This is a genomic window from Methylorubrum subtropicum (genome assembly GCF_038442325.1).
GTDB lineage: Bacteria > Pseudomonadota > Alphaproteobacteria > Rhizobiales > Beijerinckiaceae > Methylobacterium > Methylobacterium subtropicum.
The window spans coordinates 227,272-282,954 of the sequence record NZ_JBBXMW010000003.1 but is presented as its reverse complement, the minus strand read 5'-3'; the positions used below and the strand labels follow the sequence as shown (position 1 = coordinate 282,954).

Annotated in this window: 54 protein-coding genes; 20 read left to right on the top strand and 34 right to left on the bottom strand. The window is 69.2% G+C overall.

What is annotated here, in order from left to right:
* Positions 1–71: 71 nt before the first annotated feature.
* Positions 72–677, top strand: a complete 606-nt coding sequence (locus AAHG03_RS06245; RefSeq protein WP_342149538.1) for a hypothetical protein — start codon at positions 72–74, stop codon at positions 675–677.
* 7 nt (positions 678–684) lie between these two features.
* The gene (locus tag AAHG03_RS06240; protein WP_342149537.1) at positions 685–1,680 is read left to right on the top strand and encodes an alpha/beta fold hydrolase; all 996 of its coding nucleotides are present in this window, start codon (positions 685–687) and stop codon (positions 1,678–1,680) included.
* Between the two features lie 185 nt (positions 1,681–1,865).
* On the opposite strand, the gene pyk is transcribed toward AAHG03_RS06240, so the two are convergent.
* Entirely contained in the window at positions 1,866–3,302 is a 1,437-nt protein-coding gene (gene pyk / locus AAHG03_RS06235) for a pyruvate kinase (protein WP_342149535.1), read from the bottom strand.
* A 318-nt stretch (positions 3,303–3,620) separates the two neighbouring features.
* Here pyk and AAHG03_RS06230 point away from each other — a divergent pair, with 318 nt between their 5' ends.
* Positions 3,621–4,484, top strand: coding sequence for an outer membrane protein (locus AAHG03_RS06230; RefSeq protein ID WP_342149534.1), 864 nt, complete (start codon positions 3,621–3,623; stop codon positions 4,482–4,484).
* 240 nt (positions 4,485–4,724) lie between these two features.
* On the opposite strand, the gene AAHG03_RS06225 is transcribed toward AAHG03_RS06230, so the two are convergent.
* Complete coding sequence (locus tag AAHG03_RS06225; protein WP_342149532.1) at positions 4,725–5,255, bottom strand: hypothetical protein; 531 nt, start codon at positions 5,253–5,255, stop codon at positions 4,725–4,727.
* Positions 5,245–6,144: a ParA family protein gene (locus AAHG03_RS06220; RefSeq protein ID WP_342149531.1), complete on the bottom strand. Its 900-nt coding sequence runs from the start codon at positions 6,142–6,144 to the stop codon at positions 5,245–5,247. The genes AAHG03_RS06225 and AAHG03_RS06220 overlap by 11 nt, the downstream gene beginning before the upstream one ends.
* 212 nt (positions 6,145–6,356) lie before the next feature.
* On the opposite strand from AAHG03_RS06220, the gene AAHG03_RS06215 reads away from it, so the two are divergent.
* Positions 6,357–6,755, top strand: coding sequence for an MAPEG family protein (locus AAHG03_RS06215; protein WP_342149529.1), 399 nt, complete (start codon positions 6,357–6,359; stop codon positions 6,753–6,755).
* 75 nt (positions 6,756–6,830) lie between these two features.
* Positions 6,831–8,309, top strand: a complete 1,479-nt coding sequence (locus AAHG03_RS06210; RefSeq protein ID WP_342149527.1) for a carbohydrate porin — start codon at positions 6,831–6,833, stop codon at positions 8,307–8,309.
* Between the two features lie 161 nt (positions 8,310–8,470).
* On the opposite strand, the gene phoB is transcribed toward AAHG03_RS06210, so the two are convergent.
* The 6 genes from phoB to pstS all read right to left on the bottom strand — a co-directional run bounded on the left by phoB (position 8,471) and on the right by pstS (position 14,033).
* On the bottom strand, positions 8,471–9,175 hold the full coding sequence (gene phoB / locus AAHG03_RS06205) for a phosphate regulon transcriptional regulator PhoB (protein ID WP_342149525.1): 705 nt from the start codon (positions 9,173–9,175) through the stop codon (positions 8,471–8,473).
* Between the two features lie 179 nt (positions 9,176–9,354).
* Positions 9,355–10,068, bottom strand: a complete 714-nt coding sequence (phoU, locus tag AAHG03_RS06200; RefSeq protein WP_342149524.1) for a phosphate signaling complex protein PhoU — start codon at positions 10,066–10,068, stop codon at positions 9,355–9,357.
* Between the two features lie 67 nt (positions 10,069–10,135).
* A complete protein-coding gene (gene pstB, locus AAHG03_RS06195) occupies positions 10,136–10,951 on the bottom strand; it encodes a phosphate ABC transporter ATP-binding protein PstB (RefSeq protein WP_342149522.1) in 816 nt (271 codons plus the stop codon).
* Between the two features lie 46 nt (positions 10,952–10,997).
* Positions 10,998–11,891: a phosphate ABC transporter permease PstA gene (gene pstA / locus AAHG03_RS06190; protein WP_342149520.1), complete on the bottom strand. Its 894-nt coding sequence runs from the start codon at positions 11,889–11,891 to the stop codon at positions 10,998–11,000.
* A gap of 25 nt (positions 11,892–11,916) precedes the next feature.
* Positions 11,917–12,894, bottom strand: a complete 978-nt coding sequence (gene pstC / locus AAHG03_RS06185; RefSeq protein ID WP_342149519.1) for a phosphate ABC transporter permease subunit PstC — start codon at positions 12,892–12,894, stop codon at positions 11,917–11,919.
* A 98-nt stretch (positions 12,895–12,992) separates the two neighbouring features.
* On the bottom strand, positions 12,993–14,033 hold the full coding sequence (pstS, locus tag AAHG03_RS06180) for a phosphate ABC transporter substrate-binding protein PstS (RefSeq protein ID WP_342149518.1): 1,041 nt from the start codon (positions 14,031–14,033) through the stop codon (positions 12,993–12,995).
* A gap of 330 nt (positions 14,034–14,363) precedes the next feature.
* On the opposite strand from pstS, the gene AAHG03_RS06175 reads away from it, so the two are divergent.
* Positions 14,364–14,597: a hypothetical protein gene (locus tag AAHG03_RS06175; protein WP_342149763.1), complete on the top strand. Its 234-nt coding sequence runs from the start codon at positions 14,364–14,366 to the stop codon at positions 14,595–14,597.
* Between the two features lie 204 nt (positions 14,598–14,801).
* Here the strand turns inward: AAHG03_RS06175 and AAHG03_RS06170 are convergent, their stop codons facing one another.
* From AAHG03_RS06170 to glnA, 11 genes are all read right to left on the bottom strand, one after another.
* Positions 14,802–15,008: a hypothetical protein gene (locus AAHG03_RS06170; RefSeq protein ID WP_342149517.1), complete on the bottom strand. Its 207-nt coding sequence runs from the start codon at positions 15,006–15,008 to the stop codon at positions 14,802–14,804.
* 170 nt (positions 15,009–15,178) lie between these two features.
* Positions 15,179–15,316, bottom strand: a complete 138-nt coding sequence (locus AAHG03_RS06165) for a hypothetical protein (protein WP_342149516.1) — start codon at positions 15,314–15,316, stop codon at positions 15,179–15,181.
* A gap of 54 nt (positions 15,317–15,370) precedes the next feature.
* Entirely contained in the window at positions 15,371–15,709 is a 339-nt protein-coding gene (locus AAHG03_RS06160; RefSeq protein WP_342149515.1) for a hypothetical protein, read from the bottom strand.
* Positions 15,710–15,764: 55 nt separating this feature from the next.
* Complete coding sequence (locus AAHG03_RS06155) at positions 15,765–16,343, bottom strand: NADPH-dependent FMN reductase (protein WP_342149513.1); 579 nt, start codon at positions 16,341–16,343, stop codon at positions 15,765–15,767.
* A gap of 70 nt (positions 16,344–16,413) precedes the next feature.
* Positions 16,414–18,342 carry a putative bifunctional diguanylate cyclase/phosphodiesterase gene (locus AAHG03_RS06150; protein WP_342149511.1) on the bottom strand — a complete coding sequence of 643 codons (1,929 nt, stop codon included), beginning with the start codon at positions 18,340–18,342 and terminating at the stop codon, positions 16,414–16,416.
* Positions 18,343–18,477: 135 nt separating this feature from the next.
* The gene (locus tag AAHG03_RS06145) at positions 18,478–19,482 is read right to left on the bottom strand and encodes a helix-turn-helix domain-containing protein (RefSeq protein ID WP_342149509.1); all 1,005 of its coding nucleotides are present in this window, start codon (positions 19,480–19,482) and stop codon (positions 18,478–18,480) included.
* Positions 19,483–19,837: 355 nt separating this feature from the next.
* Positions 19,838–22,789, bottom strand: coding sequence for a hypothetical protein (locus AAHG03_RS06140; RefSeq protein ID WP_342149507.1), 2,952 nt, complete (start codon positions 22,787–22,789; stop codon positions 19,838–19,840).
* Between the two features lie 307 nt (positions 22,790–23,096).
* Positions 23,097–23,297 carry a hypothetical protein gene (locus tag AAHG03_RS06135; RefSeq protein WP_342149506.1) on the bottom strand — a complete coding sequence of 67 codons (201 nt, stop codon included), beginning with the start codon at positions 23,295–23,297 and terminating at the stop codon, positions 23,097–23,099.
* Positions 23,298–23,588: 291 nt separating this feature from the next.
* A complete protein-coding gene (locus AAHG03_RS06130) occupies positions 23,589–23,867 on the bottom strand; it encodes a hypothetical protein (RefSeq protein WP_342149505.1) in 279 nt (92 codons plus the stop codon).
* A gap of 1 nt (position 23,868) precedes the next feature.
* The gene (locus AAHG03_RS06125) at positions 23,869–24,519 is read right to left on the bottom strand and encodes an RNase A-like domain-containing protein (RefSeq protein ID WP_342149504.1); all 651 of its coding nucleotides are present in this window, start codon (positions 24,517–24,519) and stop codon (positions 23,869–23,871) included.
* Between the two features lie 188 nt (positions 24,520–24,707).
* A complete protein-coding gene (gene glnA / locus AAHG03_RS06120) occupies positions 24,708–26,117 on the bottom strand; it encodes a type I glutamate--ammonia ligase (RefSeq protein WP_091949368.1) in 1,410 nt (469 codons plus the stop codon).
* A 540-nt stretch (positions 26,118–26,657) separates the two neighbouring features.
* On the opposite strand from glnA, the gene AAHG03_RS06115 reads away from it, so the two are divergent.
* The gene (locus AAHG03_RS06115) at positions 26,658–27,704 is read left to right on the top strand and encodes a glutamine synthetase beta-grasp domain-containing protein (RefSeq protein ID WP_342149503.1); all 1,047 of its coding nucleotides are present in this window, start codon (positions 26,658–26,660) and stop codon (positions 27,702–27,704) included.
* A gap of 298 nt (positions 27,705–28,002) precedes the next feature.
* On the opposite strand, the gene AAHG03_RS06110 is transcribed toward AAHG03_RS06115, so the two are convergent.
* Entirely contained in the window at positions 28,003–28,932 is a 930-nt protein-coding gene (locus tag AAHG03_RS06110) for a glutaminase (RefSeq protein ID WP_342149501.1), read from the bottom strand.
* A gap of 90 nt (positions 28,933–29,022) precedes the next feature.
* Positions 29,023–29,361: a P-II family nitrogen regulator gene (locus tag AAHG03_RS06105; protein ID WP_056243001.1), complete on the bottom strand. Its 339-nt coding sequence runs from the start codon at positions 29,359–29,361 to the stop codon at positions 29,023–29,025.
* A gap of 186 nt (positions 29,362–29,547) precedes the next feature.
* On the opposite strand from AAHG03_RS06105, the gene AAHG03_RS06100 reads away from it, so the two are divergent.
* Together AAHG03_RS06100 and AAHG03_RS06095 are read left to right on the top strand one after the other, a co-directional pair.
* Positions 29,548–31,053: an NAD(P)H-hydrate dehydratase gene (locus AAHG03_RS06100; protein ID WP_342149500.1), complete on the top strand. Its 1,506-nt coding sequence runs from the start codon at positions 29,548–29,550 to the stop codon at positions 31,051–31,053.
* Positions 31,054–31,207: 154 nt separating this feature from the next.
* On the top strand, positions 31,208–33,016 hold the full coding sequence (locus AAHG03_RS06095) for a cation:proton antiporter domain-containing protein (protein WP_342149498.1): 1,809 nt from the start codon (positions 31,208–31,210) through the stop codon (positions 33,014–33,016).
* 212 nt (positions 33,017–33,228) lie between these two features.
* Here the strand turns inward: AAHG03_RS06095 and AAHG03_RS06090 are convergent, their stop codons facing one another.
* Positions 33,229–33,816 (bottom strand): phospholipase A2 family protein, encoded by a 588-nt coding sequence (locus AAHG03_RS06090; RefSeq protein ID WP_342149497.1) that lies wholly within the window; start codon positions 33,814–33,816, stop codon positions 33,229–33,231.
* A 128-nt stretch (positions 33,817–33,944) separates the two neighbouring features.
* Here AAHG03_RS06090 and AAHG03_RS06085 point away from each other — a divergent pair, with 128 nt between their 5' ends.
* A complete protein-coding gene (locus AAHG03_RS06085; protein WP_342149495.1) occupies positions 33,945–34,196 on the top strand; it encodes a hypothetical protein in 252 nt (83 codons plus the stop codon).
* A 285-nt stretch (positions 34,197–34,481) separates the two neighbouring features.
* Here the strand turns inward: AAHG03_RS06085 and AAHG03_RS06080 are convergent, their stop codons facing one another.
* The 4 genes from AAHG03_RS06080 to AAHG03_RS06065 all read right to left on the bottom strand — a co-directional run bounded on the left by AAHG03_RS06080 (position 34,482) and on the right by AAHG03_RS06065 (position 41,279).
* On the bottom strand, positions 34,482–35,618 hold the full coding sequence (locus AAHG03_RS06080) for a helix-turn-helix transcriptional regulator (protein WP_342149494.1): 1,137 nt from the start codon (positions 35,616–35,618) through the stop codon (positions 34,482–34,484).
* A 336-nt stretch (positions 35,619–35,954) separates the two neighbouring features.
* Entirely contained in the window at positions 35,955–38,189 is a 2,235-nt protein-coding gene (gene glyS, locus AAHG03_RS06075) for a glycine--tRNA ligase subunit beta (RefSeq protein ID WP_342149492.1), read from the bottom strand.
* Positions 38,190–38,379: 190 nt separating this feature from the next.
* Positions 38,380–40,260, bottom strand: coding sequence for a PhoX family protein (locus AAHG03_RS06070; RefSeq protein WP_342149491.1), 1,881 nt, complete (start codon positions 40,258–40,260; stop codon positions 38,380–38,382).
* Positions 40,261–40,346: 86 nt separating this feature from the next.
* Entirely contained in the window at positions 40,347–41,279 is a 933-nt protein-coding gene (locus tag AAHG03_RS06065; protein ID WP_342149489.1) for a glycine--tRNA ligase subunit alpha, read from the bottom strand.
* Between the two features lie 230 nt (positions 41,280–41,509).
* On the opposite strand from AAHG03_RS06065, the gene AAHG03_RS06060 reads away from it, so the two are divergent.
* On the top strand, positions 41,510–41,743 hold the full coding sequence (locus AAHG03_RS06060) for a hypothetical protein (protein WP_342149488.1): 234 nt from the start codon (positions 41,510–41,512) through the stop codon (positions 41,741–41,743).
* 168 nt (positions 41,744–41,911) lie between these two features.
* Here AAHG03_RS06060 and AAHG03_RS06055 read toward each other — a convergent pair whose 3' ends face one another.
* From AAHG03_RS06055 to AAHG03_RS06045, 3 genes are all read right to left on the bottom strand, one after another.
* Entirely contained in the window at positions 41,912–42,481 is a 570-nt protein-coding gene (locus AAHG03_RS06055; RefSeq protein ID WP_342149487.1) for a TetR/AcrR family transcriptional regulator, read from the bottom strand.
* 1 nt (position 42,482) lies between these two features.
* A complete protein-coding gene (locus tag AAHG03_RS06050) occupies positions 42,483–42,947 on the bottom strand; it encodes a nuclear transport factor 2 family protein (protein WP_342149485.1) in 465 nt (154 codons plus the stop codon).
* 76 nt (positions 42,948–43,023) lie between these two features.
* Entirely contained in the window at positions 43,024–43,884 is an 861-nt protein-coding gene (locus AAHG03_RS06045; protein ID WP_342149484.1) for a S49 family peptidase, read from the bottom strand.
* 327 nt (positions 43,885–44,211) lie between these two features.
* Here AAHG03_RS06045 and AAHG03_RS06040 point away from each other — a divergent pair, with 327 nt between their 5' ends.
* The gene (locus AAHG03_RS06040) at positions 44,212–44,550 is read left to right on the top strand and encodes a hypothetical protein (protein ID WP_342149482.1); all 339 of its coding nucleotides are present in this window, start codon (positions 44,212–44,214) and stop codon (positions 44,548–44,550) included.
* A 40-nt stretch (positions 44,551–44,590) separates the two neighbouring features.
* Here AAHG03_RS06040 and AAHG03_RS06035 read toward each other — a convergent pair whose 3' ends face one another.
* Both AAHG03_RS06035 and AAHG03_RS06030 read right to left on the bottom strand, forming a co-directional pair.
* Positions 44,591–45,337, bottom strand: coding sequence for a tRNA1(Val) (adenine(37)-N6)-methyltransferase (locus AAHG03_RS06035; RefSeq protein WP_342149480.1), 747 nt, complete (start codon positions 45,335–45,337; stop codon positions 44,591–44,593).
* A complete protein-coding gene (locus tag AAHG03_RS06030; protein ID WP_342149479.1) occupies positions 45,321–45,554 on the bottom strand; it encodes a putative signal transducing protein in 234 nt (77 codons plus the stop codon). The genes AAHG03_RS06035 and AAHG03_RS06030 overlap by 17 nt, the downstream gene beginning before the upstream one ends.
* 352 nt (positions 45,555–45,906) lie before the next feature.
* Between AAHG03_RS06030 and AAHG03_RS06025 the strand changes: the two genes are divergently transcribed.
* Both AAHG03_RS06025 and AAHG03_RS06020 read left to right on the top strand, forming a co-directional pair.
* Positions 45,907–46,944, top strand: a complete 1,038-nt coding sequence (locus AAHG03_RS06025) for a polyprenyl synthetase family protein (RefSeq protein WP_342149477.1) — start codon at positions 45,907–45,909, stop codon at positions 46,942–46,944.
* A 19-nt stretch (positions 46,945–46,963) separates the two neighbouring features.
* Complete coding sequence (locus tag AAHG03_RS06020; protein WP_342149476.1) at positions 46,964–47,893, top strand: AEC family transporter; 930 nt, start codon at positions 46,964–46,966, stop codon at positions 47,891–47,893.
* 8 nt (positions 47,894–47,901) lie between these two features.
* On the opposite strand, the gene tyrS is transcribed toward AAHG03_RS06020, so the two are convergent.
* Positions 47,902–49,173, bottom strand: coding sequence for a tyrosine--tRNA ligase (gene tyrS / locus AAHG03_RS06015; RefSeq protein WP_342149475.1), 1,272 nt, complete (start codon positions 49,171–49,173; stop codon positions 47,902–47,904).
* Positions 49,174–49,283: 110 nt separating this feature from the next.
* Here tyrS and AAHG03_RS06010 point away from each other — a divergent pair, with 110 nt between their 5' ends.
* The 5 genes from AAHG03_RS06010 to AAHG03_RS05990 all read left to right on the top strand — a co-directional run bounded on the left by AAHG03_RS06010 (position 49,284) and on the right by AAHG03_RS05990 (position 53,829).
* Entirely contained in the window at positions 49,284–50,417 is a 1,134-nt protein-coding gene (locus tag AAHG03_RS06010; RefSeq protein WP_342149473.1) for an anhydro-N-acetylmuramic acid kinase, read from the top strand.
* Positions 50,414–51,013, top strand: a complete 600-nt coding sequence (locus AAHG03_RS06005; protein WP_342149472.1) for a DUF3578 domain-containing protein — start codon at positions 50,414–50,416, stop codon at positions 51,011–51,013. Before AAHG03_RS06010 ends, AAHG03_RS06005 begins: the two co-directional genes overlap by 4 nt.
* A gap of 47 nt (positions 51,014–51,060) precedes the next feature.
* The gene (gene aroC / locus AAHG03_RS06000; protein ID WP_342149470.1) at positions 51,061–52,161 is read left to right on the top strand and encodes a chorismate synthase; all 1,101 of its coding nucleotides are present in this window, start codon (positions 51,061–51,063) and stop codon (positions 52,159–52,161) included.
* A 26-nt stretch (positions 52,162–52,187) separates the two neighbouring features.
* Positions 52,188–53,264, top strand: coding sequence for a 3,4-dihydroxy-2-butanone-4-phosphate synthase (gene ribB / locus AAHG03_RS05995; protein ID WP_342149468.1), 1,077 nt, complete (start codon positions 52,188–52,190; stop codon positions 53,262–53,264).
* A gap of 334 nt (positions 53,265–53,598) precedes the next feature.
* On the top strand, positions 53,599–53,829 hold the full coding sequence (locus AAHG03_RS05990) for a zinc ribbon domain-containing protein (RefSeq protein WP_342149467.1): 231 nt from the start codon (positions 53,599–53,601) through the stop codon (positions 53,827–53,829).
* Positions 53,830–53,885: 56 nt separating this feature from the next.
* Here AAHG03_RS05990 and AAHG03_RS05985 read toward each other — a convergent pair whose 3' ends face one another.
* Positions 53,886–54,815 (bottom strand): histone deacetylase family protein, encoded by a 930-nt coding sequence (locus tag AAHG03_RS05985; RefSeq protein WP_342149762.1) that lies wholly within the window; start codon positions 54,813–54,815, stop codon positions 53,886–53,888.
* Positions 54,816–54,994: 179 nt separating this feature from the next.
* Between AAHG03_RS05985 and AAHG03_RS05980 the strand changes: the two genes are divergently transcribed.
* Positions 54,995–55,639, top strand: a complete 645-nt coding sequence (locus AAHG03_RS05980) for a L,D-transpeptidase (protein ID WP_342149466.1) — start codon at positions 54,995–54,997, stop codon at positions 55,637–55,639.
* The last annotated feature ends 44 nt before the right edge of the window (positions 55,640–55,683 follow it).

The window sequence follows — 55,683 nt, the reverse complement described above, 5'->3', positions numbered from 1 at the left end:
ATCGCTTTGGGCGATCATCCGCGGCGTGCGGGCGCGTTGACGCCCTCGGTGACCGGGTGGATGCTGGCTTCATGCCGCGCCGCCCGCTCCCGCTTCTCACGCTTCTCCTCGCGCTCGCGGGGACGAGTGCCATCGCCGCCCCGGCGCCCGAGCCGGGCGGGCGCGAGCAGGCGGACAAGGAGCGCAAGGCGCCCCCGCCGGTCAGTCTCGACGACCTCTACAAGCGGCTCAAGGAATCGGACGACGAGGCCGAATCGAAGGCCGTCGCCACCCTGATCGAGCGCCGCCTCGGCCGCTCCGGCAGTGCCACCGCCGACCTCCTCTCCGACCGCGCCCGCCAGGCCATGGCCGGCAACGAGTTGCCGCTCGCCGTCGAACTGATGGACCGAGCCGTCGCCCTGGAGCCGAACTGGGCCGAGGGCTGGAGCCGGCGCGCCACCCTTTTCTTCCGCCTGTCCGATTCGCAGAGCGCCATCGCCGATCTTCAGCGCGCCCTGGTTCTGGAGCCGCGCCACTTCGAGGCCTGGGCCGCGCTCGGCAAGCTCTACCTCGCCGCCGACGACAAGGGCCGGGCGCTGGACGCCTTCCGCCGGGCGGAGGCGCTGTATCCGCGCTGGGCAATCCTCAAGAAGGCGATCGACCGGCTGCGCCCCGACGTGGACGGCCGCGACCTCTGAAGCGCCCGTGTCCGACATCTTCCGCTTCGCCGCCGGCTTCCTCGCGCTCGCCCTCGGCCTGATCATTTCGGCACTCGCCGCCGCCGCGGGGGCGACCCTGCTGATCGCCGCGCGGGTCGAGGCCCGCTACCCGCCGGCCGGAACCCGCGTCGCCGTCACCGGCGGTGAGATCGCCTATCTCGATGATGGGCCGCGCGAGGGCGCACGGGGTACGGTCGTGCTGCTGCACGGGGCCTCGGCCAACGCCTACGATCCGATGGAGGGCGTCGGGCGCCGCCTCGCTGCGGCGGGCTTCCGCGTCGTCTCGTTCGACCGGCCCGGCTACGGCGGCAGCGACCGGCTCGCCGGGGCGAACGCCGCGACGCCGGCCTTCCAGGCGCGGGCGCTCGGCGAGGCCATCGATCGGCTCGGGCTCGGCCCCACCATCCTCATGGGCCATTCGTGGTCCGGCGCGCTCGCTCTACGCATGGCGCTCGACCGGCCGGAGCAGGCGGCGGGCCTCGTGCTGCTGGCACCCGTGGCGATGCCGTTCCCGCCGACCGCGCTGCCGTGGTGGGCCGGCCTCGCGCTGAAGCCGCCGGTGACGTGGCTGCTGACCCGCACCGTCGCGGTGCCGCTCGGGATGTACTACCTGCCCGGTGTCGCCAAGGGCGTCTTCCGGCCCGAGCCACCGGTGGAGGATTACGTCGAAAAAAGCGGGGCGCCGTTGATCCTGCGGCCGGGCGCGGCGCTCGCCAACATCCAGGACCTCGCCGGCCTGCCTGCGGCTTTGGCCGAACAGGCGCCGCGCTATCGGGATCTCCGGGTGCCGACCGTGATCGTCTCGGGGGCCGGCGATCCGGTCGTGGTGACGGAGAAGCAGGCCGAGCCGCTGAGCCGGGCCGTGCCGGAGACCCGCCTCGTCACCCTGCCGGGGGCCGGCCATATGATCACCTACACCGCCCCGGACGCCATCGTGCGGGAGACGGAGGCACTGCTCGCCCGGATGCCCGGGCGTTCGTGAGGATGTGCCGGGACGCGGTGAAGCGGCCTCTCCCACTCACGCCCTCATCCTGAGGTGCTCAGCCGTAGGCTGAGCCTCGAAGGAGGGCTCCAGTTCTCGCGCGATCCCTGGAGCCCTCCTTCGAGGGCGCCGCTGCGCGGCGCCACCTCAGGATGAGGGGAGTGGATAGGGGAGACCGTCCCGGCTTACGCCTGGTCGGCGTGCTCGCGCGTCACGAAGGCGATGCGGACCATGTTGGTGGCGCCCGGGATGCCGAAGGGCACGCCGGCCACGACGATGACCCGGTCGCCGAGTTCGGCGAAGCGCTCGCGCACGGCGAACTTCGCCGCGCGGAAGGCCATGTCGTCGATGTCGCTCGCGTCCTTCGTGACGATCGGGTGCGTGCCCCACACCATGGTGAGGCGGCGCGCGGTCTCGCGCTTCGGGGTCAGGGCGATCACGCTGGCGTTCGGCCGCGAGCGGGCGAGGCGCTGCACCGTCGAGCCCGAATGAGTCCAGGCCATGATGGCGCGCAGGTCGAGCGCCTCGACGATCTGGTGGGCGGCCGCCGCAATGGCGTCGGAGGCCGTCCGCTCCGGGTTGGTGCGCTGCGCCGTCAGGATCGACCAGTAGAGCGCGTCGCGCTCCACCTGCTCGGCGATGCGGCTCATCGTGGCGATGGCCTCCACCGGGAAGGCGCCCGCGGCGCTCTCGGCCGAGAGCATCACGGCGTCCGCGCCCTCGTAGACGGCGGTGGCCACGTCCGAGACCTCGGCGCGGGTCGGCACCGGGGCGGTGATCATCGATTCGAGCATCTGCGTCGCGACGACGACGGGCTTGCCGAGCCGGCGGGCGCCGCGGGTGATGCGCTTCTGCACGCCGGGCACCTGCTCCAGCGGCATCTCCACGCCGAGATCGCCGCGGGCCACCATGATGCCGTCGGAGATCTCGATGATCTCGTCGAGGCGCGTGAGCGCCTGCGGCTTCTCGATCTTGGCCATCACCAGGGCGCGACCCGCGGCGACCTTCTTCACCTCGGCCACGTCCTCGGGGCGCTGCACGAAGGAGACCGCGATCCAGTCGGCGCCCGCGGCCAGCCCGGCATCGAGGTCGGCGCGGTCCTTCTCGGTCATCGCCGGCAGCGGCACGACGGTGTGGGGCAGCGACACGCCCTTGCGGTTCGAGATGCGCCCGCCGACCTCGACGCGAGTGACCGCGCGGCCCTCGCTCACCTCGGTCACGATCAGGCGCAGCTTGCCGTCGTCGATCAGGATCGCGTGCTGCGGCTCCAGCGCCGAGAGGATCTCCGGGTGGGGCAGGTAGCAGCGGTTGACGTCGCCCGGCGTCGGGTCCGAATCGAGCACGAAGCTCTGGCCGTTCTCCAGTTCCGCGGCGGTGTCCACGAAGGTGCCGAGCCGGAGCTTGGGCCCTTGCAGATCGACGAGGATGCCGATGGGGCGCTTGGCCTCGCGCTCGATCGTGCGGATCACCTCGATGCGCTCGGGCAGCTTGGCCCGGTCGAGATGGCTCATGTTGATGCGGAACACGTCCGCGCCGGCCTGGAACAGCTTGGCGATCATCTCCGGCGATTCGGAGGCCGGGCCCAGGGTTGCGACGATCTTGGTGCGGCGCGAGCGCTTCATTCCAGCCTCCATGACCCGCTGGACCCGCCGGTTCGCGGGAGCGCGAGGCGGGAACGGCCCGGATGACGCGCGACGGATGGGAGGGTCGGCGGCCGGACGGGGGCTTGCCCGGCCAGAAGCATCCCCGCGCCACATAGGTCAAGCGCAGCGCTCCGGGCAGCGGCGCGCCGGCTTCCCGCGCAGGTTTCAAGAAAAGGGCGCGAAAGACGGCCTCGCGACCGCAGGCGGCGGCTGCGTGTTGCTCCGTTGCCATAGGCAGCTTGGCCATTGTCCTGCTACCTTCGGCTCACGAATTCAGCTCTTTCAGGCGGCCCTTCCGTGATCAGATCCCTTCTCCTCGGCGGCGTCGCCGCTCTGGCCTCCACCGCGGCGCTCGCCGCCGACCTGCCGCGCCGCGTCGCCCCGGCGCCGGTCTTCACGCCGGTCCCGGTCTTCACTTGGACGGGCTTCTACGCCGGCCTGCACACCGGCTACGCCTTCACCGACAACCCGAACATCCGCACCACCGGCCTCACCGCGGTGACGCAGGCGAACGTGGACGCCAACTTCCGCCCCGCCACGCTCAAGAGCGAAGTCGACGGCTTCTCGAAGATCGGCGGCGGCATGGGCTACAACTGGCAGGTTACGCCGGGCTCGGGCTTCGTCATCGGCGCGGCCTTCGACATCACCTGGACCGACCTGCACAAGAACACCGGCTTCGGCGGCGCCTTCAACCCGGCCCAGGGCGGTTCGAACGCCAGCGTCTACACCCAGAACCTCGACTACCTCGGCACCGTCAACGGCAAGCTCGGCTACGCCTTCGACCGGTTCCTCGTCTACGGGACCGGCGGTCTCGCCTTCGGTCAGGTCGCCTACGGCGCCCAGCTGTTCGGCACCCCGGCCAACGGCCTGCCGCTGCAGTTCCTCGGCGGCTACGACAAGCAGTTCGAGACCGGCTACAACTACGGCGGCGGCATCGAGTACGCGATCCCGACCGACTCGTTCCTGAACACCTTCGCTTTCGGCAAGCTACTCGGCATCAAGTCGGACGTGACGATCAAGGCCGAGTACATCCGCTACGATCTCGGCAGCCGCACCATCGCCATCCTGAACCCGGCCGGCACCAACGGCTACGCCGCCCGCTTCGGCACCGAGGGCAGCCTGATCCGCGCCGGCTTCAACTACAAGTTCAGCGCCTACTGATCGGATTTCGCCTCACCGGCGAGATGGAGCGGGCGCCCCTCGGGGCGCCCGTTTTCGTTTGGGGCGACGATTCCGAGCCTAGCGCTTCCGAACAATCCCCCTCATCCTGAGGTGCCGAAGCGAAGCGGAGGCCTCGAAGGAGGGATCCAGTTCGCTCAGCGATCGCTGGAGCCCTCCTTCGAGGCTGCTGCGCAGCACCTCAGGATGAGGGGATCGAGTGGGATGAGGGGCGGTCGCCGCTCACTCCTTCTTCTTGCCCTTCTTCTTCTCGGGCTCCTTCCGCTCCTTCTTGGCCACGGCCTTCGCCTCTTTCCTCTCCGCCTTCGAGGCGGCGGGTGCGTCGTGATCGACGCCGTCCCACACGGCCGCGAACGGGCGGCTGCCGAGCGCGCGGGGCGGGGCGGGGGCGGCGGGCTCCGGCGGGGCCGATTCGCCCCGGCGTAAGGGGGCCTCGCCCGCGGCCAGCGCGGCGAGGCGGCGGCGGAGCCAGCCGGGGGTCGCCTGCTTCAGGGTCGGGTGGTGCGGGTCGAGGCGGGCGACCACCGCCTTCACCTCGGCGTCGGTCATGCCGTCGGCGATCAGGGCGAAGGCCTCGGTGCCGATCACGTCGCGGATGTTGCGCAGGGCGTGCGCCTTAAGGCCCCGCGCCTTTAGCTGGCGCACCACCAGGGTGCGGGCGGCCTTCGGGATCTCGGCGCGGATGTCGGGAAAGGCTTCTGGCGCGGCGGCGATGGCCTGCAGCACCGCGTATCCATCGACATCAAGGGCCATGGAGGATGTCCTTCACTTCCGCGACGAGGGGGATCAGCACGTTCGGCACGTGCGCGCCGTACTTGGCCGAGAAGGTCGGCGGGGCGCCGCCGACCGGGACGAGGGCGTCGGCCAGCGCCGCCGCCTGGGGGATGCGGGTGTCGAGCAGATGGAAGCCGGCATCCGCTGCTGCGGCCTCGGCGACGAGGCGGGCCAGCGTCTGCTGGTGCTGGCGCACCTGCGCCTGATAGCGGGTGACGAGCACGTGGGGCGCGCTGCGCGGCGCGATGTGCCCGTCCTTGCGTCCGCTGCGCCGCCAGATCGTCTCGACGAAGGCGTTGAGGCCGTAGGTCGAGAGGAAGTCGGGGATCGAGGTGACGAGCACGAGGTCGGCGGCGCGCACCGCGACCTCGGTCATCGGCGAGATGCCCGGCGCGCAATCGAAGAACACGTAGTCGTAAGCCTGCGCGAGCGGCGCGAACTCGTCCTGGAACAGCGTCCACAGCCGGCCCTCGATGTCGCTCATCGAGAACTTCCGCTCGGTCAGCTCGTACAGAATCTCGCGCTCGACGAGGCGCAGATGCGGGCCGGACGGCAGCAGCGCGAGTTCGAGCGGCCGGTTCTTGTGCGTCGTCAGGCTGACGCCGGGCTGGATGCGGGCGCGGAGATCCGGCTTGTGCCGGGTGATCAGCTTGAGGGCGAGATAGGCCTCCAGCGTCCGCCCGCGGGAGATCATCTGCGCGAGCAGGTCGTCGCCCGCGAGGCAGACCGAGACCGAGGCCTGCGGATCGAGATCGACCACGAGCACCCGCGCCCCGTCGGCGGCGAGCGCCTCGGCCAGCATGACGACCGTCGTCGTCTTGCCGACGCCGCCCTTCATGTTGGCGACCGCGATCAGCTTGCCGCTCAACCCGAGTCCTCCTTGCAGCGCCCGGCACCGACATCGGCGCGAAGCGCAACAGACTTATGTCAGGCTTCGCCTTTCCCCAGCGATGCGGACGCGCGAGCGCACGGGGACAATCCACAGGGCATGAAACGGAGCCGTTCACGTCCGCGCGGGCGCCGGAACAAGCGGGGCCGGGACCGATTGGTGCGATGCCCCAACGACGGAGACGAGCGCCTGTGATCTTCCCGGCCACCACCGCCTTCTATGCCGGCCTGCTCGGCCTGATCTATGCCGGCCTGTCGGCCTGGGTGATCGGCGGGCGGGTCACCAGCAACGTGCTGTTCGGCGACGGCGGGAAGGACGGATTGCAGCGGCGCATCCGCTCGCACGGCAATTTCAGCGAGTTCGTGCCGTTCACGCTCCTGCTGATCGCCCTCTACGAGGCCGGCGGCGGCTCGCGCGCATGGGTGCAGGGCCTGCTGATCGTGCTGGTGATCGCCCGCATCCTGCACCCGATCGGCATGTTCGCCGTCGCCAACACCCCGCGCCAGTTCGCCTGCCGCGGCGGCGGCATCATCGCGACGATCGCCGTGATGACGATCACCGCGATTCTCCTGTTGCTCCGCGCCGGCTGATTCTTTGGATGGTCTCGGCTCTGTCATCCGCTTCTGCTTGATGGGGGACGGATCGCCGGGCGACAATCGTTGAGAGTGAAACGCGAGGCTCGGTGGCGGGACGCCGCGAGACAATGGGGGCGGCTCGCCGCACTCGCGACCGCGCTCGCCTCCGGCCCCGCGGCCGCGCAGGATTTCCTGCTGCCGCTCACGGGCGCCGGCGGCGATCCGCAGACCGCGGTGGCGCAATCGCGCACCTCGGATCAGGTCTCGGTCACCAACAGGGGCTCGATCGAATCCGCGCTCGGCCCCTACGGCGACCCGTTCGGCCTGCGGGCCTACCTCGCGCAGCGCGGCATCACCTACGTGCTCACCTATATCGGCGAAGGCCTCGCCGACGTGTCCGGCGGCCTCCGGCGCGGCGCGACCTACGGGGGACGCCTCGACACGGCGCTCGACATCGATCTCGACGGCTTCATGGGCTGGGAGGGGGCGCGGTTCCACACCGACTTCTTCCAGATCCACGGCCACGGGATGTCCCGCTCCTTCGTAAACAACCTCACGACGGTCAGCGGCATCGAGGCGCTGCCCTCCACGCGGTTGTTCGAGCTGTGGGTCGAACAGAGTTTTTGGGACGGAAAACTCTCGATCAAGGTCGGGCAGGTCTCGGCCGACACCGAGTTCGCCATCGCCCAGTCGGGCGTGGTCTTTTTGAACGCCGGCTTCGGCTGGCCGAATGTCGGCGCCGTGGTGATGCCGAGCGGTGGGCCGATCTATCCGCTCGCCACCCCGGCGATCCGGATGAAATACGTGCCGACCGACGCCCTTTCGTTCCAAGCCGCGATCTTCAACGGCGACCCGGCCGGCACGCCACGCGTCGACGACGGCACCGATCCGCAGCGACGCAACCGCCACGGCACGGATTTCCGCGTCAACGATCCGGCGCTGCTGATCGGCGAGGCGGCCTACGCCTACCCGTCGCTGCCCGGCACCACGGGCCTGCCCGGCACGGCGACGCTCGGCGCGTGGCATCATTTCGGCCGCTTCGACAGCCCGCGGCTCGACAGCGTGCAGGGGCGGCTGCTCGCCGACCCCGAGGCCAGCGGCATCGCCCGGCGCTTTCGCGGCGACAGCGGCGTCTACGCCATCCTCGACCAGACGATCTTCAACGAGCCCGGCGCGCCGGGGGAGGGCGCTTCGGCCTTCGTCCGGCTGTCAGCGGTGCCCGGAGACCGCAACCTGATCGACCTCTACGTGGATGCCGGCGTGGCCTACAAGGGGCTGATCCCGGGGCGCCCCAACGACACCGCGGGCCTCGGCGTGATCCACTCGCGCATTTCCCCGGCTGCCCGCGGCTTCGACCGCGACGCCGTCATCCTCGGCACCGGGACGGGCCCGATCCGCAGCAGCGAGACGGTAATCGAGGCGACCTATCAGGCCGAGATCGTGCCGGGCTTCACGCTCCAGCCGGACCTGCAATACGTGATGCGCCCCGGCGGTGGTTTGCCGGATGCCAGCGGGCGGCGCATCCGCAATGCGACGGTGATCGGGTTGCGGGCGACGGTGAACTATTGAGCGTCCGCTCGTCCCACCCATCCCCCTCATCCTGAGGTGCCGCGCAGCGGCCTCGAAGGAGGGCTCCAGTTCGCGCGCGATTCCTGGAGCCCTCCTTCGAGGCTACGCTACGCTTCGCACCTCAGGATGAGGGGGTTGGGTGGGAGGATACTTGCAAAAAACTAATCGGCGACCGCGAACATCTCGTCGAACGAATACCCCGAACCCCGCACGGTGCGGATCGGGTCGCTCTGGCGGGGGCGGTTGATGGCCTTGCGCAGGCGGCCGACATGGACGTCGACGGTGCGCTCGTCGATGTAGACGTCGTGGCCCCACACGCCGTCGAGCAGTTGCTCGCGGGAGAAGACGCGGCCGGGGCTCTGCATCAGGTATTCGAGCAGCTTGAACTCGGTCGGCCCGAGATGGATCTCGCGGCCCTGGCGGCGGATGCGGTGGCTCACCCGGTCGAGCTCGATGTCGCCCGCGGTCAGCATGTCGGCCACATGAGCGGGCTTGGAGCGGCGCAGGAGCGAGCGCACGCGGGCCAGAAGCTCCGGCACCGAGAACGGCTTGACCACGTAGTCGTCGGCCCCCGTCGAGAGGCCGCGGACCCGGTCGGCCTCCTCGCCACGGGCGGTCAGCATGATCACCGGCAGCCGCTCGGTCTCGCGGCGGGCGCGGATGCGGCGGCACAGCTCGATTCCCGAGAGGCCGGGCACCATCCAGTCAAGCAGGACGAGGTCGGGGGTGGTCTCGTGCAGGCGAAGGTCCGCCTCGTCGCCGCGGACCGCCACGTCCACCACGAAGCCCTCGGCTTCGAGGTTGTAGCGCAGCAGCATGGTCAGCGATTCCTCGTCCTCGACGATCAGGATGCGCGCGCTCGTCATCGAACGTTGTCCCATTCGCATGGTTTGCCGAGAACCTCTCCGATCACCGCAACGGTGACCGAGGCGCGCGCGGGAATCCAGTCCCGCGCGCCAAGTCTACCCTGCAAACAGCGTCTCACGTCGGCCCCCGCGCGCGCCGATACACGGGTCGCGCGAAGACCAGGCAGGTTCAAGTCTACTCAGGCGCCCGGCTGGACGGTGGCGTAGTTCGAGGCGTCGTTCTTCGGGCGCTCGGTCGTCGGCACCTCGCCGGTGGCGAGATACTGGATCGTCTCGGCGACGTTGGTGGTGTGGTCGCCGATGCGCTCGACGTTCTTGGCACAGAACAGCAGGTGCGTGCAGAACGAGATGTTGCGCGGGTCCTCCATCATATAGGTCAGGAGTTCGCGGAACAGCGAGTTGTAGAGCGCGTCGATGGCGCCGTCCCGCTCCCACACGTCGTGGGCGGCGGCCGTGTCGCGGCTGGCATAGGCGTCGAGCACGTTCTTGAGCTGCTCTTGCACGAGGTCGCTCATGTGTTGCACGCCGAGCACGATCTTCTGCGGCTGGGCCTGATCGCTGATCGCGACGACGCGCTTGGCGATGTTCTTGGCGAGATCGCCGATCCGCTCGAGGTCGCCCGCGACGCGGATGCCGGAAATGGTCTCGCGCAGGTCGATGGCGAGCGGCTGGCGCCGGGCGATGAGCAGCACCGAGCGCTCCTCGATCTCGCGCTGGAGCGTGTCGAGGCGCTTGTCGGCGACGATGACGGCCTGGGCCAAAGTGGTGTCGCGGCGCACCAGCGCCTCGGTGGCTTCCGCCAGCATCTTCTCCGCGACGCCGCCCATCTCGGCGATGGAGCGGCGCAGGTTCTCGAGGTCGTTGTCGTAGGAGGAAACGATATGCTCGGGCATGATCTCGAACTCTCCGGTGGAGCCGATCCGTCGCGACGAACGCGTCACGACACGAAGTGGGGACGGATCAGCCGAAGCGGCCGGTGATGTAGTCCTGGGTCTGGCGCTTGGCCGGGTTCATGAAGATCTTCGAGGTCGCGTCGAACTCGATCAGCTCGCCGAGATACATGAACGCGGTGAACTGCGAGATGCGGGCGGCCTGCTGCATGTTGTGGGTCACGATGACGATCGTGAACTCGGAGCGCAGCTGCTCGATCAGCTCCTCGATGCGGCCGGTGGAGATCGGGTCCAGCGCCGAGGTCGGCTCGTCGAACAGGATGACCTCCGGGCGCTGGGCCACGGTGCGGGCGATGCAGAGACGCTGCTGCTGGCCGCCGGACAGGCCCATGCCGGACTGCTTGAGCTTGTCCTTCACCTCGTCCCACAGGGCGGCCTTGCGCAGGGACTCCTCGACGCGGACGTCCAGCTCGGCCTTGGGCAGCTTCTCGTAGAGGCGCAGGCCGAAGGCAACGTTGTCGTAGATCGACATCGGGAACGGCGTCGGCTTCTGGAACACCATGCCGACCCGCGAGCGCAGCTCGTTGAGATCGATTTTCGGGTCGAGCACGTTCTGGCCGTCGAGCAGGATCTGCCCTTCCGCGCGCTGCTCGGGATAGAGGCTGTAGATGCGGTTGAAGGTGCGCAGCAGGGTGGACTTGCCGCAGCCCGAGGGGCCGATCAGCGCGGTGACCTGACGGTCGCGGAAGTCGAGGTTGATGTTCTTCAGGCCGTGGAACTGGCCGTAATAGAAGTTCAGGTCCTTGCAGGCGATGCGGATCGGCGCGGCGTGGTCGGCCGGGTTGCGGCCGTCGAGCTGGCTGCGGATCGCGGGGGAGGCGCTCATCGGAGGTCTCTCGTCGGGTAGGAGGTCGGGACGCGGGCGGCGCAGATCAGCGCTGCCGCTGTTCCTTGATCACGAAGCGGGCCGTCACCGAGAGGGCCAGGATGGTGACGGTGATGAGGAGCGCGCCGGCCCAGGCGAGGCTCTGCCAGTTGGGGTAGGGCGAGAGCGCGAACTGGTAGATCATCACCGGGAGGTTGGGCACGCCGCCGAACAGGTTGGCGTTGAACCACGAGTTGTTGTTGAGCGCGGTGAAGAGCAGCGGCGCGGTCTCGCCGGCGATGCGGGCCAGCGCCAGGATGATGCCGGTGACGATACCGGCCGACGCCGCCCGCCACGTGATCGCGCGGATCACCAGGGAGCGGGGGGCGCCGAGCGCCGCGCCGGCCTCGCGCATCGGGCTCGGCACGAGGCGCAGCATGTCCTCGGTGGTGCGCACGATCACCGGCACGGCGATGATGGCGAGCGCCACCGCGCCGGCCCAGCCGGAATAGGTCCCCATCGGCCGCACCATCAGGGTGTAGACGAACAGGCCGATCAGGATCGAGGGCGCCGAAAGCAGCACGTCGTTGAGGAAGCGGATGACGTCGGCGATCTTCGAGGTCTTGCCGTATTCGGCCAGGAACGTGCCGGCCATCAGCCCGATGGGCGTCGCGATGACGATGCCGATGAAGGTCATCACGAGGCTGCCCAGGATGGCGTTGGCGATGCCGCCGCCTTCCGAGCCGGGGCCGGGGGTCGGCGCCGTGAACAGGGCCGGGGTGAAGCCCTTCACGCCCTCAACGATGAGCATGAGCAGGATCGAGCCGAGCACGATCACGCCGAGCAGGGTGGCGAGCGTGCTCGCCACGATCAGGATGCGGTCGGAGACCCGGCGGCTCGATCGCACGCGGCTGGCGCGGGGCGCGTGAGCCGTGGTCGCGAGGGGGTTGGTGGCGTCCATGGTGGCGCTCGTCCCGGTTGGAGGCTCAGGCGACCTTCGAGCGCCGCACCAGCAGGCGCGCGATGATCAGCACGATGAAGGTGATGATGAAGAGCAGGCAGCCCAGCGCCATCAGCGAGGAGAGCTGCAGGCCGTCGGCCTCGTTGAATTCGTTGGCGATGCGCGAGGCGATGGTCGAGCCCGGATCGAAGATCGAGGCGGAGAGCCGGTTGGCGTTGCCGATGACGAAGGTCACCGCCATGGTCTCGCCGAGCGCGCGGCCGAGACCCAGCATGATCGCGCCGATGATCGAGACGGAGGCCTGCGGCACGAGGACGTGGCGCACCACCTCCCAGGTGGTGCAGCCGATGCCGTAGGCGCTCTCGCGCAGCACGGTCGGGATCTGGTCGAGCATGTCGCGGGTGATCGAGGCCACGAAGGGCACGATCATGATGGCCAGGATGATGCCGGCCGTCAGCACGCCGACGCCCGAGGGGATGCGGGCGTAGAGGACGGTGCCGACGATCGGCATGCCCTCGACGAGGTTCGACACCGGCACCTGCACGAAGCGGGCGAAGAGGGGGGCGAACACGAACAGGCCCCACATGCCGTAGATGATGCTCGGCACCGAGGCGAGCAGCTCGATCGTCATGGCCACCGGCTTGCGGGCCCAGCCGGGGCAGAGCTGCGTGAGGTAGACCGCGATGCCGAGCGAGATCGGCACGCCGATGAGGAGCGCCAGCAGCGCCGCGGCGACTGTGCCGATCACGGCCGGCAGCGCACCGTACTGCTCGGTGCCGATGTTCCAGGCCGAGGAGGTGAGGAAGCCGAAGCCGAATTCGGCAAAGGCCGGCCACGCTCCGTAGACGATGGAGCCGAGGATGCCGGCGAGCACCAGCAGGACCAGCAGCGCCGAGGCGTAGGACAGCCCCTGGAACAGGCGGTCGCCGGTCTTGCTCGGGGCGATGCGGGCGGCCACGCCGCTCTCGCGGGCCAGGGCGACGGAATGGGTCAAGGCGGTCATCCGCGAATGCTCATCGAGTGCGTGGCGTTTAGCGCGGTCGCAGGCGCGAGGCGAGCCGGTGCGAAAAGGGGCCCCTCGTGAGGGGCCCCCGGTACGCCTCAGTTGGTGGCGAAGACCGGCTTGCCGTCCTTCTTGATCGACTTCCACTCCTCGTGGATCAGGCCGACCACGTTGTCGGGCAGCGGCACGTAGTCCAGCTCGGTCGCGAGCTTGTCGCCGTTCTTGTAGGCCCAGTCGAAGAACTTCAGCACTTCGCCGGTCTTGGCGGCGTCGGCCGGGTCCTTGTGGACGAGGATAAAGGTCGCCGCCGTGATCGGCCACGCGTCGTCGCCCGCTTGGTTGGTCAGCGCGATGCCGAAGCCGGGGGTGGACTTCCAGTCGGCGCTGGCGGCGGCGGCCTGGAAGGCCTTGTCGTCGGGCTGCGGGAACTTGCCGGCCTTGTTCTGGATCAGGGCGTAGGCGAGCTTGTTCTGCTTGGCGTAGGCCGACTCGACGTAGCCGATGGCGTTCGGGACCTGCTTGACGGTGGCGGTGACGCCCTCGTTGCCCTTGCCGCCCTGGCCGACCGGCCAGCTGATCGTCGTGGCGGCGCCGAACTCCTTCTTCCAGCCCTCGGAGACGCCCGAGAGGTAGGTGGTGAAGATGTTGGTCGTGCCCGACGCGTCCGAGCGGTAGATCGGGGTGATGTTGGCCTCGGGCAGCTTGAGGCCCTCGTTCAGCTTGGCGATCTTCGGGTCCGACCACTTCTGGATCTTGCCGGCGTAGATGTCGGCGACGATCTCGCCGGTGAGCTTGAGCTTGCCCGGCTCCAGGCCGGGGATGTTTACCACGGTGACGACGCCGCCCATGACGGTCGGGAACTGGACGAGGCCGTCCTTCTCGAGCTGGGCGGGCTTCAGGGGCGCGTCGGTGGCGCCGAAATCGACGGTCTTGGCCTGGATCTGCTTGATGCCGCCGCCGGAGCCGATCGACTGGTAGTTCAGGCCGTTGCCGCTCTCCTTGCGGTAGGCCTCGGCCCACTTCGAGTAGACCGGGAAGGGGAACGTCGCACCGGCGCCGGTGATGTCGGCGGCGAGCGCCGAGGTCGCGAGCTGGGCGACCGCGAGGCCGGCGGCCAGGGCGTAAGCGAAGGGTTTCACGAGCATCTCCGTAACGGGTCGGGCGCTGCCTGCGGGCATGGGCCGGTCCGGGACCGGCTCCCTGCCACGGCGGGGCAGCCTTAGCCCTCCGACGCGCCGCCTCTATGACGGCCACATGACGGGGACATGACAGCGCAGGCCCGCGCCCTCTTCTCGCCAAAATCCGTTGAGGATGGACCGGTTTGCGGCGCTCGAACGTTGAGGGAGGTCGATGAGCCGGCCGGACGCGACCGGCAATCAAATGATGCAACGGAGGAAATCAGCGTGGCGGAGCCATCCCGCAGGGACGACCGGGCGGCCGGTCCGGCGACGGGCGAGCCGCAGGCCGAGATCGAGACGCTCGATCCGCAGGAGGCCGCCTACCGCGCGCTGCACGGCGAGCGCGAGGCGCTGGAGCAGGCGCTTACCCTGGCGCAGCAGCGGCAACGCTTCGGCGACGACGCCGATTCCGAGGCCGCCCGCGAGAGCGAGGCCGAACTGCTCAAGGACCTCGACCGGGTGATGACCCTGATCCGCGCCGCGGAGATCCGGCGCAGCCAGCCGAAGGCACGCCGCTGGCAGTAGTTTTTTGTTTTTTGTTTCTCGGCTTCAGAGCCTGTTCGACGCGCGCATCCCATCCGATCCCTTCATCCTGAGGTGCCGCAGCGAAGCGGAGGCCTCGAAGGAGGGCTCCAGAAGTCTCAGCGATCCCTGGAGCCCTCCTTCGAGGCCCGCTCGCGCGGGCACCTCAGGATGAGGGGAAGGGTTGGAGAGACGGCTGGAGGATGCTCAGAGACCGCGGCGGCGGTCGCGCTCCTTCTGGCGCAGGCGCAGCAGCAGTTCGACCTGCGCGTCGGTGATCGGCTGCGATTCGCAGGCGCCGACATAGGCCTCGCGCAGGGCGTGGCCGAGGCGGGTGCGCGTCTCGCCGCTGAGGTTCGGCAGCGGCGCGGAGGCGAGGGTGTCGACGGCGTAGTCGGTCGCGAGCTGTGCCATGGTGGACCGAAGCGAGGATGAAGGTTCCGTCACCGCGGGGATGCGGATCGGCAACCGAGGGTGCAGTCTGCCCCGAGATGGTTAACGAAAGTTTATCGCCGGGCCGGTTATCGAAATCTTCATCCACCCTGCGACGGGCCGCCGCGCTCGTACGGGCGCGGCGAAAACCGTCAGCCGATCAGCAGGATGTCGAGCAACACCACGGCGATGCCGCCGGCCACCGCGATGCCGAGCAGGACCAGGCTCGACACCTGATCGACGCTGTCCACGTCGTGGCCGACGCGGTGGGTGTAATCGTTGGCGGACAAGGGCTTCTCCTCAAATGGCCTTCCGCCGACAATCGTCCGAGGCGCGTTTCGGTTTCAGCCGGTCGAGGCGGCCTTGCGGATGCGCTCCACCGCCGCGTCGCGGTCGAAGCCGGGCGACAGCAGTTCGTCGAGGGTGAAGGGGCAGGCCCGCGGCAGGGTGAGGTTGACCCGGCCCTCCTCCGGCTGAAGCTCCGGCGCTTCCGCCGCCTGCACCGCGAGGGTCCAGGCGCCGTCCATGCGCAGCGCGGCCGGGTCCGGCGGAGACTCCCGTAGGGACGCGAGTCCGGTTTCCGCCGCCTGCCGGAAGGTGAGGCTGCGGCCGTCGTCGGAGACCAGGGCAGCCTTGATCAGTTCGGCCAGGATGTCCCTGACGCGCGCGACGCTCTCGTTCATCGGTTCCTCTTTCGCAAAGTCTCGAAGAACACGGGCAAGGGCGATGCCAGGGCGCTCAATACGGTGTGCCGGTGGCGCGCTTGGCTTGGAGCGCCTCGGCGTACCATGTCAGCTCGTCGAGGAATTTTTGGGTGGCCTTGGTCAGCCATTCATCGGTGGGTTCACCGGCCTCGCTGAGCGCCTTGTGGATGCGGGGGATCGGCAGGAGCGAGGGGATGCTCGGCGTGCCGAGTTCGCACAGCATCGCCCGGAGCTGCATCGCCGCGCGCACGCCGCCGTATTGGCCGGCCGAGTAGCAGCAGATTCCGGAGGGGCGCCAGTAATACTCTTCCAAAAAGTGGTCGAGGGTGTTGGAAAGCGCCGGCGGGATCGAGTGGTTGTACTCGGCCGAGACGACGATGAACGCATCCGCGCGGCGGTAGAGATCGGCCAAGTGCTCCAGAGGCGCCGGCGCTTCGCCTTTCGGGTACTCCTTGTACATCCGGTCGAGAAGCGGCAGGTCGAGTTCGGCCGGATCGACCAGCGGCGCGGCGTGGCCCCGCGCCTCGATCTCGCGCACGAGGAAGCGGGCGGCGCGGAGGCCGTTGCGGTCGGAGCGGACCGAGCCGAGGATCACCGGTATCGTCAGGGGCATCGTGTTTCGCCTCGCGGTTCTCGATTTCGAACCGAAAACCTACCCGATCCTGCCCGATCGGTCCCGCGATTCAGGCGGCTTCCGAGCGCGGTCCGGGCCAGCGCGTCGGCTCGGCGGCGGAGGCCTCGAAGGCCGGGATCGCGTCCGCCGGCATCGGCCGGTGGAACAGGTAGCCCTGCATCATGCGGCAGCCGACCGAGCGCAGCAGCAGCATCTGGTCGGCGGTCTCGATGCCCTCCACCACGCAGTCGAGGTCGAGGTGGCGGCACAGGTCGAGGATCGAGCGGACGATGGCGAGCGAGGTCGCGTCCTCGGTGAGGCGGGTGACGAAGCTGCGGTCGATCTTGAGGCGATCGACGGGCAGGCGCTGGAGGTAGCTTAAGGAAGAGTAGCCGGTGCCGAAATCGTCCAGCGCGATCTTGACGCCGAGCGCCTTGAGGGAGGCCAGCGCCCGGTTCGCGTCGCCGAGGTCGCGCATCAGGCCCGATTCGGTCACCTCGAAAACGATGCGGCTCGGATCGATGCCGCTGGCCACCACGATCGCGGTCAGGCCGTCGACGCTCTCGGGGGCGGCGATGTCGTGGGCCGAGAGGTTGAACGAGAGCCGCCGGTCGGGGGACCAGCGGTGCATCGCGTCGAGGGCCTGCGCCAGCATGGCCTTGGTCAGATCGCGGATCAGGCCGCTGCGCTCGGCGACCGGGATGAAGTCGGCGGGCGAGACGGCGCCGAGCGTCGGGCTCTGCCAGCGAGCCAGCGCCTCGTAGGCCTCGACCCGGCCGCTGACGGCGTCCACGATCGGCTGGTAGAGCAGGTGGAACTCGCGGGGCAGATCGGCCCGGCGCAGGGCCTGCTCGATGGCCGCGTCCCGGCGCAAAGCCGCCTCGTGGGCGGGAGCGAAGCACACGGCGGAACCGCGGCGGCAGGTCTTGGCGTGGTAGAGGGCGAAGTCGGCGCGATCCACCAGGGTGTCGGCGTTCGCCGCCGCCTCGGGGAAGCGGGCGAAGCCGACCGAGGCGCCGATCTGGGCCGTGCCCTCCCGCAGCAGGTAGGGCTGACCCAGCAGCCCGCAGATGCGCCGGCCGGCGGCGTCGAGGTCGGCGTCGCCCTCGACGATCAGCCCGAACTCGTCGCCGCCGAGCCGGGCGACCCAGCCGAGCCCCGCGCCTTCGAGGCGCGCGGCGACCTCGCGCAGCACCGCGTCGCCCGCCCCGTGGCCGAGGCTGTCGTTGACCGGCTTGAAGCCGTCGAGGTCGATCATGCCGACGCCGAAGCGCCCACCCGTGGCGGCGGCCCCCGCAACGGCCTCCTCCAGCCGGGCGGTGAAGGCGCGGCGGTTCGGCAGGCCGGTGAGCATGTCGGTGAGCGCGAGGCGACCGTTCTCGGCGGTGAGATCGACCAGATGGCAGAAGTCGCGGTAGGCGAAGCTCTGCATCGCCGTCGAGCCGATCAGGACGAGGACGTAGCTGACCACCGCCATCTGCACCATCGGCTCGCCGATCGCGAGGAAGTAGACGCAGTAGGGCACCGCGATGGTGGTGAGGATGTGCGCCGCGCTGCGCAGATGCGCGAGGCACTGCATGCAGAACATCATCGTGATGGTGAGGAAGAACACCACGTGCATGTCGCTGGCGCTGTTGCCGTAGCCGTAGAGCAGGCTGGCCCAGAACGAGGCACTGAGCCCGAGGATCACGGTGAAGCGGTTGACCATCCGCAGCCGGGCGAAGGCCTGCCGGCCCTGGAGCGGGCGGCGCGCCGCGCGGATCCAGGCGAGAGAGCGCCCGCCGACGGCGAGCAGAAGCACGACAGGCGGCCCGACGACGATCCAGTCCGGCGCCAGCCCGTAATGAGCGTAGGCGAGCCCGACAGCGTTCAGGCCGAGGAAGGCGTAGAGCATCAGGATCTGGCGGGCGAGCGCCTGGAACTGCGCCGCGGCCAGAACCGGATCGTTCTCGCGCACGGCGTAGAGGCCGATGAGGCGGCGGAGCCCCGGGATCAACATCGCACACTCGTGATCGGCACGTCGGATGAACGACTTGAAACTTACATTTCCTAATAAATTCGAACGCCGCTCGCACGCATCCCGCGCATCCCGACCGATGCGGCAAACGAGGAACGCCGCGGTCGAACGGGGTCGTCAGGTTTCGCGCAGCCACTTCCAGACATGCTGCTCCGTCCCCCCACCGCTGACCTGCTGGACCACCCGGCGCTCGCCGCGCCAAGCCTGGGGTGGGACGCCGTAGCGGTTGCGGAAGCTGCGGCTGAGCTGCGACGGACTGCCGAAGCCGAACGTCTCGGCCAACCGGCCCAGCGTTCGGGTCTCCAACGGATCGGCAAGCGCGTCGCGTACCGCGCCCAGGCGCTCGCCCTGCACGAAATGCATCACGCCCCCCTCCGGTTCGAACAGCCGGTAGAGGGTGGCCCGCGACACCCGCATCGCCCCGGCGATGATCTCGGGCGAGAGATCGGCCCGCGTGAGGTTCGCCCGCACGATCATCCGGGCCAGCGCCATCAGGCCGCCGTCGAGTTCACGGCCCTCCAGCACGTCCCCGGCCTGCGAGCCGTCGAGCAGGCGACGCAGGAAGGCGGCGAAGTCGTCGGCGAGCGCCGCGGCCCCGTCGGCGCGCAGGGTCGGCAGGCGGCGGTAGATGTCGAGGAGGCGTGCGGCCAGCAGCCGGTTGCGGTCCGCATCGAAGCGCATGCCGTGCGCTTCGAGGGGCAGCCCGTGCAGGCGAGGGGTGGGTACGACGATGCCGATCGTGTCGGCCCGGTCGAGCCGGCCGTCGAGCAGATGACGGCGGCCGATGAGGGTCACGGTGCCGCGCGGTGCCGTGAGCGGTTTGCCGGCGACGCTGCCGTCGAAGCGGCCGGCGCGGTAGAGCTGGACCAGGTAATGGTCGGGGCCGGCCTCGACGCGCTTGCGGTCCCGCCGGAGCCGCTGGGTCGAGAGTTGGGTGCGGTGGGTGACGAGGTCGCCGACTTGGTAGGCGACGTTGGCGCCGAACGGCAGGGCGGGGCCCGGCACCGTCGGACGGACCTCGTACATAGGCGCCAGGAGGGTGCGCCATCGCTCGAAGGCCTCGTCGGGCGGCAGGCCCGATGTCGTGAGGACGTAGTACGGCAGGCCCTCGTCGGCCGACATGAAGTCCACATCCCGCGGGCCGAAGCGTCCGTGACGGCCGCCGACCGGCACCGATGCTCGGAGCATCGGCCCGAAGGGCTGCCGCCGACTTTCGGAAAAAAGCCGATGCGGCACAAGAACCTACCGCATCGGCTCGGAAGATCGCGATCAATTTTCGGAAAGAAGCCGATGCAAGGCGATCCGCCGCGACCCGATGCCCTCGACAGGCCCTCGTCGGCCGGCAGCGGCGGCACGAACCTGCGCCGAAACGTTCGATGACCCTGCGGCCGACGCGTCGCGGAGGCAGGCGACAGCCCGGACTGCGTGAGGCGCCTCGGCCGAACGGGACGCGTCCGGCCGAGGCGTTTCGCCGGGTTTACGCCAGGAGGAAGTCGGCGTGGGTCAGCACCGCCTTCGTGTCGATGGTGGCGAACTGCACCGCCGCCTTCGCGCCGCTGCCGTCGGAATCGTAGGACAGGGCGCCCGTCGCCTTGTTGTAGAGGATGCGGTCGTCCGCATCGACCATGGCACCCGCCACGCTCAGATCCTTGAACGCGCCCGCCGCGAGCGTCGTCCCGGCCGAGAGGGCGGTGAAGATGCCCTTCGACAGCTGGATCGTGTCGTCCGCGACCGAGAAGTCGGTGATGCGATCGACGTTGCCCGCCCCCAGCATTGTGGCGAACACGAAGGTGTCCTTGCCGGCACCGCCGCTCAGCGTGTCGCCGCCGAGCCCGCCGTCGAGGACGTTGGCCCCGGCATTGCCGGTGATGGTGTTGGAAAATTCGTTGCCGGTGAGCCTGAGGGCCGCCGTGCCGGCGGCGCTGGTGGTGGCCAGGGTGTCGATCTCCTGTCCGGCCGCCAGCGTGTAGGACACGCTCGTGACGACCCGGTCGGCGCCGCCGCCCTTCGCCTCGAAGACCCGGTCGCCCGCGTTGTCGATCACGTAGATGTCGTGGCCCGCCCCGCCGGTCAGCGTGTCGGCTCCGGCGCCGCCGTTGAGGACGTTGGCCCCGGCATTGCCCGTGATGGCGTTGGAAAATTCGTTGCCGGTGAGGTTGAGGCCGGCCGTGCCGGTGGCGACGGTGGTGGCCAGCGACTCGACCTCCTGCCCGGCCGCGAGCGCGTAGGAGACGCTCGCGACGACCCGGTCGGCGCCGCCGCCCTTCGCCTCGAAGACCCGGTCGCCCGCGTGGTCGACGACGTAGGTATCGTTGCCGGTCCCGCCGATCAGCGTGTCGGCCCCGGCGGCACCGTTGAGGATGTTGGCGGCGCCGTTGCCGGTGATCGTGTTCGCCAGCGCGTTGCCGGTGCCGTTGACGGCGATGCCGCCGGTGAGCGTCAGGTTCTCGACGTTGGCCGCCAGCGTGTAACTGACGGAGGCGTGGACGGTGTCGGTGCCGCCATCGGCCGCCTCGACCACGACATCGGCTGCGGTGTCGACGACGTAGGTGTCGTTGCCGCCGAGCCCGGTCATGGTGTCGGCACCGCCCTTGCCGTCGAGGACGTTGGCGGCCCCGTTGCCGCGAAGCGACTGCGCGAACGCGTTGCCGGTGAGGTTCAGGGCGCCGGTCGCCTTGGGCGAGATTTCCAGCCGCTCGATCTCCTGTCCGGCCGCCAGGGCGTAGCCGACCCGCGTCAGGACGAAATCCTGCCCGCCGCCCTTCGCCTCGAAGACGAGATCGCCGGAATCTTCGACGACGTAGGTGTCGTTGCCGGCCTCGCCGTACATCAGGTCCTTGCCCAGGTTGCCGTCGATGTAGTCGTTGCCGGCGCCGCCGCGGATGGTGTTGTTCAGGATGTCGCCGGTGAGACGATCGTTGAACCGGCTGCCGACGAGGTTCTCGATGCTCTGGAGGCGGTCTTTTTCCGCCGGAATCGTCACGATGACATCGGGTGGCGTATAATATTGTCCGCTGTCGGGGTTCAGGACGGGGTCCTGTTTCACCGCGACCGTCTTTGCGGGGACGATCACCTGCCAGCCCTGCAGATCGAGGGAGACGGTCACGCCCACGCTCGCCGAGGCGTAGCTCGCCGTGTCGCTGCCGGCGCCGCCGTCGAGACGGTCGTTGCCCGCCCCCCCGTCGAGCACGTCGTTGCCGAGGCCGCCGAGCATGATGTCGTCGCCGCCCTTGCCGTGGAGCGTGTCGTGGCCGTCACCCACGACGCCGTATCGGGTGTAGTCCTGGTTTCCACCGCCGCCCCTGAGGGTGTCGTCGCCCTCTCCGCCGATGAGCGTATCGTTGCCGGCGTAGCCTTCCAGCGTGTTGGGCGTCTTGTCGTAGGTCGGGTGATCGATCTCGATCGTTCTGCCGACCGAGTCGGCGATATCGAACTTGTGCTGGCCGCTCGTCAGCTGCCGCAGGGTCGCGACGGACGCTTCCAGGTTCGTGGCACCCTTCGGTGCGTAATAGACACTCTCGACCCAATCCTTCTCGACCCGGTCGAACGTATACCCATAGCCGTTTTTTACGTAGAGATTTTTGATGACATCGTAATTCGTGACGGAGCGCTGATAATAAACGCCGTTGGTGCCGGGCACCGGAATCGCGGGGGACAGGCCGGTATCCATATACTTATGGTCCGCCGAACCCGCCTTGCCGATGTTGATTTCAGGCTGCTGAGGCTGCAGAAAAATATGCTTGGAGGGATCCTTGTATTCCAAGGTTATGATGACATCCCCACCAATCAGCCTGGTGTAGAATACCATATTGTTCGAGCCGGGATCTATTGCGATATCGTGGAGATCCTGCTTATAGGTCGAAACGGCTTCGTTCAGTCGATCGATCCCCGCGTTCAGGAGCGTCTTGAACTCGCCGGAGGTCGCCCCCTCTTCGATCTCGCGAATGACGTTGATCCGAGCGGTGAGCGCCGACAGCAGGGCGGGCATGACGAGGCCGGCATCGGCATTGTCCTTTCCGGCGAACTCGATCGCCATGGCGAGCGCCTTGTTCGACTCGGTGATCGCATTGCCCCGATAATCGGCGTTCTTCGGATCGGAGGCGCTCGTCGCCATGTAGAGGCCGAGATTGTCCTTGGCCGACCTGACGAGGGCATCGACCTCGACTTTGTACTTGAGGTTGATCTCCCTCTTGACCTCATCGATGCCCTGAAGCAGCTTCTCACCCTGCTTGGCGATATCGGCCAGTTTCGAATCCATCTCCTTCAAGTAGGCTTCGGTCGGATCTTCCTGCTCGCCGAAGATGGACTTCAACGGACCCGGAATCTCGACGCCGGGGATCAGCCCGATCAAGTTGACGGCCATATTGGCGATGGTCAGCACATCGCCGATATAGCCGAGCGACTTCAACTTGGTGCTTTCACCGGCCATTGTAATTCCCCCACGCGAACAGTCCGGGGGCGTGTTTGCCCAGTTTCCAGCCTGCCGGATAGGGGCGGATGCTACCGACCCGAGCGATTCCCTTGACGCTGCGTCTCATCGCGTCGGTCCGCGGGGTCTCGCCCCGGAACCGACCGACTCGGTGATCGACGGTGCCCGTGCCGAACCCGAAGCCGTGACGGTCGGGACGGTTCTTCGCGCCGCGCGCCGAGCCCGCCCGACACGCGAACGCCGGAGCCCCTCGCGGGGGCCCCGGCGCTGCGGGTCGTCTCTCGATTGCGTGCGGGCCGGCCCGCCCCTACAGGCGATCCCGCGCATCCTTCAGCATAGCGCGAAGATGGCCACCTTCCGGAAAATAGATTTCGTCGTTCACCGACCGCCAGAGCTTGTCCAATTCCTGATCCGACACCGTCTCCTGCACGATATCATTGAGGAAGGCTTTCAACCTAATCCGGTCATCACCCCGGAAATCCCCCAAGTATAAACTGAAATATTTCATCCTCATTCGATCCAAACGTCTCCAGATCTTGGATAAATAAGCTCGTGAACCTTTTAAATTCTCGAGATGGCTGCACCGCATTCTCCATCGTTTCTTCGATAAGCCGGGTGCACCCGGAATCCACCCCGACTTCTCGCATCGTGCAGCAATGAAATCCCGACATGCAAATGCCGGAGCCCCTTGCGGGGCCCCGGCGCTGCGGGTCGACTCGCAAAAAGGTTGAAAACCGGTCAGGCTGACCCTCACGCCGCAGGCCGGCGCCAGCAAGCCGCCGTTACAATCCCCGTCATATCATAACAGCCGGTCTCGCGCGCCCTTGAGCACCATGCGGAGACCATCGGCTGTGAAAAACTGAACTTCGTCGTTCACCGACTTCCAAAGGCCCATCAGCTCATGATCAGACACCGTGTCCTGAGTGGCTAGATCAAGAAAATCCCGCAACCTTGTGCGCTCAACTCCCTTGACGGAGGTCAATACGAACCCATACATCCTCTCATAGTCCGGCAAAAAATCGTCCAAATCTTGGATGAAAAAGCTGGCGAATTTTTCGAATTCGGGGGATGCCTTCATGTCAATCTCCATCATTTCGCGGATACGCTGTGTGCACGCGATATCCGCGCTTACTGCCCGAGTCACGCATAATTAAAATACCCACACCGTATGTATTCCTGAGATAGGGCTCGACACGCCCGTTTGTATATGCCTCACGTCCTATAATATACCCAAATCGATGCTTAATAAAATATCCATCCTCACTTCCCGATAACACGAGATCGACTTTATCGGCATTTTGCTCAAGCGCTCGATTGACTAAATCGTTGGCCACCTCCGGAGAGGCAAAAGAGCCATGGCGCTGGCGTCCATATACATGGAACGGCGTCCATCCTCGACTCGCCTGCACCCGCCCCATCAATTCGGCATCCGTCTTGCCGACGTGGTCGCGGAGGGTGTGTCCCCCACCGCGGCCCTCGTCCTCGGATAGGACCACCGTATAGCGTCGGTCCCCGTCGTCCGCGATCCCGACGAGTTCCGCATCGTCAGGCGCAAAACCCGGATCGAAGCCGGCATCACCGTCGGTCCAGCGACCGCCCTCGCTGCTCCCGGCCGGAACGCGTGGCTGGTTCGGGTCGTAGGCCCGCAGCAGGGCCAAGCACGTCCGGGCCAGAGCCGTCCGGACGGAAAGGGCGGCCAAGTGCCAGCGCGCCCGTTGAAGAATGAACATGGGTGACGACATCGTCGGCCTCCGTCCCACAAATTTGACGGAAGTCCTATATAGGATAAAATTCAAAACAATAATCTGGACGTGTGCCGGGTGTCCGACGCGCGAACGCCGGAGCCCCTTGCGAGGCCCCGGCGCTGCGGGTCGTCTCTCTTATGCGTGTGGGCCGGACGAACCGGCCCGCGATCCGCTTACAGCGAGTAGTACTGCACGAACTCGATCGGGTGCGGGGTCATCTCGTAGCGCAGCACCTCGGTCATCTTGAGTTCGATGAACGAGTCGATCTGGTCGTCCGAGAACACGCCGCCGGCCTTGAGGAAGGCGCGGTCCTTGTCGAGGTTCTGCAGCGCCTCGCGAAGCGAGCCGCACACGGTCGGGATCTTCTTCAGCTCGCGCGGCGGCAGGTCGTAGAGATCCTTGTCCATGGCCGGGCCCGGATCGATCTTGTTGAGGATGCCGTCGATGCCGGCCATCAGCAGCGCCGAGAAGGCGAGGTAGGGGTTGGCCATCGGATCAGGGAAGCGGACCTCGACGCGCTTGGCCTTCGGGTTCGTCGTCCACGGGATGCGGCAGGAGGCCGAGCGGTTGCGGGCCGAGTAGGCCAGCAGCACGGGGGCCTCGTAGCCCGGCACCAGACGCTTGTAGGAGTTGGTGGACGGGTTGGTGAAGGCGTTCAACGCCTTGGCATGCTTGATGATGCCGCCGATGTACCACAGGCATTCCTGGGAGAGGTCGGCGTACTTGTCGCCGGCAAACAGCGGCTTGCCGTTCTTCCAGATCGACTGGTGCACGTGCATGCCCGAGCCGTTGTCGCCGTAGACGGGCTTGGGCATGAAGGTGGCCGACTTGCCGTAGCTTTGCGCCACGTTGTGGATGCAGTACTTGTAGATCTGCATGTGGTCGGCGAGCAGGGTCAGCGTGTCGAACTTCATGCCGAGCTCGTGCTGGGCGGACGCCACCTCGTGGTGGTGCTTCTCGACCTTGACGCCCATCGACTGCATCGCGGCCAGCATCTCGCCGCGCATGTCCTGGGCCGAATCCTGCGGCGGCACCGGGAAGTAGCCGCCCTTAGTCTGGATGCGGTGGCCGAGGTTGCCGCCCTCGTAATCGGTGAAGCCGTTGGTGGGCAGCTCGGTGGAATCGAGCTGAAAACCCGTGTGGTAGGGGTCGGCGCCGAACTTCACGTCGTCGAACACGAAGAACTCGGCCTCGGGGCCGACGAAGATGTCGTCGCCGATGCCGGTCGAGCGCAAGTAAGCCTCGGCGAGCTTGGCCGTGCCGCGCGGATCGCGCGAATAGGGCTCGCCGGTCGAGGGCTCGAGCACGTCGCAGACGATCGACATGGTGGACGCCGAGAAGAACGGGTCCATGCAGGCGGTGACCGGATCGGGCATCAGCAGCATGTCGGACTCGTTGATCGCCTTCCAGCCGGCGATCGAGGAGCCGTCGAACATCGTGCCCTCGGAAAAGATCTCCTCGTCGACGAGGGAGACGTCGAAGGTCACGTGCTGCCACTTCCCGCGCGGGTCGGTGAAGCGGAAGTCGACGTATTTCACGTCGTTGTCCTTGATGGCCTTCAGCACATCAGCGGCCGTTTTCATCGTGTGCGTCTCCTCGGGTCGTCTCGTCAGGCGGACGCGGCCGGATCGGTCGCGTCCGGGCCGGGGCTGATCCCGGCCGGTCGTCGGATCGTTCGGGGGAGGGGGGGTCGTCGCGACAGCCCCGCGCGCGATGGACGCGGCACGGGTCCTGCAAACGGACCCTTCCTCCTCGTGCTCCGGCCGACGGGCGCGGACGTTACTGCCCGCGCCCCGCCGCCGCCACCCGTCCTGAGACAAAAATCTCCGCCCCGGCGGGCGTTTCGCGGAAAAAGTCCGCCCTGAAACCGCCGACAGGGGCGACGCTTTCACGCGGGAACCGGTGGCGCATTTCGCGGCAGGTTGGCACGGCACATGCTAGAGGCCGATCCGAGGCGGACGGGTTTTGACCCGGCGCTTCGGGGTCGGGCGAAAGCCTTCGAGCCAGCCAGGGTATCGGCGCCCGCTTTGCGGCGACGGTCCTGGGCCAAGGCGAGGGCGAACAGGGCGCCGGACTCAGGGGCTGTCAGACGGATTTCGTCGATCAGGAACGAGAGACAGGCAATGACGAAGTACAAGCTCGAGTATATCTGGCTCGACGGCTACACTCCGGTTCCGAATCTGCGCGGCAAGACGCAGATCAAGGAGTTCGACGGCTTCCCGAGCCTCGAGCAGCTCCCGCTCTGGGGCTTCGACGGCTCCTCGACGATGCAGGCCGAGGGCTCCTCGTCCGATTGCGTGCTCAAGCCGATCCGCCACTTCGTCGATCCGTCCCGCTCGAACGGCGTGCTGGTGCTGTGCGAAGTGATGATGCCCGACGGCAAGACCCCGCACCCGTCGAACAAGCGCGCCACCGTGCTGGACGATGCCGGCGCGTGGTTCGGCTTCGAGCAGGAGTACTTCCTCTACAAGAACGGCCGCCCGCTCGGCTTCCCCGAGACCGGCTACCCGGCCCCGCAGGGCCCGTACTATTGCGGCGTCGGCGCCTCGAACGTCGGCCCGGTCGCGCGCAAGATCGTCGAGGAGCACCTCGACCTGTGCCTGGCCGCCGGCATCAACCACGAGGGCATCAACGCCGAAGTGGCCAAGGGCCAGTGGGAATTCCAGATCTTCGGCAAGGGCTCCAAGAAGGCCGCCGACGAGATGTGGATGGCCCGCTACCTGCTCCAGCGCCTGTGCGAGACCTACGAGATCGACATCGAGTACCACTGCAAGCCGCTCGGCGACACCGACTGGAACGGCTCGGGCATGCACTGCAACTTCTCGACGACGTTCATGCGCGAGACCGGCGGCAAGGAGTACTTCGAGGCCATGATGGCCCAGTTCGAGAAGAACCTCGACGACCACATCGCCGTCTACGGCCCGGACAACCACATGCGGCTCACCGGCAAGCACGAGACCGCCCCGTGGAACAAGTTCTCCTACGGCGTGGCCGACCGCGGCGCCTCGGTGCGCGTGCCCCACTCCTTCGTGAACAACAACTACAAGGGATACCTTGAGGACCGCCGCCCGAACTCCATGGGCGACCCCTACCAGATCGCTAGCCAAGTGCTGAAGACGATCTCCGAGGTTCCGCTCCCGGGCGAAGCCGCAGAGAAGGCCGTCGCGTAAGGGTCTACGAGGCCGAAGCTTTTTCGAGCCGATGAGAACCGCCCCGCCGCAAGGCGGGGGCGGTTTCTTTTTGTCTGCCATGCGGAGCGCCGGAACCACCCCCTCTCCCCGCACGCGGGGAGAGGGTCGCGACGACCCCGTCGTCGTCGCGACAAGCGGCAGCGGGGGTGAGGGGGCCTCTACGGAAGAGGCTGACCTTGAACCGCCCCCTCACCTTCGCCTGCCGGCTCGCTTCATGCCCCGACGAGGGGGCATGAAGCCCTCTCCCCGCGTGCGGGGAGAGGGGCGGCGGTAGCCGCTACACCCCGAAGATCGACCACCCGGTGCGCTTCACCAGCATCTCCAGGGCGATGCGCCCGAGATGCGAGTTGCCCGCCGCATCGAGCCCCGGCGACCAGACGCAGATCGAGGCCTTCCCCGGCGCCACCGCCAGAATCCCCCCGCCGACGCCGCTCTTGCCCGGCAGGCCGACCCGGTAGGCGAAGTCGCCCGAGCCGTCGTAATGGCCGCAGGTGAGCATGATGGCGTTGATGCGCCGCGCCCGCTCGGCCGAGATCACCGAGTGGCCGGCCAGCGGATGCAGGCCGGAATAGGCCAGGAACAGCCCGGCGGTGGCGAGCTGGCGGCAGGTCATCGCGATGGCGCAGTGGTGGAAGTAGACGCCGAGCGTGTAGTCGACCGGGTTTTCCAGCACGCCGAACGAGCGCATGTAGTTGGCGAGCGCCGCATTCCGAAAGCCCGTGCGCTTCTCCGAGGCCGCCACGGTCTCGTCGATGGCGATGCCGCTGTCCTGCGCCAGGAACTGCATGAAGCGCAGAATCTCGCCCAGCGCTTCCCGCGGCTGGTGGCCCGACAGGATCACGTCGGTGACCGCGATGGCGCCCGCATTGATGAAGGGATTGCGCGGGATGCCCTGCTCGCGCTCCAGCTGGACGATGGAGTTGAACGGGCTGCCCGAGGGCTCGCGCCCGACCTTGCGCCACAGCCGGTCGCCGACCATGCCGAGCGCCAGCGTGAGGGTGAAGACCTTGGAAATGCTCTGGATCGAGAAGGGGACGTCGGCCTCGCCGCCGGCCGCGACGCGCCCCTCGCGGTCGATCACCGCGAGGCCGAATTGGCCGGCATCGACGCGGGCGAGTTCGGGGATGTAGCTCGCCACCGCGCCGCGGTCGGGCCGCGCCCGCATCTCGTCGGCGATCTCTTTGACGATGGTATCGAGATCGGGCACGGGCACGCTCGCTGAGGCACGCGCCTGATCCAGGCGCGCGAACGCCCGTTCACGAAGCGCGCCAAGTCGTGTGTCGGAGGAGCGAAACGCTCAGATCGCGTCGGCGCCGGTCTCGCCGGTGCGGATGCGGATCGCTTCCTCGATGGTCGAGACGAAGATCTTGCCGTCGCCGATGCGGCCGGTCTGGGCCGACTTGCGGATCGCCTCGACCGCGCCCTCGACGAGGGCGTCGGACAGCACGATCTCCAGCTTCACCTTGGGCAGGAAGTCCACGACGTATTCCGCGCCGCGATACAGCTCGGTATGGCCCTTCTGCCGGCCGAAGCCCTTCGCCTCGATGACGGTGATGCCCTGGAGGCCGACCTCTTGGAGCGCCTCCTTCACCTCGTCGAGCTTGAACGGCTTGATGATCGCCTCGATCTTCTTCATCCCGGCTCGGTCCGATGCGCGCGTCGTCGATATGTTGCCTCATATCTACCATCGCACTCGCGGGACCGCCACGGCGATTTGCGTTGCCGACCCATGAAGCTGCGCATCGCGCAGGCATTGTCTGCGGAATGTGCAGGCAATCGCGCCGGTTTAGATCATTTTTTAGGCAGAGAGTGAGCGCCACGGATGCATGAGCCGGCCCACCCCCCGAAATCGGCCCTGCGGCTGCTCACCGTCGAGGCGATGCGACGGGTGGATGCGGCGGCGATCGAGGCCGGAACGCCGGGCCTTACCTTGATGCAAAGGGCCGGCGCGGCGGTCGCCGAGCGGGCGCTGGCGCTCGGGTCGGAGCGGATTCTGGTCCTATGCGGGCCGGGCAACAACGGCGGCGACGGCTTCGTAGCCGCCCGCCTGCTGGCGGAGGCGGGCCGCGCGGTCGAGCTGCGGCTTTTGGGGAACCGCGACGCCCTCGCGGGTGACGCCGGCCTCGCGGCGGCCGAGTGGACCGGCCCGGTCGGTTCCGCCGAGGCGACGCTGCCCGATTGCGACCTCATTGTCGACGCGCTGTTCGGCGCCGGCCTGTCGCGCGATCTCGACGGCCCCGCCCGCGCCCTGGTCGAGGCGGTGAACGCGTCCGGCCGTCCCGTCCTGTCCGTGGACGTGCCGAGCGGGCTCGACGGCGATACCGGCCGGGTGCGCGGCGTCGCGGTGCAGGCGCGCGAGACCGTCACCTTCGTGGCGCTCAAGCCCGGCCACCTGCTCCAGCCCGGCCGGTCGCTCTGCGGCGCGATCACGCTGGCCGACATCGGCACCGGCCCCGCGGCGCTCGCCGACGGGTTGGAGGGCGCACCTCACCTGTTCCGCAACGCGCCGGGGCTGTGGACGCTGCCCGCGCTCACGGCTTCGAGCCACAAATACACCCGCGGCCACGCCCTCGTCCTGTCGGGCCCGGCCTACAAGACCGGTGCGGCGCGGCTCGCCGCCCGCGGGGCGCTGCGGGTCGGGGCCGGCCTCGTCACCGTCGCCTCGCCGGCCTCCGCATTGCCGGAGAATGCCGCGCATCTCACCGCGATCATGCTGCGGCCTTGCGAGAGCGCCGACGACCTCGACGACATCCTCGTCGATGATCGCCTCAACGCCCTGCTGCTCGGCCCCGGCCTCGGCACCGGCCCGGCCACCTGCGAGTTCGTCGCGGTGGCGGCCTCGGCCGGCCGCGCCCTGGTGCTCGATGCCGACGCGCTGACGAGCTTTCGCAGCGAGGTGCGGACCTTGGCGCGCCACCTCCGCGACGGCGAGGCAGGGGCCGTGCTGACTCCGCACGAGGGCGAGTTCGCCCGGCTGTTCTCGGGCACCGAGGCCGTCGCCGAGGGTCTTTCCAAGTCCGGGCGCGCCGCCCGCGCGGCGGAACTCGCCGGCGCCGTGGTGGTGCTGAAGGGCGCCGACACCGTCATCGCCGCCCCCGACGGGCGCATCGCGATCAACGACCACGGCTCGCCCCATCTCGGCACCGCCGGCTCGGGCGACGTGCTCGGCGGGCTGATCTGCGGGTTGCTGGCGCAGGGGATGGACCCGTTCGAGGCGGCCTGCGCCGCGGTGTGGCTCCACGGTGATGCCGGGCTCCGCCACGGGCCGGGGCTGATCGCCGAGGATATCCCGGAGCTGATGCCGGCGGTGTTGCGCGACCTCGCCTGAGCGCCACGCGAGCCCTGCTGAGCGTTGCGCGAAGCCTTGAGGGTGACGCCCGGCACGCACCGTCGCGTGAAGGCCGAACCGATGCGGACACGGGCCGAAGAATTGCTCTAAGGAACCGGTGGGGCCGGCGGCGCCCCGCGGGGGCCCTTTCGCGTTGCATCACGCCACCGGACTCATCTCGATCATCGCGCTGGGGCTGGTCTGCGCCTTCGTCGGCGGCATGGCGGCGCAGCGGCTGCGGCTGCCGCCGCTGGTCGGCTACCTCGTGGCCGGCATCGCCATCGGCCCGTTCACGCCGGGCTTCGTGGGTGATGCCGAACTCGCGGCGCAACTCGCCGAACTCGGCGTGATCCTGCTGATGTTCGGCGTCGGCCTGCACTTCTCGCTCAAGGACCTGATGGCGGTGCGCGCCATCGCGCTGCCGGGCGCGGTGGTGCAGATCGCCGCCGCCACCGCCATGGGGGCGGGGCTCGCCGCCGCCTTCGGCTGGTCGCTCGGGGCCGGCATCGTGTTCGGGCTTGCGCTGTCGGTCGCCAGCACCGTGGTGCTGCTGCGGGCGCTGGAGGGGCGGGGCCTGCTCGACAGCGACAAGGGCCGCATCGCGGTCGGCTGGCTCATCGTCGAGGACCTCGCCATGGTGCTGGCGCTGGTGCTGCTGCCCGCGCTCGCCCCCTCGCTCGGCGGCGCGGCGCCGAAGGGCGATCCCGCCCCCCACTACGGCATCGGCGTGACGCTGGCGCTGACGCTCGCCAAGGTCGGCGTGTTCATGGCCGTGATGCTGATCGGCGGGCGGCGGCTCATTCCCTACCTGATGGGGCTCGCCGCGCGCACCGGCTCGCGCGAGCTGTTCACGCTGGCGGTGCTCGCCTCCGCGGTCGGCATCGCCTTCGCCTCCTCCGAGCTGTTCGGCGTGTCCTTCGCGCTCGGCGCCTTCTTCGCCGGCATGGTGCTCGCCGAATCCGACCTCAGCCATCAGGCCGCCGCCGATTCCCTGCCGCTGCAGGACGCGTTCGCGGTGCTGTTCTTCGTCTCGGTCGGGATGCTGTTTGATCCCGGCATCCTGATCCGCGAGCCGCTCTCGGTGCTGGGCGTGCTCGGCGTCATCGTCGTCGGCAAGTCGCTGGCCGCCATCGCCATCGTGCTGGCCTTCGGGCATCCGGTCGGCACCGCGCTCACCATCGCGGCGAGCCTGGCGCAGATCGGCGAGTTCTCGTTCATCCTGGCGGGGCTCGGCATCGCGCTCAAACTCCTGCCCGAGCCCGGCCGCGACCTCATCCTCGGCGGCGCGCTCCTGTCGATCACCCTCAACCCGCTGTTCTTCGCGCTCGCCGAACGCGCCTCCGCGTGGCTCGGCGAACGGCCGGACTGGCGCCGCCGGCTGGAGCGCCGCCGCGCCGCCGCCCTGCCGATCCGCGTCGGCGAGCCGGGGATGCGCGGCCATGCCGTGCTCGTCGGCTACGGCCGGGTCGGCAGCGCGATCGCTAAGGCGCTCGCCGACTGGAGCCTGCCCTACGTCGTGATCGAGCGCGACCGCCGCCGGGTCGAGGAGCTGCGCTCGGACGGCGTGCCGGCCGTGTTCGGCGACGCCGCCGCGCCGGGCATCCTGGAGGCCGCCGACATCGCCTCCGCCCATCTCCTCGTGGTCGCGACGCCCGATTCGCACCAGGGCCGGCGCCTGCTCGCCAAGGCGCGGGCGGCCAATCCCGGCATCGACAGCGTGGTCCGCACCCACAGCGACGCCGAGCGCCGCCGCCTGGAAGAGGACGGCGTCGGCCTCGTCCTCATGGCCGAACGCGAGCTGGCGCTCGGGATGATGACCTACGCGCTGCGCAGCCTCGGCGTGCGCGAGGGCGACGCCCGCCTGTTCGTGGACACCAGCCGCACCGAGAGCCAGGTCGCGCCCTCGACCGAGCCGGAGCAACCGGCCCCGGAGCTGCGCCAGCGTCGGGACGAGGGGGAGTAGGGGGGCGGCCTTCGGACCGCTCATCCCCCCGCATCCCATCCAACCCCCTCATCCTGAGGTGCGGAGCGAAGCGGAGCCTCGAAGGAGGGCTCCAGGGATCGCGCGCTACACTGGAGCCCTCCTTCGAGGCCTACACTGCGCTTCGGCACCTCAGGATGAGGTGGAGGGTGGGATCAGGATGAGAGGGGTCGGATGGGACGAACCACGGCCCGTCAGGGCTGGCGGCACTCCATCGCGGCGGCGGCCTGGGTCACGCTGAGCGCGCGGCGGCGCGTCTCCAGCGGGACGGCGGGGTCGTCCGACACCGCGGTGGCCTCGCGCCGGAGCGTCGCGTCGCAGGCACACGAGCTGTAGCCGGCGGTGTCGTAGCAAGTGTCGTGATGCATGCAGGCGGTATCGAGCGCGTCGATGGGGGCGATGCCCGCGCCGCGGTTGCCCTTGCCGCAATAATTGCCGTGGAATAGCGCGCGCCCGGTCAGCACGTTGCCGAGTTCGCCCTTCGGCGGCGCGGGCGCCTCGGTGCGCCCGCTCGGATTGAGTTCGTTGGCCGGCCCGCCCGACCGCGCGCCGGAGGCCCGCAGGGATTTCGGGATGCCGGAGCGCTCGTCCGGCTCGTTGAGCGCCGAGCCGGCGCGCCCGTTCGGGTCGGCGAGGTCGGGCAGCGGGGGCGGGGGGCCGGGCGGGGTGTCGTCCTCGGTCGCCGGCACCTCCTCGACGACGGCCGGGGCCGGAGCGGTCTGAGCGAGGGCCGCCTGCGGCAGCACGAGGAGCGAGAGGGCGAAGAGGAGGGCGGGACGCACGGCGAGGCTCCGGTGGCGGCCTCCTCAACGCGAAGCTTCATCCCACCGTTCCGGCCTACGATAATGCAACGCTTTGCCGGTCTCGCGACTTTGTGGACGGTTCTTTCCTCTGTTCGTCGGAGCCCCCCATGCCGGTTCGTCTCGTGCTGTCCGCCGCCCTCCTCACCGGCCTCGCCTCGGCCGCTTTCGCCGGGCCGATGTCGGCGGACGACAAGGCTTTGCTGCAGCAGCAATGCATGGGCGACTTCACCACCCACTGCGCCGGCCTGCCCCCCGAGGACGGCCCGGAGACCCAGGCCTGCTTCGAGAAGAACATGGCCAAACTCTCGCCCGGCTGCCAGAACGCGATCCAGAGCTACAAGCAGGGCCGGAAGGGCTGAGGCGCATCGCTTAAGCGCGCCCATCGAGGCGCATCGGCGAGCCGCGCATCCCCTCTCCCCGCGTGCGGGGAGAGGGCTTTGCCGACCCCGTCGTCTGCAAAGCGAGGCGGCAGCCGAGGTGTGAGGGGGCGGCTCGGAAGTAGCTCTTTCCGTCGAGTCCCCCTCACCGCCGCTCCGGCTCCGCCTCCGCTTCCTGTCTGCACGACAAGGTGCAGACAGGCCTCTCCCCGCGTGCGGGGAGAGGGGACACGCGGCTGAATCCGATGCGATCAATCGGAAAGCGCGTCACACCCCATCCAACCGCGTCACCAGCACCGCCAGCTCGCTCTGCCGGTGAATCCCGAGCTTCGAATAGATTGCCTTGAGCTGGGTCCGCACCGTGCTCTCGCCGACCGCGAGCGTGCTGGCGGCCTCGCGCGGGCTCGCGCCGCGGCCGACCAGGGCGGCGACGCGGGCCTCCGCCGCGGTGAGGCCCAGCGGCTCCAGCAGCGGTTCGACGGCGCGGGCGGAGGGGGCGAGAAGGTCGCGCACCAGCAGGATCAGGCCGTTGACGCCGTTTCCGGTCCACGTGCTGGTCCAGGCGCAATCGGAGGCGCCGCCGGGCAGCGGCAGCGCCTCGACGAAGAGCGGGCGCCCGCCGCCCTTGCGCCGCAGCAGGATCGAGGTCTTTCGCGGCACGCCGGGGCCGGGTAGGTACTCGGCCAGAAAGCGCCCGAGCCGGTCGCGGTCGGCGGGCTCTGCCGCTTCCGGCACGCGGCCGGTGCGCAGGACGAGATAGCCCGCCACCAGCGTCTCGGCCGCCGCGTTGACGCTGCGCACGCAGCCGGCCCGGTCGAGGGCGACGATGCCGGCCCGCATCCGGTCGAGCGCCGCGCCGAGGTCGCCCGCCTCGCGCCGCCCCTCGCCCAGGATGCTCGTCAGCTTGAACGCCCGCGTGGCGTGCGGGCCCAGCAGCCGCATCCGGTCGAGTTCGAACCCCTCGAACGGCCCCCGCACGGCGTCCCGCGGGGCGCTGAAGGACAGGCCGGTGCCGTCGATCGGATCGGTGTCGAGGCAGCCCGCGAGGTTGTCGAGGCCGTGGCCGGCAAAGAAGTCCTGGATGAACGGATCGTGCCGCTTCGTCTCGGCCGGAAAATACATCTCGTCGCAGACCACCGAGCCGGCGGCGAGGCCGAGCGCGTTGGCCCGCGCGATGCGCGTATCGAACCGCCACCAGCCGCCGGTGCCGTAATCGCGGTCGACCGCTTCCAGGCTCTCAGAGTGCAGCGTCAGCGGGGTCCGCCGCGGATCGTGCGAGACGATCAACCCGCCCCGCCCCCCGACCGCCCGCGCGATCCCGTCGAGCGCCGCCGGCCACAGGGCCGGATCGAGCGCAGCGGCGTAGCACGCATCGATCAGGGCGGGCGCGTCGAAATGGGGCATGGGTCGGCACGTCTCGGTTCAACCCGAACCCGAGTCGCACGATTCGCGCGTGGCGTCTGTTTCCGCAGCGCAACGTCCGGTGGATGGTTTTTCGTGATTCGGGTCGAGTGCGGCGAATAGAGTCGAGGACTGCAATCGCGACTTATCAATTGATAGAAACGGGCGCCGCGGTCGAGCCGCGTCTCCCACCCGACCCCCTCATCCTGAGGTGCTGCGTGAGCAGCCTCGAAGGAGGGCTCCAGGGATCGCAGGGCTTTCTGGAGCCCTCCTTCGAGGCTCCGCTGCGCGGAGCACCTCAGGATGAGGGGGAGGGTGGGAGAGAGGCCAGTCGGCGCCTCACCCCTCGATGCGCGAAAAGTCCGCGACTTCGCGGGTGGCGGCGCGCAGCGCATTGAGGAGGAGCAGGCGGTTCTCGCGCAGAGCCGGGTCGTCGGCGTTGACCGTGACTTTCTCGAAGAACGCATCCACCGGCGCCCGCAGCCGCGACAGCGCCCGCATCGCACCCGAAAAGTCCTCCGCCGCGACAGCAGCCGACGCCTCGGCCCGGGCGGCGTCCAGCGCCTCGGCCAGCGCCCGCTCCTCGGGCTGGCCGGACGCCGCGCGGGCGGCGTCGGGGGCGGCGTCGTAGGCGCGGCCGTCCTTCTTCTCCTCGATGCGCAGGATGTTGGCCGCGCGCTTGTAGCCCGCCAGCAGGTTTTTTCCGTCATCGGTGCCGAGGAACGCGCCCAGCGCCTCGACCCGGCGGACAACCAGCAAAAGATCGTCCTGGCCGGGGAGGGCGAAGACGGCGTCGATCAGGTCGTGGCGGGCACCTTGGTCGCGGAGGTAGACCTTGAGGCGGTCGGCAAAAAACGACAGCAACTTTCCTTCGCTAGTGAAAATTCTAACGAAATCATCGACTGAGTTTCTGGCAGTCGCGACCTCAATTCTATCCTTGATAGCATTGATATTATCTATAAAATGCGCAGCATTGCCGCCAGATCGACCTAAAATCTCAGCGGCCTGCCTTTCGGCCAGATCATCTGATCTCTGCGCGTAATTATTCCAGAGCAGATCCCCAACGCGGAGCTTGATGCTGTTTTCAATAATCAGCCGGATCACCCCCAACGCCGCCCGCCGCAGCGCAAACGGGTCCTTGCTCCCCGTCGGCTTCTCGTCGATCGCCCAAAAACCCACCAGCGTGTCGAGCTTGTCGGCGAGCGCCACCGCGATCGAGACTGGATCAGTCGGCACCCGGTCGGAGGGGCCGACCGGCTTGTAATGCTCCTCAATGGCCGCGGCGACGCTCTCGGGCTTACCTTGGAGCGACGCGTACTTACGCCCCATCAGGCCTTGCAGCTCGGGAAACTCACCGACCATCTCGGTGACAAGGTCAGCTTTAGCGAGCTTAGCAGCTTGTTCGGCGAGCGCCGGCTCGGCGCCGACCAGCGGGGCGATCTCTTTGGCGAGCGCCGCGATGCGGGCGATCCGCTCGCCCTGCGTGCCGAGCTTTTCGTGGAAGACGATGGTGTCGAGCTTCGGCAGCCGATCTTCCAACTTCGTTGCCTTGTCGGTCTCCCAGAAGAATTTTGCGTCCGAGAGCCGGGCGCGCACCACGCGCTCGTTGCCCGCGGTGATGGCCGCGCCGCCGTCCGAGGCGACGAGGTTCGAGACCAGCAGGAAGGCCGGGGCCAGTTCGTCCGAGCCACTCTTGCGCAGCACGAAACACTTTTGGTTGGCCCGGATCGTCGCCCGGATGGCTTCCGCCGGAATCTCCAAAAAACGCTCGTCGAACGAGCCCATCAGCACCACCGGCCACTCCACGAGCCCGGCCACCTCTTCGAGCAGGCCGTCATCCTCTACGAGGTCGAGGCCGCGGGCGAAGGCGAGGTCGCGGGCGTCGTGCAGGATGATGTCCTTGCGCCGGTCCGCATCGAGGATGACGTGGGCGCGTTCCAGGGCCTGGACGTAATCGTCGAAGCGGCGCACCTCGAACGGCTCGGGCGCCAGGAAGCGGTGGCCCCGCGTCGTGGTGCCCGCCGCGATGCCGTCGACCGAGAACGGCACGACTTCCGGGTTCTCGGTCTCGGGCCCGAAGGTGGCGACGATCGATTGCAGCGGACGCACCCAGCGTAAAGATCCGGGTTGGGCGGAGGCCGCGCCCCAGCGCATCGATTTCGGCCACGGAAAACTTTTTACGATGCCGGGCAGGATCTCGGCCAGCACGTCCAGCGTCTCGCGGCCGGGCCGCTCGATCACCGCGAGGTAGAACTCGCCCTTCTTCGGATCGGTGATCGTGGTCGCCTGATCGAGGCTGGTGAGCCCGGCCCCCTTCAGGAAGCCCTGAACCGCGGCGTCCGGCGCGCCGACGCGGGGGCCCCGCCGCTCCTCCCGCACCGCCTCGCCGCGGGCGGGCAGGCCGGCGACGTGCAGCGCGAGGCGCCGGGGCGTGGCGAAGGCCTTGGCGCCCTCGTAGAGGAAGCCGCGCTCCACCAGCGCATCGGTGACGAGCTTCCTCAGATCCTCGGCCGCACGCCGCTGCATGCGCGCGGGGATTTCTTCGGAGAGGAGTTCGAGGAGAAGGTCAGGCATGCGCGCGGGAATAGCGGCCCGCTCGGGCCGCGTCGAGACGGGAGTGTTTGGAACCGACCACCGTCATTCCGGGGCCGCGAAGCGGAACCCGGAATCCACGACTGGCCTCAGCGGGTTGCAAGGCGTCGCATCACGGGTGGATTCCGGGTTCGCTTATCAGCGCCCCGGAATGACGGTGGAGAGATGAGAATCAGCCGATCCGCCCGCCGCCTTTCCGCGTCACCGCCACCACGGACGGCCGCGGCGGCATGTCGGGGGAAAAGTCCGGCCAGCGGGTCGAGGGTTTTTCGTAACTGCCCAGCCCCCCCTCCTCGTCGGGCTCGCCCGGATGCTGGACGGCGACGAAGAAGGTGCGGTCGTCCGGGGTGAAGCAGGGGCCGCACATCTCGGCGCCGACCGGCACCTGCAGGAAGTGCCGCGAGGTGCCCCGGCGGGGCCCTTCCGTCTCCACCGCCCAGATGCCGTCCGCCCGGCCGGTGGCGCGGCGGTTGTTGCCGTCGGTGGCGATCCAGAGCCGGCCGCTCGAATCGAAGGCGCAGTTGTCCGGCATGCCGAACCAGCCGTCCGACGAGGTCAGCGGCGAGAACGTCGCCTTGACCTCCGGTCTCGACGGATCGCCGCAGCGCACCAGAACCTCCCAGCGAAACGTCTCCGCGGTGTGGTCGGCGCCGTCCGGCGCGATCTCGATGACGTGGCCGAAGGCGTTGGCGGCGCGCGGGTTGGCGGCATCGACCTGTTCGGCCGTGCGCTTGGTGTTGTTGGTCAGCATCACGTAGACGCGGCCGGTCTTGGGGTTGGCCTCGATGTCCTCCGGGCGATCCATCGGGGTGCCGCCCAGGAGCTTGGCCGCGCGGCGGGTCTCGATCAGGACGTCGGCCTGGGAGGCAAAACCGTTCGCCGCGTCGAGCCCGCTCTGGCCGTGGGTCAGGGGAAGCCAGCGGCCGGTGCCGTCGGCCTCGAAACGGGCGACGCTGAGCGTTCCGGAATCGAGGAGATTCGCGTTGTCCGTGCGCGTCGCCCCGACGCGCCCCGCGCTGACGAAGCGGTAGACGTGCTGGAACCGCTCGTCGTCGCCGAGATAGACGACGTAGCGCCCGTCGCCCGCCGTCACCCCCGCCGCACCCTCGTGCTTGAACCGGCCGAGCGCCGTGCGCTTCTTCGGCACCGAGCCCGGATCGAACGGGTCGATCTCGACCACCCAGCCGAAGCGGTTGGGCTCGTTGGGGGTTTTCGACAGGTCGAACCGCTCGTGGAACCGGCCCCAGCCGTATTGCGGCGTGCCCATCCCCATCCCCTTGGCGTTGACCGCCTCGGCGTGGCCCTCCGGGAGCTTTCCCTGGAAATAGTAGTGGATGTTCTCCTCGCCCGAGAGCCACGTCCCCCAGGGCGTCACCCCGCCGGAACAGTTGTTGATCATCCCCTCGACCCGCCGCCCCTCGGGATCGGCATTGGTCGCCATCCGGGGATGGCCGGCGGCGGGGCCGGTGAGCGTCATCGGCGTGTGCGTGGTGATGCGGCGGGTGTATTTCGAACCGATCACCGGGGCCCAGCGGCCGTTCTCTTGAAGAATCTCCACGACGGAGCCGCCATGGGCCGCCATCTCGACGGCGACCTGCTCTTCCGACAAGGCGGCGATCACGCCCTTGCGGTCGGAGACGCCGAGGCCGGGAAACATCAGCTCGGCGTTGGTGTATTCGTGGTTGACCACGAGCAGGCCGCGGTCCGGCTCACCGTCGAGCGGGATGAAGCCGACGAAGTCGTTGTTGTAGCCGAAGCGCTTCTCCTGCGCCGCCGGGGTCTGCACTGTCGGGTCGAAGGCCGGCACGCCGGGAAACAGCGGGTCGCCCCAGCGCAGCAGCACCTGCGCCTCGTAGCCCTCGGCCACGTGGAGATGCGGGTCGACGCTTGCCGCCAGTTCGGGGAAGTCGAAGGCGGAGGGCTCGGCGGCCAAGGCCGGCATGGGGCCGAGGCCGGCGGCGAGGGCTGCGGCGCCCGCGCCGCGGATCAGGCCGCGCCGGGAGAGGCGCACCGCGATGAGGGCGTCGAGATCGGGGGAGGGGGTGTCGGACATCGCGGGCTCGTCGCGAAAGCGTCGGTCGAGGTTTTGGCGCTATTCCCCTCGCATGTCGCTTCGATGACGGCGCCCGCGCCCAAGCGTCACGCCGCCGCCGCGCCGCCGCTCTCGGTCTTCAGCCACGCCGCGCCGCAGGCCTTGGCGAGTTCGCGCACCCTCAGGATGTAGCTCTGCCGCTCGGTCACCGAGATGACGCCGCGGGCGTCGAGCAGGTTGAAGACGTGGCTCGCCTTGATGCACTGGTCGTAGGCCGGCTGGGCCATGCGGTGGCGGCCGGTCTCGTCCGTCGGGGCGCCGGCCTCGAGGTAAGTGCGGCAGGCCTTTTCCGCGTCGGTGAACTGGCGAAACAGCATCGCCGTGTCGGCGGCCTCGAAATTGTGGCGCGAGTATTCCTGCTCGGCCTGGAGGAACACGTCGCCGTAGGTGACCTTGGCGTCGCCCTCGGCCCCGTTGAAGTTGAGGTCGTAGACGTTCTCGACGCCCTGGACGTACATGGCCAGACGCTCCAGCCCGTAGGTCAGCTCGCCCGCCACCGGCGCGCACTCGAAGCCCGCGACCTGCTGGAAGTAGGTGAACTGGCTCACCTCCATGCCGTCGCACCAGCATTCCCAGCCGAGGCCCCAGGCGCCGAGCGTCGGGCTCTCCCAATCGTCTTCGACGAAACGGATGTCGTGGAGCTTCAGATCGACGCCGATCGCGTCGAGCGAGGCGAGGTAGAGTTCCTGGAGGTTCGGCGGGTTCGGCTTCAGGATCACCTGGAACTGGTAATAGTGCTGGAGCCGGTTGGGGTTCTCGCCGTAGCGCCCGTCCTTGGGCCGGCGCGAGGGCTGGACGTAGGCGGCCTTCCACGGCTTGGGCCCGAGCGCCCGCAGGGTGGTGGCCGGATGGAACGTGCCGGCGCCGACCTCCATGTCGTAGGGCTGCAGGATCACGCAGCCCTGCGCCGCCCAGAACCGCTGGAGCGTCAGGATCAGGCCCTGGAACGAGCGGGTGGGCGAGAGATCGGCGTCGCTCATCTTTTGGGGGGTCCGAGGCGGAGACGGGGTTGCCGGCTCGTTTACGAGCGGGGGGCGGGGTGTCAAGCGAAGGTGGAAGGGGCGTGCGCGCCACCCTGGTGCCGCCCGGCACATCTTTTCTTCGCCAAACCTTCGAGACCGGGAACTGCAAAGGTTGCCGCCAAGTTAATACGGCAAAGGAACAGCCACGCTTCGGCCCTGGGCCAAGCGCAAGTCAGGCTCGGAAGATCATGCGCAAGGGAATGACTGTCTTCGCCGCCCTCGTCGCCGCCTCGCTGGCGGCCACGCCGATCGTGATGGGCGCCGCCGCGCGCGCCACCTCCGACGGCACCGACACCGTCGAGACCAAGGTGGCGGTCAGGCCGGTCGAGGTCGCCCCGGTCGCGGCGCCGGCCGAGACCTGCGTCCGCAAGGTGCGCGTGGTCTATAGCGGCTACGGCACGGCGCCGGCCGTCTGCCGCTGAACGCTCGGTCGGCGATCCCCCTCTCGCCCTCATCCTGAGGTGCCGCGAAGCGTCCTCGAAGGAGGGCTCCAGCGGATCGCGCGACTTCTGGAGCCCTCCTTCGAGGCTGCTGCGCAGCACCTCAGGATGAGGGGAGTGGGTGGGAATTGCCGGGCGAACCGCCCCGCGTCAGGCGCTCGACGCCACCTGGCTTCGCGCCCGCAGACACCCAAGAATCCGCTCAAACGTCTCGGGTCGGTCCAGCGCGCGGGCCAGCACCACCGCCCCCTGGATGCCGCCGACAATGTCCTCAGCGAGCGCCGTCGCACCCTCCGGCGGATGGCCGGCGCGGGTGAGCGCCGCGGTCAGCGCCTCGACCCACAGGGCGAAGTAGCGCCGCAACGCCTGACCGAACCGGTCGCGGGCGTCGCTCAGGCTCAGCGCGCCGACGAGGCAGACGCGCCGGCCCGAGCGGAAATAGTCGGTCACGGTCGTAAACATTGCGGCAATCGCCGCTTCCGGGTCGTCGGCCTGCCGCAGCGGCGCGAAGACGTTGCCCTCGAACCACGCCTCGATCTCGGCCAGCACCGCCTCGACCATCTCGGCCTTTCCGCCGGGGAAGAAGTGGTAGAGGCTGCCCTTGCCGAGCCCCGTCGCCGTCGCGATCAGCGACAGGCTCGCGCCCTCGTAGCCGTGCTCGCGAAACGTCTCGGCGAGCACGGGCAGGAGGTCGTCCCGCTGGGCGACGCTGCGGGCCACGCTACAGGCCGAGATCGCTCAGCGACGGATGGTCGTCCGGCCGGCGGCCGAGCGGCCAGTGATACTTGCGGTCGGACTCAGTGATCGGCAGGTCGTTGATCGAGGCGATGCGGCGGGCCATCAGCCCGGCCTCGTCGAACTCCCAGTTCTCGTTGCCGTAGGAGCGGAACCATTGGCCGCTGTCGTCGCGCCACTCGTAGGCGAAGCGCACGGCGATCCGGTTGCCCTCGTGCGCCCACACCTCCTTGATCAGGCGGTAATCGAGTTCGCACGCCCACTTGCGGGTGAGGAAGGCGGCGATGTCCTCGCGACCCCGGATGAACTCGGCTCGGTTCCGCCACACGCTGTCGGGGGTGTAGGCGAGGGCGACCTTCTGGGGATCGCGGCTGTTCCAGGCATCCTCGGCCATGCGCGCCTTCTGCGCGGCGGTCTCGGCGGTGAAGGGGGGCAGTGGCGGGCGTGACATAGGGGGCTCCGTACCGATCGGTCAACAGTGTACCGATCGGTACAGAAGAGCGCGCGATTCGACAAGCGGCAGCTGTTTACAAACCCAGCCGCGCCCAAGCGGCCCGCTCCTCGATCGCCGCCAGCGCGCCCTCGGAGAGCGAGGCGGCGGTCTGCCCCGGCGTCGAGCGGCGCAGCAGGCGGGCGAGCCACGAGCCGCGGGTCTCCGGCACCAGATGCAGCTCGACCTTCTCGCCGTAGCGCTCCCGCAAGGTGCCGCGCAGGTCGCCGACCGCATCGGCGAGGCCGAGCGCCACCGCCTTCCGGCCGGTCCAGACCGCGCCGGTGAACAGGTTCTGTTCCGCATCGAGCCCCGGCCGGCGGGCGCGCACGAGGCCGGTGAACAGGTCCTGCACGTCGGCCTGGAGTTCCTTGAGGCGGGCGACGTCGTCGGGGTTCTCGGGGCGGAACGGGTCGAGCATCGCCTTGGCCTCGCCCTGCGTATGGACGCGGCGCTCGATGCCGATGCGCTCGATCAGCCGGTCGAAGCCGAAGCCCGCCGAGACGACGCCGATGGAGCCGACGATGGAGGCCGGGTCGGCGACGATCTCGTCGGCCGCGCAGGCGATCATGTAGCCGCCCGACGCCGCCGCATCCTCGACGAAGGCGAAGACCTTGAGCCCCTTCTCCTCGGCCAGCGCCCGGATGCGCTTGAAGATCAGGTGCGACTGCACCGGCGAGCCGCCGGGCGAGTTGACCACCAGCGCCACCGCCGCGAGCCCCGGCATGGCGAAGGCCCGTTCCAGGCTCGGCGCCACCGTGCCGATGGAGAGGCCGGGCCGGATCGGCGAGACCGCGCCGATCACCCCGCTCAGCCGCACCACCGCGACCCGCGGGTTCGCCTTGCGGAAGCGGCGCGGCAGGAGGAAGCGCAACTTTTCGGGCAGGCGAAACGGCATGAGGAGGCTCGGCGGATGACGGGGATGCCTCGATAACAGCAGGGCGGAGCGCGATCCATCGGCCCGGTTCCGGCCCGATCACTTCCCTGGATATCGTATCCAGGGAAGTGATCTAGATCCTTGTGCCGCATCGGCTTTTTCCGAAAGCCGGTTCCCACCTTTCGGGTCGATGCTCTGAGTCGATCACGAAATCGAAAACGCCAGAACCAAACTCGGCCATTCGACGTTCATGAGCGCCGTTTCCGAACGATCGTCCGAATGCGGCCGGGCCGCGAATCCGTCCGCGCGCGTCCGCACCATCCGGACGGAACGGAGGGAACCGTCTCCATGCGTATCCTACGCCTGTTCATCCTGGCCTTCGGGATGCTCGGCGGGCTGGCCGGGCTGAACGCCACGGCGAACGCCGCGCCGCTGCCCGTGGCGCCGATGGCCGCCCAAACCGCCGAGGCGCCGCTCGTCGCCAAGGTCTACTACTACGGCTACCGCCGCCACTGGCGCCCGCGCTATTACTACCGCCCGGTCTACTACCGCCCGCGGCACTACTATCGCCGGCACTATTGGCGCCCGCGGCGCTACTATCGCCCGTACTACTTCCGCCCGCGGCCGTACTGGCATCGCCGCCATCACTGGCACCGTCGCCATTACTGGCACCGCCGGTTCTACTGAACCGTACAGTTCGAGGGGTGCCCGTCCGGGCGCCCCTTTCTCATGTCTGTCCGTGCAGGGCCGCGGCCTCGGGCGTGAAGCGCCCATCGGCATCCTGAAGCACCAGCGGCGGCAGTAGGCGGAACGGGGCGCGGCTCCCCTTACGTCCCGCGATCAGCACACGGATCGCCGGGCGGTCCGCCCGCGCATGGACGGGGCGCACGGCGCAGTCGCCGAAGCGGCCCCGGAGCGCGTCGAGGCAGGCCGGCAAGGCGTCGGCCCGGTGGATCAGCCCGATCCGCCCGCCCGGCCGGGCGAGGTCGGCGCAGGCCCGTAGCCACGCATCGAGCCCGCCCGTCGTCGGAAAGGCGTGGGCGCCGGCGCGGCCGGCATCGGGGGAGGGGCGGTGGCCCGGGCCCTCGAAGAAGGGGGGGTTCGTCAGCACGAGGTCGGCGCTGTTCGGCACCAGCCCAGCGGCGCGGCGGGCCGTGCCGGGGGCGAGCAGGTCGGCCTCGATGACCGACACCCGCCCATCGAGACCGTTGGCCACGGCATTCGCCCGCGCCAGCGCGGCCAGCGCCGGGTCGCGCTCCACCAGCACCGCGCGGCATTCCGGCGCCAGATGCGCGACCGCGAGGCCGACCGCGCCGGTCGCAGCGCCGAGATCGTAGGCCGTCTCCCCCGGCTCTGGCGCGAGCCAACGGGCGAGCAGCACCGCATCGGTGCCGGCGCGATGCGCCCCGCGGGGCGGCTGATGCAGCAGCAGGGCGCCGCCGAGAAAGCGGTCGGGCTCAGCCGCGGGGATCATCGCGCAGTTCGGAGGCGAGGCCCGCATCCGTCAGGATGCGCCGGGCCTGGGGCGCGTGGTCGTCCGGCACCAGCAGGCGCCGGCCGAAGGCGCCGATCGAGCCCTCCAGCGCGCTCATGTGCTCGTCGGCGACGAGCAGCGGAATCCGCGCGTCCTCCAGGAGCGAGCGGGCGAAGCCGATCAGGACGATGTCGTTGCTGCGGATCAGTTCCGTCACGTTGCCGCACCTGCGTAAGCGCCGAAGGCTCTGCCGCATTCCCTACAGCATCGCACTCAAAAGCGAGAGCGTGCATCGACTTGAGCGTGCGGCAGCACCGTCTGGCCGGGCGCGAAGAGCGCCCCGCGTAGCGGCCTCGGCCACGCAGAGGCGTCTAGCGGAGCGATAGCCTAAGACCGCGGATGCGGCCGCCGGCGCTTGAGGCCAGGCAAAAAACCGGGCCCGCCTGCGCTGCAACACATCCCGAGCCATCGGCCCGGATGTGTTGCAGCGCAGGCGGGCCCATGCGACAGGGGCGCGACGGGGAAAGAGGGCCGGCGCCGCGCCGGCACGCCATCCGGAGGCTCCGCGCTTGGGCGTCGTCGTACCGCTGGACAATGGTCGCACGGATTCGGGCCGCACCGAACCGGAGGCGAGCCTCGACGACCTCGTCCGCCTCGTCGCGGGCGGGATGGAGCGGGTCAACACCACGATCCTGTCGCGCACCGGCTCGGACGTCGCGATGATTCCCGAGGTCGCCAACCACCTGATCGCCTCGGGCGGCAAGCGCCTGCGGCCGATCCTGACGCTCGCCTGCGCCGACCTCACCGGCTACGCGGGCGGCGACGGCGCGGTGAAGCTCGCCGCCGCGGTCGAGTTCATGCACACCGCGACCCTCCTGCACGACGACGTGGTGGACGAGAGCGACATGCGCCGCGGCCGCGTCGCCGCCCGCATCAAGTGGGGCAACGAGGCGAGCGTGCTCGTCGGCGACTTCCTGCTGGGACAGGCCTTCCGCATGATGGTCGAGGTCGGGAGCCTGCGTGCCCTCGACATCCTGTCGGCCGCCGCCACCGTGATCGCCGAGGGCGAGGTGATGCAGCTCACCGCCGCCAAGAACACCGAGACCTCGGAAGAGGAATACCTCGCGGTGATCCGCGGCAAGACCGCGGAACTGTTCGCCGCCGCCTGCGAGGTCGGCCCGGTGCTGGCCGGACGGCCGGAAGCCGAGCAGGCCGCCTGCCGCGCCTACGGGATGAACCTCGGCATCGCCTTCCAGCTCATCGACGACGTGCTGGATTACGGCGGCACCAGCGCCGCGCTCGGCAAGAACGTCGGCGACGATTTCCGCGAGGGCAAGATCACCCTGCCGATCGTGCTGGCGCTCCGCCGCGCCTCGGACGAGGAGCGCGTGTTCTGGCGCCGCACCCTGGAGCGCGAGGAGCTGGAAGAGGGCGACCTCGAACAGGCGCTGGCGATCCTGCGCCGCCACCGCACGCTGGAAGACACGATGGAGCGCGCCCGCCATTACGGCGACGCCGCCCGCGCGTCGCTCGACGTCTTTGCCGACGGCCCGGTGAAGGCGGCGCTGCTCCAGGCTGTCGATTTCTGCATCGCCCGCGCGCACTGATTTTTTGTAAGTCACCGCCATGACCGGCGCTGTGACCCTGGCGCTGCTGCCGGTCGTCCTCTTGATCGCGCTGGGCCTGGGGCTGCGGCGCGGCGGCTTCCTCGACGGCGCGTTCTGGCCGGGGGCCGAGCGGCTCGCCTATTTCGTCCTCCTGCCGAGCCTGTTCTTCCACGGCCTCGCCACGGCGCAGCTCGACGCGCTCCCCGTGGCCGAACTCGCCCTGACGCTGATCCTGGCGACCGGCACGGTCTCGGGCCTCGTCGTCGCGGCGCGGCCCCTGATGCGGATCGACGGCCCGGCCTTCACCTCGGTGTTCCAGGGCGCGGTACGCTTCAACAACTATGTCGGCGTCACGCTGGCGGCGGGATTGTTCGGGGCCAAGGGCATCGCGCTCGCCGCCATTTGCAACGCGGCGATCGTGCCGACCGTCAACATCCTCTGCGTCGTGGTGTTCGCCCGGCACGGCTCGGCGCCTTTGTCCGGCCTCGGCATCGCCCGACAGATCGCGACCAACCCGCTCGTCGTCTCCTCGCTCGCCGGCATCGGCTTCCGGATGCTCGGGCTGCACCTGCCGCCGGGGCTGGAGCCGGCGCTCCGCACGCTCGGCGCCGCCTCGCTCCCCTTGGGCCTGCTCTGCATCGGCGCGGCGCTCGAATTCGGCGCGGTGCGGGCTCGGACCGGGGCGATCGTCGGGGCCAGCGCGATCAAGTTCCTGGCGATGCCCGCCGCCACGGTGGCGAGCGCCGGGATCGTCGGCCTGAGCGGCCCGGCGCTGACCGTCGCGCTGGTGTTCCAAGTGCTGCCGACGGCCTCCTCGTCCTACATCATGGCGCGCCAGCTCGGCGGCGACGCGCCCCTGATGGCCGGGATCATCGCGGCGCAGACGCTGCTCGCGCTCGCCGCGATCCCGCTGGTGCTGAGCGGTCTCGCCCTCGTGATCCCGCTCTGACGAGGAGCCTACTCCGGCCGCAGCAGCACGTGCTTCTTGCGGCCGAACGAGAGCTTGATCACCCCGTCCGCCGTCGCGTCGTTCAGGCCCAACGTCGCCTTCTCGTCGGTGAGCTGCACGTCGTTGACGCGCAGGCCCCCGCCCTTGATCTGGCGGCGCGCCTCGCTCGTCGAGGGCACGAGCTTGGCGTAGTCCGGCCCGAAGGCGGTGAGTACGCCCAAGCCCGCTTCCAGCACGGCGCGCGGCACCGTGACGGTCGGCAGCGAATCGGCCAGCGTGCCCTCCACGAAGGTCTTTCGCGCGGTCTCGGCGGCGGCCTGCGCCGCCGCGTCGCCGTGCATCAGCCGGGTCGCCTCGGTGGCCAGCACCGTCTTGGCCTCGTTGATCTCGGCGCCCTGGAGCGCGGCGAGGCGCGCGATCTCGTCCATCGGCAGCAGCGTGAACAGCTTGAGGAAGCGGCCGACATCGGCGTCCTCGGTGTTGCGCCAGAACTGCCAGTAATCGTACGGGCTCAGCATCCCGGCATCGAGCCAGACGGCGCCCGCGGCGGTCTTGCCCATCTTGCCCCCGGATGCGGTCGTCAGCAGCGGGCAGGTCAGCCCGTAGAGCTGCGGCGTGCCCATGCGGCGGCCGAGATCGATGCCGTTGACGATGTTGCCCCACTGGTCCGAGCCGCCCATCTGCATCCGGCAGCCGTAGCGGCGGTTCAGCTCGGCGAAGTCGTAGGACTGGAGGATCATGTAGTTGAACTCGAGGAACGACAGCTCCTGGTCGCGCTCCAGCCGCAGCCGCACGCTGTCCATCGACATCATGCGGTTGACCGAGAAGTGGCGCCCGACGTCGCGCAGCATCTCGATGTAGTTGAGCTTGGTCAGCCACTCGGCGTTGTCGACCATGATCGCGTCGGCCTCGCCCTCGCCGAAGCGTAGGAACCGGTCGAAGGTTTTGCGGATGCCGTTCTTGTTCTCCTCGATCTGCTCCAGCGTGAGGATCTTGCGGGTCTCGTCGCGGCCGGACGGATCGCCGACGCGGGTGGTGCCGCCGCCCATCAGCGCGATCGGCCGGCCGCCGGTCGCCTGGAGCCAGTGCAGCATCATGATCGAGAGCAGGTGCCCGACATGGAGCGAGGCCGCGGTGCAATCGTAGCCGACATAGGTGGTCAGCCGCCCCTCGCGGGCCGCCGCGTCGATGCCCTCGATGTCGGAGGCCTGATGGATGTAGCCGCGCTCGGTCAGCACCTTCAGGAAGTCGGATTGCGGCGCGAAGCTCTCGGCGGTCATGGCGGTCTCAGGGTGGCGCGGCGCGACAGGCGCGCGGGGCCCGTGCTAGCTCGGGCGGACGGGGCGGCTCTTAGCAGGGCGGGCCGCGAAACGCGACGGGACAAGCCCACATGACGATGCGGCGCGCGATCGGCCTGATGAGCGGCACGTCTCTCGACGGGATCGACGTCGCCCTGATCGAGAGCGACGGCACGGCGATCCGCGTGACCCGCAGCGGCAACGCGCGCGTCGCCGCCCTCGGCCCCACGGGCTATCGCGGCTATTCCGACGATGAGCGGGCGCTGTTGACCCGCGCCTTGCGCGACGCCGAATCCGTGAAGACCCGCACCGACCGCCCCGGCTGCCTGCCCGAGGCCGAAGCTTTTCTGACGCACGCCCATGCCGAGGCGGTCGAAGCGTTTCTCGCCGAGAACGGCCTGACGCCGGCCGACATAGCGGTCGTCGGCTTCCACGGCCAGACCGTGATGCACCGTCCGCGGGAGGGGCTGACGCTGCAGATCGGCGACGGCGCGGCGCTGGCCCGGCGCCTCCGCATCCCGGTGGTGGCCGATCTGCGCGCCGAGGACGTGGCGCGGGGCGGGCAGGGGGCCCCGCTGGTGCCGGTGTTCCACCGGGCGCTCGCCGAGGCCGCGGGCTATGCGGGTCCGCTCGCGGTCCTCAACATCGGCGGCGTCGCCAACGTGACGCTGATCGATGCCGCGGGCGGCCTCGTCGCCTTCGACACCGGCCCCGGCAACGCCCCGGTCAACGACTGGATGACGGAGCGCGAGGGCGTGGCCTTCGACCGCGACGGCGCCCGCGCTGCGCAGGGCCGAGTGGACGAAGCGCTGGTGGCATGGCTGCTCCAACATCCATATTTCAAAAAAACGCCGCCGAAATCGCTCGACCGTCAATGGTTCTCGCACCGGCTCGCCGGCCATCTCGGCACTGCCGACGGCGCCGCGACGCTGACCGCCTTCGCCGCCCGCGCGATCCGGGCGAGCCTCGACCACACCGCCGCGCGCCCGACCCGCTGGATCGTCGCCGGCGGCGGCGCACGGAACCGGACCCTGATGGCGATGCTGCAAAGCCTGCTCGACGCCGAGATCGTGAACGCCGACGACCTCGGCTGGTCCGCCGATTTTTTGGAGGCGCAGGCCTTCGCCTATCTGGCGCTCCGCTCGGTCGAGGGCCTGCCGCTCACCTTCCCGAGCACCAGCGGCGTCGCCGCCCCGGCGCCCGGCGGCGTGCTGCATGAGCCGTGAGCCTCGGTCACGCCCTCCGCCGCATCATTAAGGAATACCCGCTCGCGAAAACGGACCCGCCGGCCGGCCACCCGCTCGCCCACGTGATCCGGAAAGGCGCGGCGGACGAACTGCGCGCGGCGCTGGTCCCGCTCGGCGGCGCCTTCCTCGTCAAGGGCAGCCCCGGCCGCGGCACCCGCTGGGCCGCCGTCCCCTGGCTCGCGGCGTTCGACCCCGCGGTGACTACCAGCGCGACGCGGGGCTACTACCTCGTCTACCTGTTTCCGACCCATCGCGAGGCGGTGCACCTGTCGCTGGCGCAGGGCACCGTGGCGGCGATCCGCGAGCACGGGCCGCGGGCGGGGGCCCATCTGCGCGCGAGCGGCGCGGGTTTGCGGGCACGCCTGTCGGATTTTTCGGAAACTCTGCCGGTGGCGGAGATCACCCTCGGCACCGCGGGCGAGCTGCCCGAGGGCTACGAGGCCGCCCACATCATGGGCCTGACCTACACGCTCGCCGACCTCGTCGACGAGCGGCGGCTGTGGAACGACCTCGGACACGGCGTCGCGGCCTATCGCGCGCTGAAGGCGCGGGGCGGGCTTGCGGCCGGAGGATAGGCCCCGGCTGGCCCTTCGCGGCATCCCGCGCTAAGGCACGCAGCGCCATGTCCCACAACAGCTTCGGCCATCTCTTTCGCGTCACGACCTTCGGCGAGAGCCACGGCGTCGCCCTCGGCTGCGTGGTGGACGGCTGCCCGCCCGGATTGCCGCTGGAGGCGGAGGACATCCAGGCCGAGTTGGACCGGCGCAAGCCCGGCCAGTCGCGCTTCACCACGCAGCGGCGCGAGCCGGATCAGGTCAAGATCCTTTCGGGCGTGTTCGGTGACGACCGCACAGGGGGGCGTCAGCTCACCACCGGCACGCCGATCGCGCTGATGATCGAGAACACCGACCAGCGCTCGAAGGATTATTCGGACATCCGCGACAGCTACCGGCCCGGCCACGCCGACTACACTTACGACGCCAAGTACGGTTTTCGCGATTATCGCGGCGGCGGCCGGTCGTCCGCACGCGAGACCGCCGCGCGGGTCGCGGCCGGTGCCATCGCCCGCAAGGTTGTCCCCGGCATCACCATCCGCGCAGCCCTCGTCCAGATGGGCCCGCACGCGATCGACCGCTCGCGCTGGGACTGGGACGAGGTCGCAAAAAACCCGTTCTTCTGCCCCGACCCGCAGACGGCGAGCCTCTACGAGACCTACCTCGACGGCATCCGAAAGGACGGCTCGTCGGTGGGCGCGGTGATCGAGGTGGTGGCCGAGGGCGTGCCCCCCGGCCTCGGCGCGCCGATCTACGGCAAGCTCGATGCGGATCTCGCCGCCGCGATGATGTCGATCAATGCGGTCAAGGGCGTCGAGATCGGCGACGGCTTCGCCTCGGCGGCGCTCCGCGGCGAGGACAACGCCGACGAGATGCGCGCCGGCAACGACGGGCGCCCGCGCTTCCTCGCCAACCATGCCGGCGGCATCTTAGGCGGCATCTCGTCCGGCGAGCCGGTCGTGGTGCGGTTCGCCGTGAAGCCGACCTCCTCGATCCTGACGCCCCGGCAAAGCGTGAATCGCCAGGGCCAGGAACTCGACCTGATCACCAAGGGCCGCCACGACCCCTGCGTCGGCATCCGCGCCGTGCCCGTCGCCGAGGCGATGATGGCCTGCGTGCTGGCGGACCACTTTCTGCGCCATCGCGGGCAGGTCGGCGACCGCGCCTGACACCCGAAAACACTGGAACGACACCCGTGCCCCATTGCAGCGTCACCGAGGCCATCGAGGCCTTCGCCCGCGGCGAGATCGTGGTCGTCACCGACGACGACGACCGCGAGAACGAGGGCGACCTCGTCGTCGCCGCCTCGCTCTGCACGCCGGAGAAGATGGCGTTCATCATCCGCAACACCTGCGGCATCGTCTGCGCGCCGATCACGCTGGCCGAGGCGCGCCGCCTGCATCTCGACCCGATGGTGGCCTCGAACGACGCCCCGCTCGGCACCGCCTTCACGGTGACGGTCGACGTGCGTCACGGGCTCACCACCGGCATCTCGGCGGAGCAGCGCTGCAACACGGTCCGCGCGCTCGCGAACGGCAACATGGGCGCGGGCGATTTCGTGCGCCCCGGCCACGTCTTCCCGCTGATCGCCCGCGACGGCGGCGTGCTGATGCGCTCGGGCCATACGGAGGCCGCGGTCGATCTGTGCAAGCTCGCGAACCTTCCGCCGGTGGGCGTGATCTGCGAACTCGCCAACGACGACGGTACCGTGATGAAGGGGCCGCAGATCGATGAGTTCTCCGAGCGTCACAGCCTCAAGCGCGTCTCGGTCGCCGACCTGATCGCCTACCGGCAGGCCCGCGACCGGTTGGTCGAGCGGGTCGGCACCTTCCCGGTCAAGACCGAGTTCGGCCCGGTGACCGGCTACGCCTACGTCACTCCGTTCGAGCCGATCCAGCAATTCGCCTTCGTCCACGGCAATATCGGCGACGGCCGCAACATGCTGGTGCGCCTGCACCGCTCCAACGTCGTCGCCGACGTGATGGAGGGCGGGCGCCAGATCGGCCACGTGATGCGCCGCTTCGCCAGTGAGGGCCGGGGCGTCCTCGTCTATCTCCGCGACGGCACCGCGGGCGTGCCGCTCAGCCGCTACGTCGAGGAGGGCGCCGAGGCGCAGCGCGTGCGCCAGTGGCGCGAGGTGGGCCTGGGCGCGCAGATCCTGCGCGACCTCGGCGTCGTCTCGATCCGCAACCTCTCGTCCTCGTCGCGCGCCTATGTCGGGTTGTCGGGGTTCGGGATCGAGCTGGTCGGCGAGGAGCCGTTGGAGGGGTAGCGAGCTGCGGTTGCCGCTGCATCCCCCTCTCCCCGCACGCGGGGAGAGGCCTGTAGGGACCTCGTCGTCCCTACAGGAAGCGGAGGCGAAGCCGCAGCGGCGGTGAGGGGGCGCCTCCGGCTGAGGCTCATCCTGAACCGCCCCCTCACCCCCGGCTGCCGCCTCGCTTCGATGACGACAAGGTCATCGAAGCCCTCTCCCCGCGTGCGGGGCGAGGGGGTGCGCACCGCACGCGGTGTTCACTTGGAAATCGGTGCCCCTTGCAGCCAAGCGCGGCCGTTCCCAGGTCCAGTATGGCGGCGCCATCGCCGCCCCTACTGGAAGGGAGCACCGCATGGTCCTTGTCCCCTGTCCTGCCTGCGATCACCGCGTCTCGGAGCGGGCGGTCGCTTGCCCGTCCTGCGGTCATCCGGGGGCGCATGAGCGGCACGGCGCCGTCTCGGTCCTCGGGCGCGTCGCCGGAACCTACATCTCCGCCAACGCGCTGGCCGGGCTGGTGCTCGGCAGCGTCATGTTCGTCAGCGTGGCGGCGGTGCTGATCACCCTGATCCTCGCCGGACGATAACCGCGCGGCGGGATGTCCGGCGGGAAACGCCGGACATCCTCAATACCCAAAGAAAATCAGCGCCCCATCAACGCGTCCATATGCGCCGCGACCGAGCGGGCGAGGCCGTCGAGGCTGTAGCCGCCCTCCAGGATCGAGACGATGCGCCCGCCCGCGTGGCGGTCAGCGAGTTCCATCAGGCGGCGCGTCGCCCAGCCGAAATCCGCCTCTTCGAGCTGGACGTTGGCGAGCGGATCGAGTTTGTGCGCGTCGAAGCCCGCCGAGATCACGATGAGGTCCGGCTTGAACGCGTCGAGCCGGGGCAGGATGCGCTTCTCGAACACCTCGCGGAACACCGCACCGTCGTCGAAGGCGCGCAGCGGCACGTTGACGATGGTGTCGTGGTCGCCCCGCTCGCTCGCCGAGCCGGAGCCGGGAAACAGCGGCATCTGATGCGTGGACGCGTACATCACGTCCCGGTCCGACCAGAAGATGTCCTGCGAGCCGTTGCCGTGGTGGACGTCCCAATCGACCAGCGCCACCCGCGCCGCTCCCAGATTCTTCTGCGCGTGACGCACCGCGATGGCGGCGTGGTTGAACAGGCAGAAGCCCATGGCGCGGGAAATCTCCGCGTGATGGCCCGGCGGGCGCATGGCGACGAAGGCGTTGGCGCACTCGCCCTTCATCACCGCATCGACCGCGTGGACCGAGCCGCCGATGGCGTGCAGGCAGGTGTTGAGCGAGCCCGGCGACATCAGCGTGTCGGAATCGATCTGGAGCAGCCCCTCCTTCGGCGAGGCCTCGACCAGTTCGGCGACGAAGGCCGCCGGATGGACGAGTTCGGCCACCGAGGGATCGGATTTCGGTGCGTGCGCCCGCACCAGGGCGGAGAAGCGCTCGTCTTCCAGGGCCCGCTCCACCGCCTGCATGCGGGCGGGGCGCTCGGGATGGCCGGGCGGGGTCGCATGTTCGAGCGCGCTCGGATGGGTGACGTAGAGAGTGCTCAGGACGTGTCCTCCCGGGCGCGTCGTTCAGCGGTCGCCCTGCGCCCCTTGTAGCCGCGCCGCAACAGGCCGGGCAAATGCGATCACGGCCCCGCGACGACACGCTGCCGCCACCATGGCGGGATTTAAGCTTGGCAAGACTTCGTCAACCCGTCCCGCGGGACCGACCGACTGCCCTCGCCATGCGCCGCGCGCCGCTTGTTTTCCTCCTCATCGGGCTCGCCGGCTGCAACGGCCAGACGGCGCAGCCGATGCCGCCGACTCAGCTCGCCGCCCTGCCGCCGGCGGAGGCCACCCCGGCGATTCCGGCGCTGCCGCCCGGCCCGGAGCGGGACGCCGCGTGGTTGAAGCTCGCGCCCCAGGCCAAGCGCGACCCGGCCCATGCCCGCACCACCGTCGATTTCGCCACCAAGGAGCCGGTCGGCACCGTGATCGTCGATGCGGGCGAGCGACACCTCTACCTCGTCCAGCCCGGCGGCAAGGCGTTGCGCTACCCCGTCTCGGTCGGAAAGGCCGGTGCGTCCTGGACCGGCCGGGCGGAGATCGACCGCAAGCTTGAATGGCCGGACTGGAACCCGCCGCCGGAGATGATCGGCCGCCGGCCCGACCTGCCGCCGCGGATGGAGGGCGGTCCCCTGAGCCCGATCGGCGCCCGCGCGCTCTATCTCGCGCAAAACCGGAAGGACACGCTGTTTCGCATCCACGGCACCAACGAGCCGGAGCTGATCGGGCAGGCGGTGTCGTCGGGCTGCATCCGCATGCTCAACGAGGACGTGATCGACCTCTACGACCGCGTCCCCGTCGGGACCAAGGTCGTGGTTCGGTGAACGAAGTCTGACCGCAATACAGCAAGATTCCCGAAAGGCTCATT

Excerpts from the sequence above, each read along its gene's own strand:
- AAHG03_RS06245 (WP_342149538.1), top strand. The coding sequence starts at position 72 with ATGCCGCGCCGCCCGCTCCCGCTTCTCACGCTTCTCCTCGCGCTCGCG.
- pyk (WP_342149535.1), bottom strand. The coding sequence starts at position 3,302 with ATGAAGCGCTCGCGCCGCACCAAGATCGTCGCAACCCTGGGCCCGGCC.
- AAHG03_RS06225 (WP_342149532.1), bottom strand. The coding sequence starts at position 5,255 with ATGGCCCTTGATGTCGATGGATACGCGGTGCTGCAGGCCATCGCCGCC.
- phoB (WP_342149525.1), bottom strand. The coding sequence starts at position 9,175 with ATGACGAGCGCGCGCATCCTGATCGTCGAGGACGAGGAATCGCTGACC.
- phoU (WP_342149524.1), bottom strand. The coding sequence starts at position 10,068 with ATGCCCGAGCATATCGTTTCCTCCTACGACAACGACCTCGAGAACCTG.
- pstB (WP_342149522.1), bottom strand. The coding sequence starts at position 10,951 with ATGAGCGCCTCCCCCGCGATCCGCAGCCAGCTCGACGGCCGCAACCCG.
- pstA (WP_342149520.1), bottom strand. The coding sequence starts at position 11,891 with ATGGACGCCACCAACCCCCTCGCGACCACGGCTCACGCGCCCCGCGCC.
- pstC (WP_342149519.1), bottom strand. The coding sequence starts at position 12,894 with ATGACCGCCTTGACCCATTCCGTCGCCCTGGCCCGCGAGAGCGGCGTG.
- AAHG03_RS06170 (WP_342149517.1), bottom strand. The coding sequence starts at position 15,008 with ATGGCACAGCTCGCGACCGACTACGCCGTCGACACCCTCGCCTCCGCG.
- AAHG03_RS06160 (WP_342149515.1), bottom strand. The coding sequence starts at position 15,709 with ATGAACGAGAGCGTCGCGCGCGTCAGGGACATCCTGGCCGAACTGATC.
- AAHG03_RS06155 (WP_342149513.1), bottom strand. The coding sequence starts at position 16,343 with ATGCCCCTGACGATACCGGTGATCCTCGGCTCGGTCCGCTCCGACCGC.
- AAHG03_RS06150 (WP_342149511.1), bottom strand. The coding sequence starts at position 18,342 with ATGTTGATCCCGGGGCTCCGCCGCCTCATCGGCCTCTACGCCGTGCGC.
- AAHG03_RS06145 (WP_342149509.1), bottom strand. The coding sequence starts at position 19,482 with ATGTCGGCCGACGAGGGCCTGCCGTACTACGTCCTCACGACATCGGGC.
- AAHG03_RS06140 (WP_342149507.1), bottom strand. The coding sequence starts at position 22,789 with ATGGCCGGTGAAAGCACCAAGTTGAAGTCGCTCGGCTATATCGGCGAT.
- AAHG03_RS06135 (WP_342149506.1), bottom strand. The coding sequence starts at position 23,297 with ATGAAATATTTCAGTTTATACTTGGGGGATTTCCGGGGTGATGACCGG.
- AAHG03_RS06130 (WP_342149505.1), bottom strand. The coding sequence starts at position 23,867 with ATGAAGGCATCCCCCGAATTCGAAAAATTCGCCAGCTTTTTCATCCAA.
- AAHG03_RS06125 (WP_342149504.1), bottom strand. The coding sequence starts at position 24,519 with ATGTTCATTCTTCAACGGGCGCGCTGGCACTTGGCCGCCCTTTCCGTC.
- glnA (WP_091949368.1), bottom strand. The coding sequence starts at position 26,117 with ATGAAAACGGCCGCTGATGTGCTGAAGGCCATCAAGGACAACGACGTG.
- AAHG03_RS06115 (WP_342149503.1), top strand. The coding sequence starts at position 26,658 with ATGACGAAGTACAAGCTCGAGTATATCTGGCTCGACGGCTACACTCCG.
- AAHG03_RS06105 (WP_056243001.1), bottom strand. The coding sequence starts at position 29,361 with ATGAAGAAGATCGAGGCGATCATCAAGCCGTTCAAGCTCGACGAGGTG.
- AAHG03_RS06100 (WP_342149500.1), top strand. The coding sequence starts at position 29,548 with ATGCATGAGCCGGCCCACCCCCCGAAATCGGCCCTGCGGCTGCTCACC.
- AAHG03_RS06085 (WP_342149495.1), top strand. The coding sequence starts at position 33,945 with ATGCCGGTTCGTCTCGTGCTGTCCGCCGCCCTCCTCACCGGCCTCGCC.
- AAHG03_RS06080 (WP_342149494.1), bottom strand. The coding sequence starts at position 35,618 with ATGCCCCATTTCGACGCGCCCGCCCTGATCGATGCGTGCTACGCCGCT.
- glyS (WP_342149492.1), bottom strand. The coding sequence starts at position 38,189 with ATGCCTGACCTTCTCCTCGAACTCCTCTCCGAAGAAATCCCCGCGCGC.
- AAHG03_RS06070 (WP_342149491.1), bottom strand. The coding sequence starts at position 40,260 with ATGTCCGACACCCCCTCCCCCGATCTCGACGCCCTCATCGCGGTGCGC.
- AAHG03_RS06065 (WP_342149489.1), bottom strand. The coding sequence starts at position 41,279 with ATGAGCGACGCCGATCTCTCGCCCACCCGCTCGTTCCAGGGCCTGATC.
- AAHG03_RS06060 (WP_342149488.1), top strand. The coding sequence starts at position 41,510 with ATGCGCAAGGGAATGACTGTCTTCGCCGCCCTCGTCGCCGCCTCGCTG.
- AAHG03_RS06050 (WP_342149485.1), bottom strand. The coding sequence starts at position 42,947 with ATGTCACGCCCGCCACTGCCCCCCTTCACCGCCGAGACCGCCGCGCAG.
- AAHG03_RS06045 (WP_342149484.1), bottom strand. The coding sequence starts at position 43,884 with ATGCCGTTTCGCCTGCCCGAAAAGTTGCGCTTCCTCCTGCCGCGCCGC.
- AAHG03_RS06040 (WP_342149482.1), top strand. The coding sequence starts at position 44,212 with ATGCGTATCCTACGCCTGTTCATCCTGGCCTTCGGGATGCTCGGCGGG.
- AAHG03_RS06035 (WP_342149480.1), bottom strand. The coding sequence starts at position 45,337 with ATGATCCCCGCGGCTGAGCCCGACCGCTTTCTCGGCGGCGCCCTGCTG.
- AAHG03_RS06020 (WP_342149476.1), top strand. The coding sequence starts at position 46,964 with ATGACCGGCGCTGTGACCCTGGCGCTGCTGCCGGTCGTCCTCTTGATC.
- tyrS (WP_342149475.1), bottom strand. The coding sequence starts at position 49,173 with ATGACCGCCGAGAGCTTCGCGCCGCAATCCGACTTCCTGAAGGTGCTG.
- AAHG03_RS06010 (WP_342149473.1), top strand. The coding sequence starts at position 49,284 with ATGACGATGCGGCGCGCGATCGGCCTGATGAGCGGCACGTCTCTCGAC.
- aroC (WP_342149470.1), top strand. The coding sequence starts at position 51,061 with ATGTCCCACAACAGCTTCGGCCATCTCTTTCGCGTCACGACCTTCGGC.
- AAHG03_RS05990 (WP_342149467.1), top strand. The coding sequence starts at position 53,599 with ATGGTCCTTGTCCCCTGTCCTGCCTGCGATCACCGCGTCTCGGAGCGG.
- AAHG03_RS05980 (WP_342149466.1), top strand. The coding sequence starts at position 54,995 with ATGCGCCGCGCGCCGCTTGTTTTCCTCCTCATCGGGCTCGCCGGCTGC.